At 69.0% G+C, this 54,994-nt stretch carries 58 protein-coding genes, 1 pseudogene and 1 riboswitch (2 of these 60 only partly in view); of the genes and pseudogenes, 33 read left to right on the top strand and 26 right to left on the bottom strand.

Going from position 1 to position 54,994, the window contains the following annotated elements; translation table 11 throughout:
• The 8 genes and pseudogenes from ABL308_00330 to ABL308_00365 form a co-directional block, all read right to left on the bottom strand.
• Nucleotides 1-644: pseudogene (locus ABL308_00330) on the bottom strand (amidohydrolase family protein); it reaches 691 nt to the left of the window's first position.
• A gap of 110 nt (nt 645-754) precedes the next feature.
• Nucleotides 755-1,291, bottom strand: a complete 537-nt coding sequence (locus ABL308_00335; GenBank protein XBQ16340.1) for a DUF3035 domain-containing protein — start codon at nt 1,289-1,291, stop codon at nt 755-757.
• Nucleotides 1,292-1,370: 79 nt separating this feature from the next.
• A complete protein-coding gene (gene lspA, locus ABL308_00340) occupies nt 1,371-1,889 on the bottom strand; it encodes a signal peptidase II (protein ID XBQ16341.1) in 519 nt (172 codons plus the stop codon).
• A gap of 63 nt (nt 1,890-1,952) precedes the next feature.
• Nucleotides 1,953-2,378, bottom strand: a complete 426-nt coding sequence (locus ABL308_00345; GenBank protein ID XBQ16342.1) for a hypothetical protein — start codon at nt 2,376-2,378, stop codon at nt 1,953-1,955.
• 103 nt (nt 2,379-2,481) lie between these two features.
• Nucleotides 2,482-3,498: a hypothetical protein gene (locus ABL308_00350; GenBank protein XBQ16343.1), complete on the bottom strand. Its 1,017-nt coding sequence runs from the start codon at nt 3,496-3,498 to the stop codon at nt 2,482-2,484.
• The gene (locus ABL308_00355; GenBank protein XBQ16344.1) at nt 3,495-4,373 is read right to left on the bottom strand and encodes a 4-(cytidine 5'-diphospho)-2-C-methyl-D-erythritol kinase; all 879 of its coding nucleotides are present in this window, start codon (nt 4,371-4,373) and stop codon (nt 3,495-3,497) included. The genes ABL308_00350 and ABL308_00355 overlap by 4 nt, the downstream gene beginning before the upstream one ends.
• On the bottom strand, nt 4,370-6,043 hold the full coding sequence (locus tag ABL308_00360) for a tetratricopeptide repeat protein (GenBank protein XBQ16345.1): 1,674 nt from the start codon (nt 6,041-6,043) through the stop codon (nt 4,370-4,372). The genes ABL308_00355 and ABL308_00360 overlap by 4 nt, the downstream gene beginning before the upstream one ends.
• Before the next feature lie 34 nt (nt 6,044-6,077).
• Entirely contained in the window at nt 6,078-7,751 is a 1,674-nt protein-coding gene (locus ABL308_00365) for an electron transfer flavoprotein-ubiquinone oxidoreductase (GenBank protein XBQ16346.1), read from the bottom strand.
• A 143-nt stretch (nt 7,752-7,894) separates the two neighbouring features.
• On the opposite strand from ABL308_00365, the gene ABL308_00370 reads away from it, so the two are divergent.
• From ABL308_00370 to ABL308_00395, 6 genes are all read left to right on the top strand, one after another.
• Complete coding sequence (locus ABL308_00370; GenBank protein ID XBQ16347.1) at nt 7,895-8,704, top strand: uracil-DNA glycosylase; 810 nt, start codon at nt 7,895-7,897, stop codon at nt 8,702-8,704.
• A gap of 58 nt (nt 8,705-8,762) precedes the next feature.
• Nucleotides 8,763-9,797 (top strand): hypothetical protein, encoded by a 1,035-nt coding sequence (locus ABL308_00375; protein ID XBQ16348.1) that lies wholly within the window; start codon nt 8,763-8,765, stop codon nt 9,795-9,797.
• Between the two features lie 29 nt (nt 9,798-9,826).
• Nucleotides 9,827-10,600, top strand: coding sequence for an enoyl-CoA hydratase-related protein (locus ABL308_00380; protein ID XBQ16349.1), 774 nt, complete (start codon nt 9,827-9,829; stop codon nt 10,598-10,600).
• Between the two features lie 104 nt (nt 10,601-10,704).
• Complete coding sequence (locus tag ABL308_00385) at nt 10,705-11,106, top strand: DUF2237 domain-containing protein (protein ID XBQ16350.1); 402 nt, start codon at nt 10,705-10,707, stop codon at nt 11,104-11,106.
• Nucleotides 11,107-11,120: 14 nt separating this feature from the next.
• Nucleotides 11,121-11,426 (top strand): GNAT family N-acetyltransferase, encoded by a 306-nt coding sequence (locus ABL308_00390; protein ID XBQ16351.1) that lies wholly within the window; start codon nt 11,121-11,123, stop codon nt 11,424-11,426.
• A 17-nt stretch (nt 11,427-11,443) separates the two neighbouring features.
• Nucleotides 11,444-11,734 (top strand): GNAT family N-acetyltransferase, encoded by a 291-nt coding sequence (locus tag ABL308_00395; GenBank protein XBQ16352.1) that lies wholly within the window; start codon nt 11,444-11,446, stop codon nt 11,732-11,734.
• 4 nt (nt 11,735-11,738) lie between these two features.
• On the opposite strand, the gene ABL308_00400 is transcribed toward ABL308_00395, so the two are convergent.
• Nucleotides 11,739-12,092 (bottom strand): hypothetical protein, encoded by a 354-nt coding sequence (locus tag ABL308_00400; GenBank protein ID XBQ16353.1) that lies wholly within the window; start codon nt 12,090-12,092, stop codon nt 11,739-11,741.
• Between the two features lie 234 nt (nt 12,093-12,326).
• Here ABL308_00400 and ABL308_00405 point away from each other — a divergent pair, with 234 nt between their 5' ends.
• Nucleotides 12,327-13,721 carry a serine hydrolase gene (locus ABL308_00405; GenBank protein ID XBQ16354.1) on the top strand — a complete coding sequence of 465 codons (1,395 nt, stop codon included), beginning with the start codon at nt 12,327-12,329 and terminating at the stop codon, nt 13,719-13,721.
• A 236-nt stretch (nt 13,722-13,957) separates the two neighbouring features.
• Here ABL308_00405 and ABL308_00410 read toward each other — a convergent pair whose 3' ends face one another.
• Nucleotides 13,958-14,227 carry a hypothetical protein gene (locus ABL308_00410; protein ID XBQ16355.1) on the bottom strand — a complete coding sequence of 90 codons (270 nt, stop codon included), beginning with the start codon at nt 14,225-14,227 and terminating at the stop codon, nt 13,958-13,960.
• A 72-nt stretch (nt 14,228-14,299) separates the two neighbouring features.
• Between ABL308_00410 and ABL308_00415 the strand changes: the two genes are divergently transcribed.
• Nucleotides 14,300-15,802 carry a UbiD family decarboxylase gene (locus ABL308_00415; protein ID XBQ16356.1) on the top strand — a complete coding sequence of 501 codons (1,503 nt, stop codon included), beginning with the start codon at nt 14,300-14,302 and terminating at the stop codon, nt 15,800-15,802.
• Between the two features lie 145 nt (nt 15,803-15,947).
• On the opposite strand, the gene ABL308_00420 is transcribed toward ABL308_00415, so the two are convergent.
• The 4 genes from ABL308_00420 to ABL308_00435 form a co-directional block, all read right to left on the bottom strand.
• Nucleotides 15,948-17,639 carry an amidohydrolase gene (locus tag ABL308_00420; GenBank protein ID XBQ16357.1) on the bottom strand — a complete coding sequence of 564 codons (1,692 nt, stop codon included), beginning with the start codon at nt 17,637-17,639 and terminating at the stop codon, nt 15,948-15,950.
• Between the two features lie 51 nt (nt 17,640-17,690).
• A complete protein-coding gene (locus tag ABL308_00425) occupies nt 17,691-18,266 on the bottom strand; it encodes a hypothetical protein (GenBank protein XBQ16358.1) in 576 nt (191 codons plus the stop codon).
• On the bottom strand, nt 18,263-18,652 hold the full coding sequence (locus ABL308_00430; GenBank protein ID XBQ16359.1) for a DUF2064 domain-containing protein: 390 nt from the start codon (nt 18,650-18,652) through the stop codon (nt 18,263-18,265). The genes ABL308_00425 and ABL308_00430 overlap by 4 nt, the downstream gene beginning before the upstream one ends.
• A 434-nt stretch (nt 18,653-19,086) precedes the next feature.
• Entirely contained in the window at nt 19,087-19,791 is a 705-nt protein-coding gene (locus ABL308_00435) for a TIGR04283 family arsenosugar biosynthesis glycosyltransferase (protein ID XBQ16360.1), read from the bottom strand.
• A gap of 158 nt (nt 19,792-19,949) precedes the next feature.
• Between ABL308_00435 and ABL308_00440 the strand changes: the two genes are divergently transcribed.
• From ABL308_00440 to ABL308_00450, 3 genes are all read left to right on the top strand, one after another.
• Entirely contained in the window at nt 19,950-20,981 is a 1,032-nt protein-coding gene (locus ABL308_00440; protein XBQ16361.1) for a PA0069 family radical SAM protein, read from the top strand.
• An 85-nt stretch (nt 20,982-21,066) separates the two neighbouring features.
• A complete protein-coding gene (locus ABL308_00445; GenBank protein XBQ16362.1) occupies nt 21,067-21,702 on the top strand; it encodes a ribonuclease HII in 636 nt (211 codons plus the stop codon).
• Nucleotides 21,703-21,837: 135 nt separating this feature from the next.
• Nucleotides 21,838-22,872, top strand: coding sequence for a site-specific DNA-methyltransferase (locus ABL308_00450; GenBank protein XBQ17751.1), 1,035 nt, complete (start codon nt 21,838-21,840; stop codon nt 22,870-22,872).
• Between the two features lie 187 nt (nt 22,873-23,059).
• Here ABL308_00450 and mutY read toward each other — a convergent pair whose 3' ends face one another.
• Complete coding sequence (gene mutY / locus ABL308_00455; GenBank protein ID XBQ16363.1) at nt 23,060-24,163, bottom strand: A/G-specific adenine glycosylase; 1,104 nt, start codon at nt 24,161-24,163, stop codon at nt 23,060-23,062.
• A gap of 58 nt (nt 24,164-24,221) precedes the next feature.
• On the opposite strand from mutY, the gene ABL308_00460 reads away from it, so the two are divergent.
• From ABL308_00460 to ABL308_00495, 8 genes are all read left to right on the top strand, one after another.
• A complete protein-coding gene (locus ABL308_00460) occupies nt 24,222-24,803 on the top strand; it encodes a DUF721 domain-containing protein (protein XBQ16364.1) in 582 nt (193 codons plus the stop codon).
• A gap of 3 nt (nt 24,804-24,806) precedes the next feature.
• A complete protein-coding gene (locus ABL308_00465) occupies nt 24,807-25,850 on the top strand; it encodes a DsbA family protein (GenBank protein XBQ16365.1) in 1,044 nt (347 codons plus the stop codon).
• Nucleotides 25,851-25,890: 40 nt separating this feature from the next.
• Nucleotides 25,891-29,328, top strand: a complete 3,438-nt coding sequence (locus ABL308_00470) for an AAA family ATPase (protein ID XBQ16366.1) — start codon at nt 25,891-25,893, stop codon at nt 29,326-29,328.
• Between the two features lie 121 nt (nt 29,329-29,449).
• Nucleotides 29,450-29,761 carry an AtpZ/AtpI family protein gene (locus ABL308_00475; GenBank protein ID XBQ16367.1) on the top strand — a complete coding sequence of 104 codons (312 nt, stop codon included), beginning with the start codon at nt 29,450-29,452 and terminating at the stop codon, nt 29,759-29,761.
• 63 nt (nt 29,762-29,824) lie between these two features.
• Nucleotides 29,825-30,604, top strand: coding sequence for a F0F1 ATP synthase subunit A (locus ABL308_00480; GenBank protein ID XBQ16368.1), 780 nt, complete (start codon nt 29,825-29,827; stop codon nt 30,602-30,604).
• A gap of 57 nt (nt 30,605-30,661) precedes the next feature.
• Nucleotides 30,662-30,889 carry a F0F1 ATP synthase subunit C gene (locus ABL308_00485; protein XBQ16369.1) on the top strand — a complete coding sequence of 76 codons (228 nt, stop codon included), beginning with the start codon at nt 30,662-30,664 and terminating at the stop codon, nt 30,887-30,889.
• A 99-nt stretch (nt 30,890-30,988) separates the two neighbouring features.
• A complete protein-coding gene (locus tag ABL308_00490; protein XBQ16370.1) occupies nt 30,989-31,522 on the top strand; it encodes a F0F1 ATP synthase subunit B' in 534 nt (177 codons plus the stop codon).
• A 3-nt stretch (nt 31,523-31,525) separates the two neighbouring features.
• Entirely contained in the window at nt 31,526-32,020 is a 495-nt protein-coding gene (locus ABL308_00495; GenBank protein XBQ16371.1) for a F0F1 ATP synthase subunit B, read from the top strand.
• 78 nt (nt 32,021-32,098) lie between these two features.
• Here ABL308_00495 and ABL308_00500 read toward each other — a convergent pair whose 3' ends face one another.
• Nucleotides 32,099-32,386, bottom strand: a complete 288-nt coding sequence (locus ABL308_00500) for a hypothetical protein (GenBank protein ID XBQ16372.1) — start codon at nt 32,384-32,386, stop codon at nt 32,099-32,101.
• 236 nt (nt 32,387-32,622) lie between these two features.
• Here ABL308_00500 and ABL308_00505 point away from each other — a divergent pair, with 236 nt between their 5' ends.
• The gene (locus tag ABL308_00505; protein ID XBQ16373.1) at nt 32,623-33,720 is read left to right on the top strand and encodes an acyltransferase; all 1,098 of its coding nucleotides are present in this window, start codon (nt 32,623-32,625) and stop codon (nt 33,718-33,720) included.
• Between the two features lie 3 nt (nt 33,721-33,723).
• Here ABL308_00505 and gcvPB read toward each other — a convergent pair whose 3' ends face one another.
• The 7 genes from gcvPB to ABL308_00540 form a co-directional block, all read right to left on the bottom strand.
• Entirely contained in the window at nt 33,724-35,304 is a 1,581-nt protein-coding gene (gcvPB, locus tag ABL308_00510; GenBank protein ID XBQ16374.1) for an aminomethyl-transferring glycine dehydrogenase subunit GcvPB, read from the bottom strand.
• Complete coding sequence (gcvPA, locus tag ABL308_00515; protein ID XBQ16375.1) at nt 35,304-36,653, bottom strand: aminomethyl-transferring glycine dehydrogenase subunit GcvPA; 1,350 nt, start codon at nt 36,651-36,653, stop codon at nt 35,304-35,306. Before gcvPA ends, gcvPB begins: the two co-directional genes overlap by 1 nt.
• Before the next feature lie 7 nt (nt 36,654-36,660).
• The gene (locus ABL308_00520) at nt 36,661-37,314 is read right to left on the bottom strand and encodes an FMN-binding negative transcriptional regulator (protein XBQ16376.1); all 654 of its coding nucleotides are present in this window, start codon (nt 37,312-37,314) and stop codon (nt 36,661-36,663) included.
• A 3-nt stretch (nt 37,315-37,317) separates the two neighbouring features.
• Nucleotides 37,318-37,686, bottom strand: a complete 369-nt coding sequence (gene gcvH, locus ABL308_00525; GenBank protein XBQ16377.1) for a glycine cleavage system protein GcvH — start codon at nt 37,684-37,686, stop codon at nt 37,318-37,320.
• 24 nt (nt 37,687-37,710) lie between these two features.
• On the bottom strand, nt 37,711-38,808 hold the full coding sequence (gcvT, locus tag ABL308_00530; GenBank protein XBQ16378.1) for a glycine cleavage system aminomethyltransferase GcvT: 1,098 nt from the start codon (nt 38,806-38,808) through the stop codon (nt 37,711-37,713).
• A gap of 188 nt (nt 38,809-38,996) precedes the next feature.
• Nucleotides 38,997-39,087: riboswitch (glycine riboswitch) on the bottom strand.
• 93 nt (nt 39,088-39,180) lie between these two features.
• Complete coding sequence (argS, locus tag ABL308_00535; protein XBQ16379.1) at nt 39,181-40,944, bottom strand: arginine--tRNA ligase; 1,764 nt, start codon at nt 40,942-40,944, stop codon at nt 39,181-39,183.
• A 60-nt stretch (nt 40,945-41,004) separates the two neighbouring features.
• Complete coding sequence (locus ABL308_00540; GenBank protein XBQ16380.1) at nt 41,005-41,577, bottom strand: hypothetical protein; 573 nt, start codon at nt 41,575-41,577, stop codon at nt 41,005-41,007.
• 142 nt (nt 41,578-41,719) lie between these two features.
• Between ABL308_00540 and ispH the strand changes: the two genes are divergently transcribed.
• The 9 genes from ispH (at nt 41,720) to ABL308_00585 (ending at nt 49,446) form a co-directional block, all read left to right on the top strand.
• Nucleotides 41,720-42,664, top strand: coding sequence for a 4-hydroxy-3-methylbut-2-enyl diphosphate reductase (gene ispH / locus ABL308_00545; protein XBQ16381.1), 945 nt, complete (start codon nt 41,720-41,722; stop codon nt 42,662-42,664).
• Between the two features lie 45 nt (nt 42,665-42,709).
• Nucleotides 42,710-43,159 (top strand): MarR family winged helix-turn-helix transcriptional regulator, encoded by a 450-nt coding sequence (locus tag ABL308_00550; protein XBQ16382.1) that lies wholly within the window; start codon nt 42,710-42,712, stop codon nt 43,157-43,159.
• 449 nt (nt 43,160-43,608) lie between these two features.
• Entirely contained in the window at nt 43,609-44,268 is a 660-nt protein-coding gene (locus tag ABL308_00555) for a DsbA family oxidoreductase (GenBank protein XBQ16383.1), read from the top strand.
• Nucleotides 44,269-44,291: 23 nt separating this feature from the next.
• Nucleotides 44,292-44,696 (top strand): MAPEG family protein, encoded by a 405-nt coding sequence (locus ABL308_00560; protein ID XBQ16384.1) that lies wholly within the window; start codon nt 44,292-44,294, stop codon nt 44,694-44,696.
• A gap of 47 nt (nt 44,697-44,743) precedes the next feature.
• Nucleotides 44,744-46,120 carry a TldD/PmbA family protein gene (locus tag ABL308_00565; protein XBQ16385.1) on the top strand — a complete coding sequence of 459 codons (1,377 nt, stop codon included), beginning with the start codon at nt 44,744-44,746 and terminating at the stop codon, nt 46,118-46,120.
• Nucleotides 46,107-46,886, top strand: a complete 780-nt coding sequence (locus tag ABL308_00570) for a 3'(2'),5'-bisphosphate nucleotidase CysQ (protein XBQ16386.1) — start codon at nt 46,107-46,109, stop codon at nt 46,884-46,886. Before ABL308_00565 ends, ABL308_00570 begins: the two co-directional genes overlap by 14 nt.
• Complete coding sequence (locus ABL308_00575; GenBank protein XBQ16387.1) at nt 46,883-47,134, top strand: DUF4170 domain-containing protein; 252 nt, start codon at nt 46,883-46,885, stop codon at nt 47,132-47,134. The genes ABL308_00570 and ABL308_00575 overlap by 4 nt, the downstream gene beginning before the upstream one ends.
• 5 nt (nt 47,135-47,139) lie before the next feature.
• On the top strand, nt 47,140-48,945 hold the full coding sequence (locus ABL308_00580; GenBank protein ID XBQ16388.1) for an ABC transporter ATP-binding protein: 1,806 nt from the start codon (nt 47,140-47,142) through the stop codon (nt 48,943-48,945).
• Between the two features lie 63 nt (nt 48,946-49,008).
• Nucleotides 49,009-49,446, top strand: a complete 438-nt coding sequence (locus ABL308_00585; GenBank protein XBQ16389.1) for a hypothetical protein — start codon at nt 49,009-49,011, stop codon at nt 49,444-49,446.
• Between the two features lie 27 nt (nt 49,447-49,473).
• Here the strand turns inward: ABL308_00585 and ABL308_00590 are convergent, their stop codons facing one another.
• The 3 genes from ABL308_00590 to ABL308_00600 form a co-directional block, all read right to left on the bottom strand.
• Nucleotides 49,474-50,250, bottom strand: coding sequence for an FkbM family methyltransferase (locus ABL308_00590; protein ID XBQ16390.1), 777 nt, complete (start codon nt 50,248-50,250; stop codon nt 49,474-49,476).
• A gap of 53 nt (nt 50,251-50,303) precedes the next feature.
• Complete coding sequence (locus ABL308_00595; GenBank protein ID XBQ16391.1) at nt 50,304-50,699, bottom strand: hypothetical protein; 396 nt, start codon at nt 50,697-50,699, stop codon at nt 50,304-50,306.
• A 68-nt stretch (nt 50,700-50,767) separates the two neighbouring features.
• Nucleotides 50,768-51,430, bottom strand: coding sequence for a hypothetical protein (locus ABL308_00600; GenBank protein XBQ16392.1), 663 nt, complete (start codon nt 51,428-51,430; stop codon nt 50,768-50,770).
• 89 nt (nt 51,431-51,519) lie between these two features.
• Here ABL308_00600 and ABL308_00605 point away from each other — a divergent pair, with 89 nt between their 5' ends.
• The 4 genes in view from ABL308_00605 to ABL308_00620 are tightly spaced (at most 9 nt apart) and all read left to right on the top strand, a layout consistent with a single transcriptional unit that may run on beyond the window.
• Nucleotides 51,520-52,254, top strand: coding sequence for a lysophospholipid acyltransferase family protein (locus tag ABL308_00605; protein XBQ16393.1), 735 nt, complete (start codon nt 51,520-51,522; stop codon nt 52,252-52,254).
• Nucleotides 52,251-53,531: a glycosyltransferase N-terminal domain-containing protein gene (locus tag ABL308_00610; protein XBQ16394.1), complete on the top strand. Its 1,281-nt coding sequence runs from the start codon at nt 52,251-52,253 to the stop codon at nt 53,529-53,531. The genes ABL308_00605 and ABL308_00610 overlap by 4 nt, the downstream gene beginning before the upstream one ends.
• The gene (gene lpxK / locus ABL308_00615) at nt 53,528-54,538 is read left to right on the top strand and encodes a tetraacyldisaccharide 4'-kinase (protein ID XBQ16395.1); all 1,011 of its coding nucleotides are present in this window, start codon (nt 53,528-53,530) and stop codon (nt 54,536-54,538) included. Before ABL308_00610 ends, lpxK begins: the two co-directional genes overlap by 4 nt.
• A 9-nt stretch (nt 54,539-54,547) precedes the next feature.
• Nucleotides 54,548-54,994: the 5' portion of a lysophospholipid acyltransferase family protein gene (locus ABL308_00620; protein ID XBQ16396.1), read on the top strand. 462 nt of this gene lie beyond the right edge of the window; the window shows 447 of its 909 coding nt (coding positions 1-447); it begins with the start codon at nt 54,548-54,550; its stop codon lies off the right edge, out of view.

The following is a 54,994-nucleotide window of genomic DNA, read 5'->3' on the forward strand; positions in this document are numbered from 1 at the left end:
CGCACGGCGCGGGCGCAATCGTCAGGCCCGTTGCAGGCGTAGGGGCTGCCGCCCTGGCGCATCACCGCAATCGAATAGCCGTTCACGTCGGCGTGCCCGCCGGTCGGGGTCACCGCCCCGCCTGCGATCCTCAGGCGAGGTCCCACCGCCTTGCCTTCGGCGATGGCGTCGCGCAGGGCGCGCACCGCCTCCATGTCCGCGCCGACGTCCTGCACCGTGGTGAAGCCCGCTTCCAGCGTGCGGCGGGCGTAGACCGCACCGTCCATGGCCAGATCCGCGCTTGAATCGGTGAAAGGCTGCCAGCGGCGCTCCGGCCCGGTCTGGCTGGTGATGTGCACGTGCGCGTCGATGAAGCCGGGCATCACCCAGTCGTCGGACAGATCGACGATCGCCGCGCCTTCTGGGGTGACGAAGCCGTCCTCGATCGCCTCGATCCGGTCGCCTCGCACCAGGATCGACACGTTCGAGCGCGGACGCTCCTCTCCCGGCGCGGCGAAGAGCGTGCCGGCGTGGATGACGGTGAGCGGCTCGGCCGCCTCGTCCTGTGCGGTTGCGGAAACGGCGAAGGCCAGCGCGGCGGCGCTGGCGGCGAGCGTGCGGATCATGGCGGTCCTCCCCCGAACCCTGTTTTTTGTCAGGGCCATTGATCCGCAGCCCGCAGGGCCTGTCAAACCCGTATAAAGTAACGTCCCTGCAACGAAAAACGGCCCGGCGTCGCCGCCGGGCCGTGATCGTTTAGGAAGCGCCTGTCGCCTCAGAGGCCGGGCAGCTTGGGGCGGATGTCACGGCGGCGCCGGATCTCGACATCGCCGTCGCCGGCCAGGCGTTCGATGCGCGCGCGCTCGGCTTCGGGATCGATGGGATTGCCTTCGTCGTCGACCCGCACCTCGCCGTCGCGCCAGAACATGACGCGGTCGGCCAGGGTCTCGCGCTTGCGCACGATCGCGGCGGTCTCGCCGTCGATCAGGGCGCGCACGTCGGGGTTCGCGTCAGCCGCGCCGGCGCGGGCGGCGAAGAGGATCTCCGCATCGCTCGCCCGCGAGCTGTCGAGATCGCCGAACAAAGCGCGGCGCGCCTGGCGGTCCTGGAACACGTCCTCGGCGCGCAGCTCGCCCGGAGCGGGCGGACGCAGATTGTATTCCGGCGGCACGGTCAGCGGAGCGATGGTCACCACGCGGAACTCGTCCGGCGTCGTGCGCTCGGTTCCGAGCGCCTGGCGCACGCCCGAGGTGCAGGCGGTGGCGCCGAACAGGGCGGCGGCCGAAATCAGTACGAGAGTGCGGATACGCATCGGCGAGCCTCACGCTGGTTCAAATGCTTGACGAAGTTCTAACAGAGGGCGCGGCGCGATGGCCAGCCTTTCAGGCGCCCTATCTTTTTCCTTCGCCGTGAAGGACGAGATCGAGGATCAGCACCGCGACCCCGATCGAGATCGCCGCGTCCGCGACGTTGAACACGTAGGGGAACCAAAGTCCCGAAAAATCGAAGAAGTCCACGACCGCCCCGTAGAGGAACCGGTCGATGACATTGCCCACCGCCCCGCCGATGATCAGACCGAAGGCGGCCGCCTGCATCCGGCGCTCGGCCGAGAACAGCCAGTAGGCGAGAAAGCCCGACACGGCGAGGGAGATCGTGATCAGCAGCCCGCGCTGCCACCAGCTGTCGGCCTGGAACATGCCGAAGCTGACGCCGCGATTCCACACCATGGTGAGGTTGAACCAGGGATCGAGCACGTTGACCCGGCTGCCCGGACCGCCCGCGTCGAGATCGAGCCCTTCGAGGATCCAGAACTTGCTGGCCTGATCGGCGATCAGCACGGCGAGCGCGATCGCGAAGCCGAACACGGCGAGCGGCGGGATTTTCCGCCGGCGGGCGAACATCGGTCTCATGCGGGCTCCCTCATCGGGGAGGCGATTACCAGCCAGGCCGGGGCCGGTCCAGTGAAAGCGCGGTCATCCGCCCAGATGAGACAGGAAGGGCGCGCCCAGCGCGGCCGCCATGAGAAGCTCGAACCCCACGCCCATCCAGTTATAGGACGTGCCGGTCTCCTTCTCCCGGTCGGCGAAGATCGAGACGACGCGCCCGATCGCCATGCCGAGCCAGTAACACGAAGCCGCGAAGCTGGCGCCCATGACCGCGCCTGCGCCGGCCTGCGCGCTCATCGCCAGCGTCAGCAGCACCGCGCCGTGAAGCAGCACCAGCGCGCCGCCATAGCTCGCGCGGAACTCCGCCCAGCCGCCCTTCCAGCGCGGATCGGGCGCCAGGCGCACCACGCTCTGGCCCCAGCGCGGATTGATCAGGCTGAGACAGCCCATGAGCGCGCCGATCGCGGCGGCCGCTCCGGCGAAGATCCAGCTGAGCGCGAACGTGTCGTCCATGGTGAAGCTCTCCGCCATTCCCGGCCCGGAGCCGAAACATAGCCCGGCGATCGCGAATGGGAAGTCCGGCGCCCGAAGTTCGCTGAACGCGTTCGAACGTGTTTCAGCGCGCCTCCGGCGCGATCCGTCCCACCGCGCGGTAGAGCACGGCCAGGACCACGACCCAGATCGCGAAGGCGGCGGGCACGGCGCCGTCTGGGCCTTGCGCTGCGACGAGGCCGGAAAGCGCGATGATCGCGGTCAGCCCGCCATAGGCGAGCGCGACGCTGCCATGGCTCCAGCCCGCCGCGATCAGGCGCTGATAGGCGTGCTCGCGATGCGCGCTCAATGAAAAACGCCCGTGCCGCGCCCGGCGCAGCAGCGTCAGCAAGACGTCGGCGAGGAACACCAGGACGAACATCGGCGCGAGCCAGAGCGAGCCGGAAAATCCGTGGCCCGCCATGGCGAGCGCGCCTGCGGCGTAGGCGGCGCCTGTCAGGAGCGCGCCGGCGTCGCCTGCGAAAAGCCGCGCCCGGGGCGTGTTGAACGGCAGAAAGCCTGCGAGCGCGGCGGCGAGCACGGCGGCGATCAGATAGGTCGCCGCCACCCCCGCCACGAGCCCGGCCACGCACAGCGCCAACGAAGCAGGGATCATGACCGCGGCCATCATGGCGTCCGATCCGTCCATGAAATTGACCGCGTTGATCACCACGAACGCAAAGAGCGCGGAGCCCGCAAGCCCCGCCCAGAACGGCAGCTCGGCTCCGAACTCGAGCGTCAGGCCGAGCCGGGTGACGGGTCCGGCGATGACGGCGAGCGCGAGGCAGGCGGCGACGAACACGGCGAACTTCGCCCACTCGTCCAGGGTGAAAAGATCGTCGGCGAACCCGGCCGCGCAGAACACCGCACAGACCGCGAGAAGGCCTGCAAGCTCGGGCCCGGCGAGCGGCGTGGATGCGGCGAGCGTCAGCCCGGCGCCGAGCCCGGCCGCGATCCCCAGACCGCCTGCGCGCGGGGTCGGCCGTGCGTGGTTCGAGCGCGCGTTGGGCATGTCGAGCACGCCGGCCTTCATCACCAGCGCAGCGATCAGCGCGGAGACCAGAAAGCCGGCGAGCGCGGCCGGGCCCAGCACGGCGATCACGCCGCGCCTCCCAGAAGCACCGCCCGCACCGTCCAGTCAGGCTTGGCTTCAGCGAGAAAGTCTGCGCCCGCTTTCGCCGCCGCTTCGGTTTCGAACAGCCCAAAACAAGTCGCGCCGGACCCGGTCATCCGGACGAGCCGCACGTCCTTGAGCCGTTCGAGCGCGTTCAGCGTCTCGCGCACGGCGGGTTCGCGCAGCAAGGCGGTGGTCTGAAGATCGTTCGCGGACGCGGAAAGATAGGAGAGGGCGTCGCCGAACCCGCCGGCGGCGGGGGTCCGCACCGGATCGAGCCCGGCGGGACCGTGTTCGTCATAAGCCTTGAAGATCGCGCCGGTCGGCGTTGCGACGCCGGGATTGGCGAGCACGGCGTAAAGAGCCGGCCAGGCGATCAGCGGCTGGATCGTCTCTCCTATGCCGCTCATCAGAAGCGGTTTGGAATGCACGCAAGCCGGCACGTCCGCGCCCACCACGCCTCCGATCTCGGCGAGGGCTTTGGTGGAGAAACCCAGATCCCAGAGCGTGTTAAGCGCGCGCAGCGCGGCCGCCGCGTCGCTCGACCCGCCGCCCAGGCCCGCCGCGACAGGCAGGTGCTTTTCAAGCGTCAGCGCCGCGCCGAGTTCGGGCCGCTCGGCGGCGGCCCTGAGCGCATAGGCGGCTTTCAGGACGAGATTTTGCGGTTCGGCCCTGAGGCTCTCCCCGCCGGGACCGGTGAGGCTGAGCGTCAGCGCTTCGGCGGGCGCGGCGCTCACCGCGTCGCCCCAGTCGGCGAAGGCGACCACCGAGGCGAGCGGATGGTAGCCGTCCGCCCGCGGCGGTCCGACGCGCAAGGTGAGGTTCACCTTGGCGGGCGCGAACTCGACGACCGCGCCGCTCATTCCAGATCGGCCGGCCCGGCGGAGAGGCCGAACTCCAGCCTGCGTTCGAGAAGCGCCTGCTCGCGCGGATCGGGGTCGAGCTCCAGTGCCCGGTTCCACTGGAAGCGCGCTTCCAGCGTCCGGCCCGACGCCGCGTAGGCGTCGCCCAGATGCCAGTTGATGGTCGGATCCTCGGGGCTGCGTTCGATCGCGCGTTCGAGCCACAGGACGGCGTCCTCGATCCGGCCCTGCTTGAAATGCCCCCAGCCCAGCGAGTCCAGGATCGCGCCGTTCTCGGGCGCCAGCTCGGCGGCGCGGGCGACGAGATCGAACCCCTCTTCGACCCGCTCGCCGATGACGATCCAGTTATAGCCCAGATGGTTGAGCACGCGCGGCTCGTCCGGCGCGGCGTCGAGCGCGGCGACGAGCCAGGGCTCGGCCGCCGCCCAGCCTTCGGTGCGCTGAAGGCAAAGCCCGGCGAAATACGGCACGTGCCAGTCGACTTCCCGGCCGGCGGCCTCGCGTTCGGCATGAACCGCGCGATAGATCTCGGCCGCTTCTTCGCAGCGATCGGAGGCCCGCAGCATGTCGGCCAGCAGAAGACGCGGCCCCTCTCCGCGGGTCGCCGCGGCCAGATCGCGCGCCCGGTCGAGCGCCGCCCCGGTCCGGCCCTGCCGGTATTCCAGCCAGGCGGCCTGCACCGCGGCGTCGGCGGCGAACGCGCCGCGATCGAGGCTTTCATAGGCCTCCACCGCCGCATCGAGCAGGTCGAGCCCTTCGAGCATCGCCCCCAGCGCCATCGTATTGCGCGCAAAATCGGGATCGAGCCGCTGGACGAGCCGCAGATAGAGCGCGGTGTAGTCGACCGGCGCCTGGCTGGTCAGCAGGGCCGACGGCGCGAATATCGCGCGCGCAGCGGCCTCTTCAGCGCGGGGAAAGCGCGGCGCACGGCGGCCGTTGCGGACCCGGTCCAGCGCTGCGGCGACTTCAGGGTCTTCGCGCTCCCCGGTCTGGGCGAGCCGCCCCTGGTAAAGCGCGATCGCGTCGGCGCGGCGGCCGCGGCGTTCGAGGAATTCGCCGTAGAGCACGGTGGTGAAGTCATGAAGGTCGATCGAGCCGCTTGCGGCGCGGTACGCCTGTTCGGCGCGCTCGTAATCGCGCGCGGATTCAAACAGCAAGGCGCGATGCACAGCGAGATGACCGCTGAGCGCGAAGGGCCCGCCGCCAGGCGTTTCCGCCGCTTCGAGCGCCCGCGCCCGCGAGCCGCGGACGGTTTTCCAGTCCTCGATGACGCTGGCGACCATCGCGCCGAACGGATCGGCGGGCTCGCCCTGCAAGGGCTCCACCGTTCCGCCCGCGAGATCGGCGGCCAGGAGATAGAGCCGGGCCAGCCGCGCGCCGTCCTCGCCTTGCGCTGCGGCGCGGGCGGTGTCGTCCGCCCGGTCGAAATCGCCCGCCATCAGAGAGGCCAGAAACGCCCTGCCGGTGATCAGCGCGGAGCCCGGCGCCTGCTCCAGCGCCTCGGCGTAGTATTCCGAGCTGGCGTCGAGATCCCGGCTCGCCCCGGCGTAGCGGCCGGCCAGAAACGAGCCGTAGGCCGATTGCGGCGCGTCGTCGGGCGCGAGGAAGCCGCCGGTGCTCGTACAGCCCGAGACCGTCAGGCCCACAAGGATGATCAGTGCAGCGCGCATCGCGCCCGCGGGAGCCGGAGCCGCCCGCGCCCCCTTACATGTTGGGATAGTTCGGACCGCCGCCGCCTTCGGGCGTGGTCCAGTTGATGTTCTGGTTCGGATCCTTGATGTCGCAGGTCTTGCAGTGCACGCAGTTCTGCGCGTTGATCACGAACTTCTTCTCGCCCCCGCCCTCGGGCTCGTCCCATTCATAGACCGCAGCGGGGCAATAGCGCGCGGACGGCCCGCCATAGACGGCCAGCTCGCTTTCCTTCTGCAGCGCCATGTCGGAGACCTTGAGGTGGATCGGCTGATCTTCCTCATGGTTGGTGTTGGAGATGAACACCGAGGAGAGCCGGTCGAAGGTCAGCACGTTGTCGGGCTTGGGGTAGTGCTTGGGCTTGCACTTGTCGGCGGGCTTGGTCGCCTCGTGATCGGCGCCGCCATGGCTCATCGTGCCGAAGATCGAGAAGCCGAAGAGCTGGTTGGTCCACATGTCCAGACCGCCCAGCGGCACGCCGGCGACGGTGCCGAACTTGGTCCAGAGCGGTTTGACGTTGCGGACCTTTTTGAGCTCCTCGCGCACCCAGCTGTTCTCATAGGCCGTCTCATAGGCCTCCAGCGTGTCGTGCGCGCGGTCCGCGCCGACCGCCTCGAACGCGGCTTCGGCGGCCATCATGCCGGTCTTCATCGCGTTATGGCTGCCCTTGATCCGGGGCACGTTCACAAAGCCGGCCGAACAGCCGATCAGCGCCCCGCCGGGGAAGGCGAGCTTGGGCACGGACTGATACCCGCCCTCGGTGATCGCGCGCGCGCCGTAGCTCAGGCGCTCGGCGCCCTCGAGCACCTCGGCGATGTCGGGATGGGTCTTGAACTTCTGAAACTCGCCGAACGGGAAGAGGTGCGGGTTCTTGTAATTGAGGTGCACCACGAAGCCGATGGAGACCAGATTGTCCCCGAAATGGTACATCCAGCTGCCGCCGCCGGTCTCGTTGTCGAGCGGCCAGCCCATGGTGTGCTGGGTGAGGCCCTTCCTGAACTTCTCCGGCTTGACGCGCCAGAGCTCCTTCATCCCCAGGCCGTATTTCTGCGGCTCGCGGTCCGCCCCGAGATCGAGTTCGCGGATCAGGCGCTTGGAGAGCGAGCCCCGCGCGCCCTCGGCGATGAGGGTGTATTTCGCGCGCAGCTCCATGCCCGGCTGGTACATGTCCTTGTGGCCGCCGTCGCGCGCCACGCCCATGTCGCCGGTGACGACGCCGCGGATCGCGCCGTCCTCGTAGATGTAGTCCGCCGCGGGGAAGCCGGGATAGACCTCCACGCCCATCGCCTCGGCCTTCTCCGCCAGCCAGCGGCACAGATTGGCGAGCGAGCCGACATAGCAGCCGTGATTATGCATGAAGCCCGGCATGGCGAAGCCCGGAACGGTCGCAGCGCCGGCCTCGCCGAGCATGACGAACCGGTCCTCGGTCACTTCGGTGTCGAAGGGCTGGGAGGGATCCTCGCGCCAGTCGGGGATGAGCTCGTCGAGGGCTTTGGGGTCGAAGACCACGCCTGAGAGGATGTGCGCGCCGACTTCGGACCCCTTCTCCAGCACGGCGACGGAGATATCCTTGCCGGTCTCCTCGCTGAGCTGCTTGAGGCGGATCGCGGCGCCCAGCCCGGCCGGGCCGGCGCCCACGATCACGACGTCGTACTCCATGGATTCGCGCTCGATCGCCTCGTCGGCCATGTCGTCTCCTGTCTGATGCCGCCGCACCGGCGCGAAGCACGCTGGCGCAGCCCTTTCTTCCGTCTTAGCCTAGGCTTTTCCCGTGAGCTAGGGCGCCTGCCCGCTCGCGCCCACCTTCCCGACCGGCCGCCGCCGAGAAGAGCATGTCCGCACCGCTATCGCCTGAAGACCTGCGCACGCTGCAAAGCCTCGTGGACTGGTGGGACCAGGCGGGGGTGGAGACGCTGCCGCTGTCGCCATCAGAAGTGCGCCGTCCCGCCGCCGCAAGGCCCGCCCCGCCCGCGGCCGAGGCCCCGCGCACCACGCCCGCCCAGGCGCGCGCGGCCGGGTTCGGCGCAGCGCCGGTTCAGAACGCCCGCGAGATCGCGGACAGGTGCAAGACGCTCGATCAGCTGCGCGAGGCGGTTGCGAACTTCGACGGCTGCCCGCTGCGCGCCACCGCGACCCAGGCCGTGTTCGCGCGCGGAAATCCCGAAGCCAAGGTGATGGTCGTCGGCGAAGCGCCGGGCCGGGACGAGGACCGCGAAGGAAAGCCCTTCGTGGGCGTGGCCGGGCAGCTGCTGGACCGGATGCTCGGCGCGATCGGGCTTGATGAGACCAGCGCCTACATCACCAATGTCGTGTTCTGGCGACCGCCGGGCAATCGCAAGCCCACCGACGCCGAGATCGAGGCCTGCCGCCCCTTCGCCGAGCGGCATATCGCACTGGTCCGCCCCGACATTCTGGTCTTCGCGGGCAATATCAGCGCGCAGACGCTTTTAAGGGTGCGCACCGGCATCACCCAGCTGCGCGGCCGCTGGGCGGACTACGCCCTGCCCGACGGAAGCAGCGTGCCCGCCCTGCCGATCTTCCACCCGGCCTTCCTTCTGCGCCGCCCGCAGGAGAAGGCGAAGGCGTGGGCGGATCTTCTGAGTTTGAAGGCGAGGATTGGAGAGAGTTCAGCCGGACGCTGACCGCTTGCCGCCCGCCTGAACCGGCGTCTAACGTCGCGTATCGATCGTGGAGGAAGCGATGGTTCGGGTGTTCGCCTTCATGCTGGGGGCCGTGCTGGCGATCGCGCTGGTGCGGACGGCCTTCGTGGTGATTCCGGCCTCCGGCGTGCTGGAGGGCGAAAATTACGCCGACAACGCGGCGTGCACGGCTGTGGAGATCGCGCCGGGGACCGAGGACGTCACCTTCGATCCCGTCACCGGGCTCGCGTTTGTCTCAGCCGCCGAGCGCCGGACCGGGGTCGCCGATCCGCTGAACGGCATCTACGCCTTCGATCCGGACGACCCTGACAGCGTGCGCGCGGTCAGCACCGACGCGCCGGCCGATTTCAGGCCCCACGGGATCAGCCTTTATCGCGACGGCGAGGTGGCGCGGCTGTTCGTGATCTCCCACCCGGCCTCGGGCCATCAGGTTCTGATCTACGATATCGGCGCGGATGGGACCCTGAGCCATGTGCGCACCGTCACCGATCCGGCGATCCGCTCGCCCAACGACATCGCTGCGACCGGGCCGGAGAGTTTTTACGTGACCAACGATGCGTATTTCTCAGGCGGGCCGATGGCGATGGCCGAGCCCTTCCTGGGCCTGCCGGGCGGGTCGATCGCCTTTTTCGACGGGCGCGAGGGCCGGATCGTCGCCAAGTCCATCGCCTACGCCAACGGCATCCAGCTGAGCCCGGACGGCGAAGAGGTCTACGCCAGCGCCTTCATCGGCCGGACGGTGCATGTCTTCGACCGCAATCCGGTGACCGGCGATCTGGTGCGCTCGGCGAAACACCGCGTGCCGCTGGGCCTTGATAATATCGAGCTCGGCGAGGACGGATCGCTCTATATCGCGGGCAACACCGAAGTGTTCTCCTTCCTCGCCCACCAGTCCGATCCCGAGGCGCGCGCGCCGAGCAAGGCTGTGCGGGTGGACCCCGAAAGCGGAGCGTGGGACACCGTGTTCCACGACGACGGCTCGGGTATCGATTCCGCTTCGGTGGCCGCGCCCGCCGGCGACCGGCTGATCCTGGGCGCGGTGTTCGATTCCCACGTCCTGGTCTGCCCGCGCTAGATCAGGCCCTTTTTACGAGAGACTGACGCATGACCGACGAGATCCTGGTGTCCGACGACGCCCGCGTCCGCACGATCCGCTTCAACCGCCCCGGCAAGAAGAACGCGATCACGCGGGCGATGTACACGGCGATGGCCGAGGCGCTGGAAAGCGCGAACGAGGCCGAGGTGCGCGTGGTGATCATCGCAGGCTCGGACGGCGTGTTCAGCGCGGGCAACGACCTTGTCGACTTCATGGAGGCGCCGCCTCATATCGGCGGCGGCGACACCCCGCCGGTGGAGCGCTTCATGCGCGCGCTCATGGGCTGCGAAAAGCCGGTGATCGCGGCGGTGGACGGGCTCGCGGTCGGCATCGGCACGACGCTTTTGCTGCATTGCGACCTCGCCTACGCCACGCCGCGCGCGGTCTTCTCCGCCCCCTTCGTCAATCTCGCCTTGGCGCCGGAATTCGGCTCGAGCCAGATCCTGCCGGGCCTTGTGGGCCGGGTGGTGGCGAGCGAGCTTCTGCTGCTCGGCGCGAAATGGGACGCGGACAAAGCCGCCGCCAAGCACCTCGTCACGGACGTTCTGCCCGAGGCCGGCTTCGAGGACGCGGTACGCGCGATCGCCGCCGATCTGGCCGGCAAGGCGCCCGGCGCAGTGAAGACCGCCAAGATGCTCATCGGCCTGCCCGAAGAGGACCTTCAGGGCCGCATCGTGCGCGAAGGCGGGCTCTTCGCCGATCAGCTGCGCTCTGAGGAGTTCAAGGAGGCCGCGACCGCCTTCATGGAGCGCCGCGCGCCGGACTTCTCGCGCTTCGACTGACATCGGCTGAATAAGATCAATAACAGCGCTGGCCCTCGCCGCGGTCCGGCATATGTGCTTGCAGTGCGTCTGATCAGCGGCGCTACGGGGAGACGTTTGCGCTCATGCCGTTCGACCAGACCTATAATCGCGGCGAAGGCGGCCCGCTCAATGTTCTGGGCGGGCCGCTCGCCCTGTGCGGCCAGAACCCGGTCACCGGCTTTTATCGCGACGGGTGCTGCCAGACCGGCCCGCATGATCGCGGCGTTCACACGGTGTGCGCAGTGATGACCGAGGAGTTCCTGGCCTTCACCGCCAGCCGGGGCAACGATCTGTCCACGCCGCAGCCCGATTTCCGCTTCCCCGGCCTCAAGCCCGGCGACCGCTGGTGCCTGTGCGCCAGCCGCTGGCTCGAAGCGTTCGAGGCGGGCTGCGCGCCGCAGGTCGTTCTGAACGCCAGCCATGCCCGCACGTTGCAGATCGTACCGCTGGCGGCGCTGAAGGCGCACGCGGCCGATCTGAACTGAACGGAGCCTGGCGCATGACCGAGACGATCACCGAGACGCGAGACGGCGAACGGGGCCGCTATGTCCTGAGCGAGGACGGCGGGGACAGCGAGCTGACCTATCTTCTGGCCGGTACGCGCATGGTGATCGACCACACCTACACCCCGCCGGCGCTGCGCGGACGAGGTCAGGCCGCCCGGCTCGTCGAGCGGGCGGTCTCCGACGCGCGCGATCGGGGCTGGTCGGTCGTGCCGCAATGTCCTTATGTGAAGATCAAGATCGACCGCACGCCCGCGCTTCAGGACGTTCTGGACGAAAGCTGGCGAGCCGGCACGGGCTGAACACGAGGACGCGGCGAATGGCGGAGTTCGAGATCACCGAAGAGCGCGGCGACACCAAGGGCCGCTATGTCGCGACCGCGCCTGGCAAGCCCGAGGCCGAGCTCACCTATTCGATCGCCAGCGCGACGCTGATCATCATCGACCATACCGGCGTGCCCGACGACTGGCGCGGCATGGGCGTGGGCAAGGCGCTGGTCGAGCGCGCGGTCACCGACGCGCGCGAGCGCGGGGTCAAGATCATCCCGCTCTGCCCCTTCGCGAAGGCGCAGATCGAGAAGACCCCGGACTGGCGGGACGTTCTGAACTAGACCTTCAGACCGTCTTCAGCGGTCCGTGATCGTCGCAATGGCCGTCATGGGGGTGATGCAGGCGGCCGTCCACCAGATAGCAGGTGTGATCGCCGTGCGGCACGGCCTCATGGCCGCAATCGGGCCCGTGCTCGTGATCGTCGGCGTGCGCCAGGGCGCCCTGCCCGATCGGCGCGCAGCCGCCGGGATTGGTCTTGTCCAGCGCGATCACGTGCTCGTCGACATGGTCGCCGTGCGGATGATGCAGGTGGCCGTCATGCAGATAGTCCACATGGTCGCCGTGCTTCACCGCCGTATGGCCGCAATCGGGGCCGTGCTCGTGGGCGTGCCCGTGATGTTGAGGGTTGGCGCAGGTCATGGCCGTCTCCTTCATCGCCGCGTCACGGCTGCAATATGGCGGCCGCCTGTCGATCCGGCGTGGCGCCGTCTGAGGACTGATCCGCTCGGCGCTCAAAAAACCCTAGACTGAATACGGTCAATGTAAACCCCGTTCCGCTCCGCCAGGCGATCGGCCGCAGGGCTGAGGGTGCAACGGCTTGCACCCCCGCAATTTTCCATCGATCCTGCCGCCGCTCAGGGGGAGGACGACATCATGCGAAGGTTTCTGCTCGGCGCGGCCGGGGTGCTGGCGCTCGGCGCTGCGGCGGGGCTGGTCTGGCTGAACGGCTCGGACACCGGCCGGATCTATCTGCCGACCGCCACGGGGCTCACCGCCAAGCAGGCGTGCTCGATGACCTTTGTCTCGGGCCTTGAGCCGGAACGGGCGCTCGCGCTTTATGTCCATCCGCTGCTGGGCGGCGCGGCGGGGCTCGTGAGCGCAAACGTCGACGAGACCCGGCGGGAGGCGACCGCCTCGATCCTGGGGCTGTTCTGGCGGCAGCGCGCGGTCTATCGCGAGGGGCTCGGCTGCACCCTGGTCCACGGCGGGGACGATTTCGACGCCTCGGCCTCGCTCGAACCCCTGCCGCCCGCGCCGATGGCGCTGAACGCCGGGCTGCGCGACGCCGCCTTCGACACCGGCGCCCTGAACGCGGCGCTGGATGCCGCCTTCACCGAGGACGGGCGCAACACTCTGGCGGCGCTTGTTCTTTATGACGGCGAGCTCGTCGCCGAGCGCTACGCCGACGGGGTCGGGCCGGACACCCCGCTGCACGGCTGGTCGATGACCAAATCGCTCGCCGCCACGATGGCGGGCGTTCTGGCCCAGCGCGGCCTGATCGACATTCACGCCGAGGGACAAATCCCCGCCCTGGCCGAGGCCGGCCGGCCGGAGATCACGATCCATCACCTGCTGACCATGACCGGCGGGCTGGCGGGGTATGAGCTCAACGACGGCACCGATCCCAATTCCGACATGCTGTTCACCGAGCCCGACATGGCCGGCTTCGCCGCCACCCGCGCGCAGATCGCCGCGCCGGGCGAGCGCTGGGACTATCAGTCGGGCAACACGATCCTGGCCGGCGCCGGGCTGGAGCCGCGTCTGGGCGACACGCCGCAGGCCCGCGTCGCCGCGGTGCGCGAGATGCTGTTCGAGCCGCTGAACATGGGCGGCGCCATCGTCGAGCCCGACGAGGCCGGCACGCTGAAATGGTCGAGCTACATGTACGCCCCGGCGCGCGACTGGGCGCGCATGGGCCAGCTCTATATCGACGGCGGCCGGGCGCCGGACGGAGAACAGATCATCCCCGAGGCCTGGGCGGATTACGTCTCAACGCCGACGCCGGGCTCGAACGGAAATTACGGCTCGGGCTTCTGGATGTACGAGACCGGCCTTCCCGAAGACACCTTCATCATGAACGGATTTCAGGGCCAGTACGCCTTCGTCATCCCCTCCGAAGACCTGGTGATCGTCCGCCTGGGCGCGACGAATTTCCAGAGCGACGGCGCGATCGACTTCGCCAACGCCGTGCTGGCGTCCAGGCGCGACACAGCGCCGTCGGACCCTGCTGAGGAGGAAGACGCCGAGGCGGCGCCGAGCGCGCCCTGACCCCGGGCCGGCGAGCGGGGAAAGCGCCCGCCCCCGGACACCCTGCCTCCGCGCCTGTGAGGAAAAGACGGGCCGGACGAGGCCGCCCGGCCCGCTAAGTCATTGCTCACAGGGAGACAGGCTTCGAAGAAGCGTGTCCCTGATCTCCATATACGACAACCGAACCCGTTCAGGAAGAAGCGAGACTGCGTTTTCAACAGTCTTTACAGAGTGTTAGCGAAGCGAAGCGGTTAACCTCACTGATCTTCCTCGCGTCTGGCTTCGGTCTGTTTCAGGATCCGGTCGAACGGGTGGGGCACCACGCCTTCGGCCCTCGTCACCCAGTTGTCGAAACGGGGATGTTTCATCCGGAGCGTCCGCACCCATTCGCGCGCCGCGTCGGAGTTTGCGATGATCAGCGCGATCCCGGTCGCGATCATGATCAGGCCGATCGGAATCGGGGTCCAGAACAGCGGCACGCCGAGTACGATCAGCAATCCGCCGAGAATTTGGTAGACGAGCGACATTCCAGTTTCAGATAACCCCTGCGGACCCGCCGCGACGGCGGCTTTCTATCACAAGGACGGCGACCCCGCCCCATGGCCTACAAATCCCTGCGCGAATTCCTCGACCTGCTCGAAAACGAAGGCGACCTGAAGCGGGTTTCCCGCCCGGTCTCGACCCATCTGGAGATGACCGAGATCCAGACCCGCCTGCTGGCCAGGAAAGGCCCGGCGGTGCTGTTCGAGAACCCGGTCCACGAGGACGGCCGGCCCAGCGAGATGCCCGCGCTGGTGAACCTGTTCGGCACGGTGGAGCGGGTGGCGCGCGCGGTGACGCTGGGCGGCGAGCCGCGGCGGACGGCCGCGCAGCTGCGCGAGGTGGGCGAGCTTCTGGCCTTCCTGCGCCAGCCCGAACCCCCGCGCGGCTTCAGGGACGCGCTGGACATGCTGCCGCTGGCGAAGACCGTGATGAGCATGCGCCCGCAGACCGTGCGCAAGGCGCCCTGCCAGGAAATCGTGCTGGAAGGCGACGACATAGACCTCGGCCGTCTGCCTATCCAGGGCTGCTGGCCGGGCGAGCCGGCGCCGCTGATCACCTGGCCGCTGGTGGTCACGAAAGGTCCTTCGGACGCGAAAGAGGACGACTTCAATCTCGGCATCTACCGCATGCAGAAGCTGGGCAAGGACCGGACGCTGATGCGCTGGCTGAAGCATCGCGGCGGCGCCCAGCATTATCAGCGCTGGAAGAAATCAAAGCCCGAACCCCTGCCCGCCGCCGCGGTGCTGGGCGCGGACCCCGGCACGATCCTGGCCGCAGTCACCCCCGTGCCCGACACGCTGAGCGAATACCAGTTCGCAGGCCTCCTGCGCGGCCGGAAAGCCGAGCTCGTGCCCTGCAAGACCGTGCCGCTGAAAGTGCCCGCCGAAGCCGAAATCGTGATCGAGGGCCATGTCCTGCTCGACGAGGACGGCCCGGAGGGCCCGTACGGCGATCACACCGGGTATTACAACTCGGTCGAGCGCTTCCCGGTCTTCAAGGTCAGCGCCATCACCATGCGCCGCGACCCGATCTATCTGACCACCTTCACAGGCCGGCCGCCCGACGAGCCGTCCGTCCTGGGAGAAGCGCTGAACGAGGTCTTCATCCCGCTGGTCCGACAGCAATTTCCCGAGATCGTCGATTTCTGGCTGCCGCCCGAAGGGTGCAGCTACCGCATCGCCGTGATCAGTATGAAGAAAGCCTATCCCGGCCACGCCAAGCGCGTGATGATGGGCGCGTGGTCGTACCTGCGCCAGTTCATGTACACCAAATGGGTGATCGTGGTGGACGACGACATCGACGCGCGCGACTGGAAGGACGTGATGTGGGCGCTGTCCACCCGCATGGACCCCGCCCGCGACGTCACCCTGATCGAGAACACGCCCATCGACTACCTGGACTTCGCCTCCCCGGTCTCGGGCCTCGGCTCGAAGATCGGCCTGGACGCCACCAACAAATGGGAAGGCGAAACCAACCGGGAGTGGGGCGAAAAGCTCTACATGGAGCGGGATATTATCGACCGCGTCGACGCGATGTGGGGGGAGTTGGGGTTGGAGTGAAGGCCGACGCCGGTTTCTCCCCCCGTTTACGGGGGGAGTGGCCCGGACCTGGTCCGGGACGAGGGGGGCTGCGCCAGCCTGAGGTCTGCGCCGCCCCCTCCGGTCGCTTCGCGACCACCTCCCCCGTAAACGGGGGAGGAAAGCGTCACTCCGCCCGCCACACAACCTCGCCGCCGACCACCGTCATCACCGGCCGCGCCTCGCGCAGGCTCGCTTCATCCACGACCATCAGATCCCGATCAAACACCGAGAAGTCGGCGAGCTTGCCCGCTTCGATCGTCCCCAGCTCGGCCTCGCGCCGCGTGGCGTAGGCGGGCCAGGCGGTGAAGAGTTTCAGGGCGGTGTCGCGATCGAGCGCCTGATCGGGATTCCAGCCTTCGCCGGAGAAGCCGTCGAGGTCCTTCCGCACCGCGGCGGCGTAGAACTCGATCCGCGCTTCGCCGCGTTCGACCGGCGCGTCCGACCCGCCGGCGATGAGCGCGCCGCTCTCCACCAGTGAGCGCCAGGCGTAGGCGCCTTCGAGCCGCTGAAGGCCGATCCGGCGGGGCGCGAAGTGCAGATCGCCGATGGCGTGGCTGGGCTGCATGGAGGCGATCACCGCCATCTGCCCGAAGCGCGGAATATCGTCAGGGTGCAGCACCTGGGCGTGCTCGACCCGCCAGCGCGGATCGGGCTCGGCGCGTTCGGCCTCGGGCACGGCGGCGAAGCTTTGCTCCATCCAGTCCAGCAGGGCGCGATTGCCCGCATCCCCGATGGCGTGAACGGCGAGCTGCACGCCGTCTTCAAGGGCGGCCTGCATCATGTCGACGGAGCCCGGCTCGCGGCTCAGAAACAGCCCCGTCTCGCCCGGCGCGTCGTCATAGGGCGATAAAAGCGCCGCCCCGCGCGAGCCCAGCGCGCCGTCCATGTAGAACTTCACCCCCGGCGTGATCACGGGCTCGGTGACCGCTTCGGCGCCCACGAGGGCGGCCGCGGCGTCGTAATCCTCGGGGTCGACATAGTTCGCGATGCGGATCGGCAGCCGGCCTTCGGCGGCCAGGCGCTCCATGATCGCGACGTCCTCGAACGCGACGCTCATATTGTGAACGCCGGTCCAGCCCGAGGCGGCGAGCACTTCGGCGCCGAGCTGATAAAGCGCCGCACGCTCCTCGCCTGTCGGTTCGCCCTGAAGCGCGGCGAAGGGCGCCATGGCGGTGTCGATGAACATGCCGGTGGCGTTTCCCTCCGCGTCACGCCGGATCGCGCCGCCTTCGGGATCGGGCGTCTCCGCCGTGATCCCGACCGCGGTCATCGCGGCGGTGTTGGCGACCAGCGCGTGGCCGTCCGCGCGCACCAGCACCACGGGGCGTTCGGCCTCCACCGCGTCGAGGTCGGCGGCGGTGGGGAAGCGCCCCTCGGGCCAGTGGGTCTCGATCCAGCCGCGGCCCGCGATGATCGTCGAGGTCTCGTCGGCGGCGGCGCCGGCGACGGCGGCCTGAAGCTCTGCGATGGAGCGGACGTTTTCGAGATTGAGATTGCGCTCGCGCGACCCCACCCCGATCACATGGACATGGGAGTCGGTGAAGCCGGGAAACATCACCGCGCCAGCGAGATCGACGGTTTCGGTGGCTGCGCCCAGATAGGCCGCGCCCTCGGCCGCTGAACCGGCGAACACGACACGATCGCCGGTGACCGCGACCAGCTCGACGGTCTCGCCGAGCCCGGTGTGGATCACCCCGCCGGTGAAGACCCGGTCGGCGGCCGGTACAGCCTCCGGCGCCGCCTCGCGCGGCGAACAGGCGGCGATGACCGAAAGCGACGCCGCAGCGGCGAAAGCGTGAACAAGGCGAATGCGCATAAGAAAATCTCCCCGTAACGGCGGGAGCCTAGCGCGCTTCGCCGGGCCCGCCTATTGCGCGGCGCCCCAGGGCGGAGGCGGCGCGGCGACCGGCTCGGTCAGATCGAAGCGCGCCGCGAAATGCCGGTCGGGGCGATCGAGCGCATAGACGAAGGCGCCGTCCTCGACCGTGATCGACCAGACATTCTGCATCGAGGCCGGGATGGCTTCGCGTTCGAACAGCGCCCGGCTCTCTGCGTCGGCCGGGAACTCCGCACGCGGCCCTTGCGCCGCAGTTTCGGTGTCGCCGCCATACTGGGTCAGCACGTCTTCGCTGCCGTCCTCGTGGCGGTGATCGTGTTTCAGGCGCAACCGCCCGTCCTCCAGCCGCGTGATCACCCAGGTGCGCGAGCGGTCCTCGCCGACATGGAATGGCACGCGGATCTCGTTCGCGCCGCACTCGCGCACATGCATGACCAGCCGCTCGGAGGCGAAGTCCGCATCGCGCGGATCCTCGCTCGTCACCGCGCCTTCGAAGGCCTGACCGCAGAACGCGGACAGCCGGTCGAACACGTCCGGCTCAGGCGTTTCGGCGGGCGCGCAGGCGGCCAGGCTCGCGATGGACAGTGCGGCGGCGTAACGGATCATGATCGGCGGTCCTTTCTGAGCGCGGCGAGATCTCCCGCCTCGTCGATATCCCTGAGGGCGCGAAGATACGCGATTTTTTGAAGCCCGCACCTTGCGAGCCGCGCTTCGAGATCGCTCCGGGTCTGCGCGTGCGACCAGCGCACGCCGTCGAACAGCCCGGCCGGCGCAGGCCGCGCCAGGCCCAGCAGCCAGTAGCCGCCGTCCGCCGCAGGCCCGATCACGGCGTCATGACGCTTCAGGGCGGCGAAGGCGGCGGCGATGTCCGCGCGGGTGATCTGAGGCGCGTCCGTGCCGATGACGACGGTTGGGCCGAGATGGCGGCGAACACCGACCGCTCTGGCGGTCGCGCAAAACAGGTCAGTCCCCGGCCGGGGTCTCGCCGACATCCCTCCCTCCCCTCGAGGGGAGGGTCGGGGTGGGGTGTCGACCACACGCCCATGGCTTCCGGGGTTCCGCGCCCCCCACCCCGGCCCTCCCCCGAGGGGGAGGGAGGGGGATGGCGGCGCCGTCGTGGAGCTCACAGAGTTCGTCAGCGGCGGCGCCGCGAACGCCCGCGCCTGTCTCGCGCCCAGATCGCCGCTCCCCTGACCGGCTCTCGGAAGATCAGGCGGCCAGACGCCCGGAAAACGACCATTCACCGCGCGATCGGGCGAGACGGCGAGCACCGTCGCCCAGCGCCTGTCCCGCACCGAGCGCAGGATTTGCGCGGTCATCGCGCGATGCCGGCGCCAAGCCTCGATCTTCCCCACGCCCTTGGCCAGCCGCGTCTTGGCGCCGCCGATCACCGGCGCCTTGGCGAAGACGACGAGCCTGGGCCGTTTCACTTGCGATAGGCGCGGGCCAGCCGCTCCGGGCTCGCCCCGGCGTAATAGCGGCCGAGCAGAACGAGATTGCGCAGCGAGCGGCGCGCATATCCTTCACTTGTGAAACGTTCGGCGCTGGTGCAGGCGCGCGCGCCGATCGGTGCGAGCCGGCGCTTGCCGATCCGGCGCACCAGATCGACGTCCTCGAACAGCGGCCAGGGTTTATAACCCCCAAGGCGCGCATAGAAGGCCGCCGGGATGAGCAGCCCCTGATCGCCATAGGGCAGGCCGAACGCCCGGCAGCGCCAGGCCACGGCGCGTTCCAGCCGCCGCGCGCGATGGCCCGCCGCGTCCAGCGTGAAATCGAAATAGCCCGCCCGGTCGCGGTCGGCGTGGGTGTCGATGAATGTGCGCGCTGCTGCGCTCCAGCCCGGCTGCAGCACCGTGTCGGCGTGAAGAAACATCAGCCAGTCGCCCCGGCGCGCGCGTTCCAGCGCCGCTTCGCCGCCCGCGGCCAGCTGCGCGCCCCGCCCGCGCGCGCCGCTGAGCACCGCGCAGCCCGAACGCCGCGCGATCTCCACGGTGCGGTCCGACGATCCGCCGTCTGCCAGGATCCAGCCCCCGCCCAGCCCTGCGCGCTCGGCCTCGGCCAGGCTCTGCAGCGTGGCGGGCAGGCTGCGCGCCGCATCGAGCGCGGGGATGACGGTGACGATCCGGGTCATGCCCCGATCAAGCGCGCCGGGCGCGGCGGAGTCAATTGAAAAATGTTCTTGCTCTGTTCCATTTTGTGAGTCACCGTCCCCTCATGACCGCTCGTTTTGTCCCGCCCCCGAAGTCCGAACCCCTGCCGGATGGTTTGCGTCCGAACGGAAGGGGTGCGGTGTCGAACGCCACAGGCCGGTTCGAGCGCGAGCGGCGCGAACCCTTCGACGACGGCTGGCCGGCCGAGGAGGCTGCGCCGAAGCTGAAAACCACGCTGATCCGGGACGGCGCGCGGACGATTCTGACGACGAACGACAGCCCGGACATCAGCTTCAACCGCTCGATCAACCCCTATCGCGGTTGCGAGCACGGCTGCATCTACTGCTACGCCCGGCCCAGCCACGCCTATTGGGGCTATTCCGCCGGGCTGGATTTCGAGAGCAAGATCTTCTTCAAACCCCAGGCGCCGGAACTGCTCGAGAAAACGTTTCGCAAGCGAAACTATGTCGTCGAGCCGATCCTGATCGGGGCGAACACCGACCCCTACCAGCCGGTCGAGCGCGAGCTTAGGCTGACCCGGCGCCTGCTCGAGACCTGTCTGAAATACCGCCACCCGGTGAGCCTGATCACCAAGAACGCCGGGGTGATGCGCGATCTCGACGTGCTGGGCGAGCTGGCGTCCCTGGGCCTTGCGAAGGCGGCGATGTCGATCACCACGCTCGACAGAAAGCTCGCCCGGTCGATGGAGCCCAGAACCTCCACGCCCGCCCGCCGACTCGAAGCGGTGCGCGCGCTGACAGAGGCGGGCGTGCCGGTGACGGTGATGACAGCGCCGATCATCACCGGGCTCACCTGCCACGAGATCGAAGCGCTGCTCGAAGCCAGCGCCGAGGCCGGCGCCGTGCACGCCGGCTATGTGCTGCTGCGCCTGCCGCTGGAAGTGCGCGATCTCTTCGTCGAATGGCTGAAGGCCGAACGGCCCGGCGCGGCGGAGAAGGTGATGAGCCTCGTGCGCCAGACCCGGGGCGGCAAGGATTACGACGCGCGCTGGAATGTCCGCGGCGTCGGCGAAGGCCCGATCGCCGAGCTCATCGCCAAACGCTTCAGGAACGCCGCGCGCAAGCACGGCCTCGACCGAGCACGTCCGAAACTCAGATGCGACCTGTTCGAGCGGCCGCTCGAGACCGACGCGCAGATGAGTTTGTTCTAGCCAGTGCGCGCGCCTGTGCATAAGCCGCCGCACGGTCTTGCTCCTGCGGCGCGTTCGGGCGAGCAAGGTTGGCATGCGCCCGCTCATGACACCTCGCCAGACGCCGTTCCGCGCCGAGAGCCGGCTCATCGCCGGTCTCGACGAGGCCGGGCGCGGACCGCTGGCCGGGCCGGTGGTGGCCGCCGCGGTGATCCTGCCGGCGGACTATTGCGACATCGAAGGCCTTGCGGGCATGACCGATTCCAAGGCGCTGACGGCGGCCAAGCGCGAGGCGCTGGCCGCCGAGATCCGCGCCTGCGCGCTGGTGGGCGTTGCGATCGCCGAGCCCGCCGAGATCGACCGGCTGAACATTCTTCACGCCACCATGGCGGCGATGGCGCGCGCGCTTTGCGCCCTGCCCTGCGATCCGTGCGAAGCGCTGGTGGACGGCAACCGGCTGCCGGACGGCCTGCCCTGCCCGGCCCGCGCAATCGTGGGCGGCGACGGGACCGAGCCGGCGATCAGCGCGGCGAGCATCATCGCCAAGACGATGCGCGACCGGCTGATGGTCGCAGCGGACGCACGCTTTCCCGGCTACGGCTTCGCCAGCCACAAGGGCTACGCCAGCCCCACCCATCGCGCCGCGCTTCAGGAATTAGGCCCCACGCCCATCCATCGGTTAAGCTTCGCGCCGGTGCGAGAGGCGAGAGCGTCACAGCCGCTCATGATGAATCCGGCTTAACCATCGGGTAAGGCGAAACGATTCACCCCTCTTCGTCATCGGGTTTCGAAACGAAAAGGCGTGGTTCAGGTGGCAGGCGCGGCGAACGATCTTCTTCCCCTCGACCAGATCGTCGAGGGCGATTGCGTGGCCTCCATGAAGGCCCTGCCCGACGAGAGCGTGGATCTCGTCTTCGCAGACCCCCCCTATAATCTGCAGCTGGGCGGCGATCTTCACCGGCCGGACAATTCCAAGGTCGACGCGGTCGACAACGACTGGGACCAGATCGGCGATTTCGACGCCTACGATCTTTTTTCCTGCGCCTGGCTGGAAGAGGCGCGCCGGGTCCTCAAGCCTGACGGCGCGCTGTGGACGATCGGCAGCTATCACAACATCTTCCGCGTCGGCGCCTTCCTTCAGGACATGGGCTTCTGGATCATGAACGACGTGATCTGGCGCAAGTCCAACCCGATGCCGAACTTCAAGGGCACGCGCTTCACCAACGCGCACGAGACCCTGATCTGGGCGGCCAAGACCAGGACCGCGCGGCCCACCTTCAACTACGCCGCCATGAAGGCGCTGAACGACGGCGTTCAGATGCGCTCTGACTGGACGCTGCCCATCTGCGCGGGCGCGGAACGGCTGAAGACCGCCGAGGGCAAGAAGGCCCACCCCACCCAGAAGCCCGAGGCGCTGCTGCACCGGGTGCTGCTGGCGACGACCAATCCCGGCGACGTGGTGCTCGATCCCTTCTTCGGCACCGGCACGACCGGCGCGGTCGCCAAGAAGCTCGGCCGGCGCTTCATCGGGCTCGAAGCCGATCCCGACTACGTCCGCGTTGCGCAAAAGCGCATCGCCGCGATCAACCCCGCCAGCGCGGCCGATCTCGACGTCACGCGCTCCAAGCGGGCCCTGCCGCGCATTCCGTTCGGCGCGCTGGTCGAGGCGGGACTCCTGAAACCCGGCGACACGCTTTACTGCGCGCAGGGCCGGCGCACCGCGCGCGTGCGCGCTGACGGCACGGTCAGCGCAGGCCCCGAAACCGGCTCGATCCACCAGGTCGGCGCAGCCGTTCAGAACGCGCCCAGCTGCAATGGCTGGACCTTCTGGCATGTCCGCCAGTCCGGCGGCCTGGCCCCGATCGACGTGCTGCGCGCCCGCATCCGCGCGGAAATGGGCGAGCAGGCGTAAGCCGAAACCTAGTCACCGAACGGTCACTCCCTCCCCTTGATGGGGAGGGTCCGGCCGAAGGCCGGGGGTGGGGTGAAGATCGTAGAGCGCGATACTCTGAGAACCCGGCGCTCCCCCACCCGACCCGGCGCTACGCGCCGGCCCACCCTCCCCGCAGAGGGGGAGGGAGTAAGGGGCTGAATCCAGCTCACACCAGCCGGCGTTCGAGCCCGAGCCGGGCGGCTTTCATCATCACGCTTGGAAGCCCCGCCGATTTGAGATCGGCGAGCGGGACGAGCGCGCCGTCGCCTGGCGTCCAGCCGGACGGCGCCTCGGCGCACAGCACATCGAGATGCAGGGTGAAATGGGTGAAGACGTGGCGGACCTGTCCGGCCTCGCGCCAGCGTGCGGCGAACGGCGCGGCGCGTTCGATCGCGGCCTCTGCGGGGCCGCCCTCCGTCCAGTCCGTCCCCGGCAGCTCCATCATCGCGCCGAGCAGGCCTGTTTCCGGGCGGCGGCGCAGCCAGAGCGCGCCGTCAGAGACGACGTGAAAACACGTCCCCAGCCGCACCGGCTTGGGCTTTTTCTTCTCCTTGAGAGGGTAGCGGGTTTGCTCCCCCGCCTCGCGCGCGGCGCAGGCGAACGCCCAGGGACAGCGCCCGCAGGCGGGCGATTTCGGTGTACAGATCGTGGCGCCCAGATCCATGATCGCCTGGGCGTAATCGCCCGGCCGGTCGAGATCGGCCAAAGTCGCCGCGAGCGCCTTGATCGCCGGCTTTGACTTCGGCAGCGGGGTCTCCAGCGCGAAGATCCGGCTGATCACCCGCTCGACATTGCCGTCCACGACGCTGGCGGGCTTGTCGAAGGCCGCCGCGCGGATGGCGTTGGCGGTGTAATCGCCCACCCCCGGCAGAGCGCGCAGCGCGTCGATCTCTTCAGGGAAGGCGCCGTCATGGATCTTCGAGACCACGCCCGCGCAGGCGTGCAGATTGCGTGCGCGGGCGTAATAGCCCAGCCCCGCCCAGGCCGCGAGCACGTCCTCGCGCGGCGCGGCGGCCAGCGCGTGCACGTTCGGCCAGCGGGCCAGGAAGCGCTCCCAGTAGGGCGTCGCATGCGGCACCGTCGTCTGCTGCAGCATGATTTCCGAAAGCCAGACGGCGTAGGGGTCGGCCGTGCGCCCCGCCGCGCGGTCTTCGGGCCGCACCCGCCAGGGCAGCGTCCGGCCCTCGGCGTCGTACCATTTCAGCAGCGCGGTTCGCAGCGCGCCGGCTTGCGCGTCCGCGCGGGCGGCTGCGTCCTCAGGCGTCGACATGGGTTTCGCACCGCTCATGACTTGCGCAAGGCCCGCCCCCGCGCGATCCTCAAACACCATGAGCCGTTTCGACCATCCTTCAAGTGCGCCGCCGCAGCGCCGCAGGATCGTTCGCTCCGCCCCCGGCGAAGCGGAGGACGCCTGGCGCTGGGCGGACGGCCATCGCGGACGGCCCGCCGCCGCCCCGCCGCCGAGCGCGGGCCGCGCGGCGGTGAAGGCGATGCGCACGCTCACCAAGCAGCTCAGCCCCGCCATGGCCGAGCTCGACGCGAACTGGGAAGCGATCGTCGGCCCGCAGCTCGCGGCATACACTCGGCCTGAGAAGTTCCAGTCCGGCGCGGGCGGGCTGACGCTGGCGGTGCGCGCGCGCGGCCCGGCGGCGGCTCTGGTGGAAGCCCAGGCGCCGCGCATCCTCGAGCGCGTGGCCCGCTATTCGGGCAAGGCGGCCAGGCGGCTGAAGATCGTTCAGGGCCCGCTCAATGAAAGTTTCGCGCCCGGACGGGTGCGCAGCCGGCGCATCACGAAGGTCGCCCGGCTTGACGACGGACGCAAAAACCTCGACGCCCTGATGGAAGACTGGGCCAGGGCCGTGGCGCAACGCGAAGGCGCCGCCGCGGGAGACGACCACGGGAAGGACTGAGACATGATGAACCGCACGCTCGCCATTTTCGCCGCCGGGATCGGGGCGTTCGCGCTGACCGCCTGCGGCGGCGCGGACAGCGCTTCGGGGCGCACACAGTTCGAGCGCGAAAACGATATCGCCAAGGGCTCGGCCGAAGCGCCGGTGACGATGATCGAGTACGCCTCGGTCGCCTGCGGCGGCTGCGCGGCCTGGCATGAGAGCGCCTACCCCGTCGTGCAGGAGTATATCGAGAGCGGCGATGTGCGCTTCGTCTTCCGCGAGATGATCACCGGCCAGCCCCAGCTCGCCATCGCCGGCTTCATGCTGGCCGAATGCGCGCCGGACGATCGGTATTTCGATGTCATCGACGTCCTGTTCGAACAGCAGCGCGCGCTGTTCACCGCCATGCAGCGCGGCCAGGCGCGCGATCAGTTTGAATCGATCGCCCGCTCGGCCGGCCTGTCGGACGACGAGTTCCGCCAGTGCATGCAGAACGAGGAAGTGCTCCAGCAGGTGCGCGCCGCGTCCGAGCAGGCCTCCGCGGACGGGATCGGCTCCACGCCGACCTTCATCCTGAACGGTCAGCAGCTCGAGACCGTCTCCGCCCCGTCGGGCGGCGGTCAGGTCTGGGCGGTGAACGGCGATCCGCTCGCCGACGCGTCCGGCCCCATTCCCGCCGATTTCGCGGGCGAGACTTTCGAACGAATCATTCTTTACTTCAAAGCTCGCGCCGAGGGCCGGGATCCGGCCGAAGGCGCGCCCGCTGCGACCGAAGAGGCCGCCGAACCTGCGGCGGCGACTGAGGCCGCGACCGGGGCCGCGACCGAGGCGACCGAAGCTGAAGCGCCCGCAGAAGGCGCGGAAACCGGCGAGACGGCTCCGGCCCAGGGCGCTGAAGGCGAGACGTCCGAGCCGGCCGGTGAAACCGCCGAAGGCTCTGAAGCCGCAAACGGCGGCGAAGCGGGAGACGCCGAGGGCGAGACGGGCGACGCGCCCGCCGAGACCGAGGCGACCGAAGACGAAGACGGTGCGGAAAACGCGCCGCAGGATGGCGGCGCCGGCTAGACCGGGAAAAACCGGCGGCGGGCGCCAGTGGAGGCGGTGAGTGAAGTTCACCCAGCTGCGCCTGGCCGGTTTCAAGTCGTTCGTCGACCCGACCGAGCTGAAGATCGATCCCGGTCTGACCGGCGTGATCGGTCCGAACGGCTGCGGCAAATCCAACCTGCTCGAAGCGCTGCGCTGGGTGATGGGGGCGACCTCGGCCAAGTCGCTGCGCGGCGGCGGCATGGAAGACGTGATCTTCGCGGGCACCGACAGCCGCGCCGCGCGTGAGCGCGCTGAAGTCACGCTGACCATCGACAACACCGACCGCCGCGCGCCCGCCCAGTTCAACGACGCCGAAATCCTCGAGGTCGTCCGCCGGATCACCCGGGGCAAGGGATCGGATTACACGATCAACGGCGAGGACGTGCGGGCCAAGGACGTCCAGCTTCTGTTCGCCGACGCAGGCACCGGCGCGAATTCGCCCGCCCTCGTCCGTCAGGGCCAGATCTCCGAGCTGATCAACGCCAAGCCGGAAAACCGCCGACGGGTCCTGGAAGAAGCCGCGGGCGTGGCCGGCCTGCGCGCCCGCCGGCGCGAGGCGCAGCTCAGGCTCGATGCGGCCGAGACCAATCTCGGGCGGCTGCAGGAGATCGTCGAGGATCTCGACGGCCGCTACGCCGCCCTGCAGCGCCAGGCCAAGCAGGCCGGCCGGTATCGCGAACTCAGCCAGTCGATCCGGGGCTTCGAGGCTCTGGTCTGGCTCAGGCGCTGGAGCGATGCGAAGACCGCCGCCGAGGCCGCCGAAGCCGCGCTGAAAGAGGCGGACGCGGCGGCTGAAAAGGCGATGGTCGAAGCGGCGGTGAAAACCCGCGAGGCCGAAGCGGCCAGCGCGACCGTCCAGCCCTTGCGCGAGGCCGAAGCCGACGCCGCCGCTGCGCTGAGGCTGGCTGAACGCACGCGCGACCAGCTCGACCGCGACCTCACCGAAGCGCGCGCCGCGATTGTCCGCCTGGGCGAGAAGCTCGCTGACCTTGATCGCAACGTCGCCCGCGAGGCCGAGCTGCATGGCGAGGCGAAGACCGCGCTCGACCGGCTGAAATCGGGCCTTTCGCGCCTGAAAGACGAGTCCCGCGAAGACGGCGCCGCACAAGCCAGGGCCGAAGCCGCCCTCGCCGACGCCGACAAGGCCCGCGCCAAGGCCGAGAGCGAACTCGACGCCGCCGCCAGCGCCGGCGCGCAGGTCCGCGCCCGGCGCGACGCCGCGCGCCGCGACGCCGAGGCCGCCCGCCAGCGCGCCGAAAAACTCGAACGCGAAGCGGAAAGCGCACGCGAGGCGATCACCCGCTTCGAAGCGGAGACCGCGCCCGATCTGGGCGGGCTCGAAGCGAAATCGCAAACCGCCGGCGAGGCGCTCGACGAAGCGCGCGCCTCGCTCGAAGCCGCCGAAGCCCGGCTCGAAATAGCGCGTGCCGAGGCCGCTGAAGCGCGCGAGACCGCCCGCGCCGCCGAGAGCGAGGTGAGCGCGCTCGATCGGGAAGCCCAGAGCCTCGAGCGCCTGCTCGCCGGCGGCGAAATCGAGAACGCGGCGATCGAACAGGTGCGCGCCGCGCCGGGCTATGAAGCCGCGCTGGCCGCCGCGCTGGGCGAGGACCTGGAAGCCAGCCTCGCCGCCGACGGCGTGCGGCGCTGGACCGGCGGCGGAGCGGAAACGGCCCCCCTGCCCGGCGGCGCGGAAGCCCTGAGCGCCCATGTCGACGCCCCCGCCGCCCTCGCCGTCCGGCTCGCCGCGATCGGGGTGGTGGACGAAGACCGGCTCGACGCGCTGGCGAAGGATCTCGCGCCCGGCCAGCGTCTGGTGACGAAATCCGGCGCGCTGCGGCGCTGGGACGGGTTCGCTGCGGAAGCCGGCGCGCCCGGCGCAGCCGCCGTCCGGCTGGAGACCCGCAATCGCCTGGCCGAGATCGAAGCCCGCCGCGAGGACGCCCACCGCGAAGCCGCCCGGGTCGCGGACGCCGTGCCCGGCAAGGCCGACGCCGCCTCCGACGCTGAAACCGCCGCCCGCGCGGCGCGCGACACGGTGCGCACGCGCGAGACCGAATTGCGCGCTGCAGACGCCGCGCTCGCCAACGCCCGCGCCGAAGCTGCGCGCGCCGAAGCGCGCAAGGCCGGGCTCGCCGATGCGCTCGACCGCGCCGAAGCCCGGCTCGCCTCGGCCCGCGAGGATGTCGCGACCGCCGAAGCCGCCCAGGCCGAAGCCGACGCCGCAGAGGACGGGGCGGAGCGAATCGAGGCCGCCCGCGCCAAAGCCGAGCGCGCCCGCTCCGCCGCCGCGGACGCGCGCGCCGCGCTTGAAACCGTCAAGCGCGAGGCCCAGGGCCGCCGCCACCGCATCGCCGCCCTCGAACGCGAGCACGCCGACTGGTCCAGGCGCGAGCACAGCGCGCGCGAGCGGCTGACCGCGCTTGAAACCGCCAAGGCCGAGACCGAAGCCGAGCTCGAAGCCGCCAAGGCCCGCCCCGGCGCGCTCGAAGCCAAGCGCCCCGAGCTGATCGAAGCCCTGCAGGAGGCTGAAAAGCGCGCCAACGAAGCCCGCGCCCGGGTCGCCGAAGCCGAGACCGGCCAGCGCGATCTCGACGCCGCCCTGCGCGCCGCGGAGAAATCCGCCGCCGACGCTCGCGAGACCCGCGCCGGCGCGCACGCCCGCCTGGTCGCCGCCGGCGAACGGCTGGAGGAGACGACCCGCCGGCTCACCGACGCCACCGGCGAATCACCCGACGCGCTGGCCGCGCGGTCGAAAAACTCCGAGTTCGCCCAGCTCTCCACAGACGAACTCGAGCGCCGGCTGGACGAAGCGCGCCTCGCCCGCGAACGGCTCGGCGCGGTCAATCTCAGGGCCGACGCGGAAAGCCGCGAACTCGACGCGGAACGCGAACGGCTCAAGCGCGAGCGAGACGATTTGATCGAGGCGGTCGCCCGCCTCAGGAAAGCGGTCGACACGCTCTCGCGCGAAGGCCGGGCGCGACTTCTGGAAGCCTTCGAGGTGGTCAACGGCCACTTCCAGACCCTGTTCGAAACATTGTTCGGCGGCGGCCGGGCCGAGCTCGCGCTGACCGAGAACGACGATCCGCTGGAAGCCGGGCTGGAAATCTACGCCTGCCCGCCGGGCAAGAAGATGGAGACGATGAGCCTGATGAGCGGCGGCGAGCAGGCGCTGACCGCCACCGCGCTCATCTTCGCGGTGTTCCTCGTCAGCCCCGCCCCGGTCTGCGTGCTGGACGAGGTCGACGCCCCGCTCGACGATGCGAATGTGGACCGCTACTGCACCATGCTCGAGCAGATGCGCGCCATGACGGAGACCCGATTCCTGGTGATCACGCACAACCCGGTGACCATGAGCCGTATGGACCGTCTGTTCGGTGTGACCATGGGCGAACGCGGCGTCTCCCAGCTCGTCTCGGTGAACCTGCGCGCCGCCGAAGCGATGCTGGCGGCGGAGTAGCCGGAAAAGCTCAGCAATTTCAATACGAAACGGGCTGGCCGAGCTTGCTTGACTTGGTATAGGCCCGCTTATAGGGTGCGCGCGCCTGAAGGGGGAGGTCTTCTTCGGGCCGCTGATCAGAATGTCCCGCCTAGACGATCCGAACCAAGACCAGACCGACCGCGAGGATTTCGAACGCCGGCTTGAAGCCCGGCTCGAAAAACGGCGGGCGGAAACCGCGTCGAAAGCTCCCTCGAACTGGAGCCAGGGCGTGCGCTACGGATCGGAATTCGCAGGCGGGGTTCTGGCCGGCGCCGGGATCGGCTATCTGGCCGATCTGGCGTTCGGCTGGAGCCCGTGGGGTCTTCTTTCCGGCGTCCTTCTGGGTTTCGCGGCGGGCACGCTGAACGTGGTGCGCGCCGCTCAGAGCATGAACCGCGACGGAGACGCCTGAGGGGCGCGGCGCGGAAAAGACGAAGCCGGGCGCGGCGCGCCCACAGTGAAAAAGGGGCCGGGCGTGGCTGACGCGACTAACCCGATCGAGCAGTTCAAGATCAAGGTCATCGCGCCGTTCGAAGTCGGCGGGGTCGACCTGTCGTTCACGAACTCCGCCTATTTCATGATCGTCTCGACCGTGCTGGTCGCGGGCCTTCTGTGGATGTCGATGTCGCGCCGCGCGCTCGTTCCGGGCCGCGCGCAATCGGTCGCGGAGCTGCTCTACGAGTTCGTCGCGGGCATGATCCGCTCGACCGCCGGCGATGCGGGCCTGAAATTCTTCCCCTTCGTCTTCACGCTGTTCGCCTTCATCCTGATGGGCAACATGCTGGGGATGATGCCGTACTTCCCGGCGCCGGACTTCAAGGGATTCACCTTCACCTCCCACATCATCGTCACCTTCGCCATGGCGCTTCTGGTGATGGCAATCGTGGTCGGCTACGGCGTGTTCAAGCACGGGCTGAAATTCTTCTCCCTGTTCTTCCCCGCCGGCGTGCCCTGGCCGCTCTACATCCTTCTCACCCCGATCGAGATCATCTCCTTCCTGTCGCGTCCGGTGACTCTCGGGGTTCGTCTGTTCGCAAACATGCTGGCCGGCCACATCCTTCTGAAGGTGTTCGCCGGCTTCATCGTGATGCTGGGTTCGGTGGGGGCGCTGGGCGTCCTCGGCGCCGTGGCCCCGCTGGTCATGGTCGTCGCGCTGACCGCGCTGGAGTTCCTGGTGGCTTTCCTCCAGGCCTACGTGTTCGCCGTGCTGACCTGCATCTATCTCTCCGACGCGCTCCATCCGGGGCACCACTAGTCGGGCAGATCCACCCTCTTCATCCATCCGCACCGTTCATCTACGAGGAGTATCGACATGGAAGCGGAAGCCGCGAAATACATCGGCGCTGGTCTGGCCACCTTCGGCATGCTGGGCGCCGCGCTGGGCGTGGGCAACATCTTCTCCAGCTTCCTGGCTGGCGCGCTGCGCAACCCGTCCGCCGCTCAGGGCCAGTTCGGCAACCTGATCTTCGGCTTCGCCGTGACCGAAGCGCTGGGCATCTTCTCGCTGCTCATCGCGCTTCTTCTGCTGTTCGTCGTCTAACACCTCGGACGACGGTCGCGGTTCAGTTCGCCGGGCGGCCCCAGGGCCGTCCGGCGCGAACCGTCTTCAGGAAGCCTTGCAGCTCAAGGGAGGCCGCCCGTGACGGCGCCGCAAACCCCTGAAGGTGCGGACTACGCAGCCGAAGCCGCGTTCCCGCCCTTCGATCCGACCTATTTCGGCTCGCAGCTCTTCTGGCTGGCGATCAGCTTCGCGCTGCTCTACTTCCTGCTGTCGCGCTTCGTGCTGCCGCGCATCGGCGGCGCCATCGAAGAGCGGCGGGACCGGATCGCAGACGATCTCGACGCCGCCGCCGACATGAAGGCGCAGGCCGACGAGACCGTGAAGGCCTATGAAAAGGAACTCGCCGACGCCCGCGCCCGCGCCTCTGCAGTCGCCGCCGAAGCGAAGTCCGCCGCTGACGCCGAGATCGCCGAGGCCACCCGCGAGGCCGACGCCGAACTCGGCGCCAAGCTCGAGGAAAGCGAAGCCCGCATCCGCGAGGCGCGCGAAACGGCGCTCGCCGAAGTGCGCTCCATCGCCGCCGGGGCCGCGGCTGCGGCCGCCGAACGTCTGGCCGGCCTCGACGTCGCAGACGCCGACGCCGAAGCCGCCGTCGACCAGGTCCGGGGGTAAGCCATGGGCTATCTGCTTCAAGACACCACGTTCTGGGCCTTCGTCGGCCTGATCCTGTTCTTCGTCGTGATCGTCGTGTTCGGCGCGCCGAAGATGATCAACGCCGCACTGGACTCCCGCGCCGACAAGATTCGCGGCGAGCTCGACGAGGCCCGCCGCCTGCGCGAGGAGGCCCAGGAGCTGCTGGCGAGCTACAAGCGCAAGCAGGCCAAGGCCGCCGAAGACGCCGAAGGCATCATCAAGCAGGCCAAGGCCGAGGCCGATTACCTGCGCGAGAACGCCAAGAAAGAGATCGCCCAGCGCATCGAGCGCCGGACGGCTCTGGCCGAGCAGCGCATCGCCCAGGCCGAGGCCCAGGCCGCCAAGGAAGTCAAATCCCTGGCCGCCGACCTCGCCGTGGACGCCGCCAAGCTCCTGCTCACTGAAAAGATGACCAAGACCCAGCGCAACGCGGTGCTGAAATCGGACATCGCGAGCCTGAAGGACCGGCTGAACTAGCCGCTCCGGTCACGCCTGACGAAAAGCCCGGCGCTGCGCGCGCCGGGCTTTTTTCATGTCGGTCGCCGGAGGACGCTCTCAGCTCTCGTCCTTATGGAAGCGGTCGAAGACGTGCTTGACCCGGTTCCAGACGCCGGGATGGCGCTTGAGCCAGTCGGTGATGAGCTTGTGCGCGGTCTTCGAGGTGCCCGCCAGCAGGATCAGCGCGACGATCGCCAGCGGCAGGCCGAGCGGGATCGGCAGGAAGAACAGCGGCACGGCCAGCGCGAGCAGGAACAGCCCCAGCGCCACGCCGATGGCGCGCACCACGGCCTGCACCACGCCGTTGACGCCTTTCCGGCCCCAGCCGTTGAACGGCTCGTTCATCGCCAAAGCTGTGCTCCGCTCGCAAGACCGCCGGACGAACATCCAGCGCGTCCCTAATGTCTAGATCGGAAGGCCCGACTTCAAGGTAAACCGGTGTGCGAGGCTGCTTTGAAGCTGCGAAAGCCCCGGAAACCCGCGCTCTGTGACATTCCGCTGACACCGGGTCTGACGCATGGACGGGCGAGGCGGGCCTCGTCTAGGCTTGCCGCGCGGGGAAGTGAACGGCGGGCTGCGACTTGAAACTGGAATGGATACAGGCGCTTCGCGCGCTCGCCGCGCTGTTGGTGCTGGGCCTCCATCTCGGCCAGCAGGAGACGCGCTTCCTCGAGGCGGCGATCAGCCCGGTCTTCGCGGCGGCCGGCATGTCCGGCGTGGACCTGTTTTTCGTCATCTCCGGCTTCGTCATGGTCTGGGTGACCCGGCACGCCCCGCACGGCTCGGCGGGGTTTTCCGCCCGCTTTCTCTACGCCCGGATCACGCGGATCTACCCGCCCTACTGGCTGGCCACCGCAGCGATGCTGGCGGGTTATTTGCTGCTCGACGGCGCGTTCAGCCGGCAGGCGGGCGATCTGAACGTCCCCGCCTCGCTGGCGCTCTGGCCGGTGGGCGGGCCGCCCGTTCTGGTGGTCGGCTGGACGCTGATCCACGAGATGTATTTCTACCTCGTCTTCGCTGCGCTGCTGCTCGCGCCCAGGCGCTGGCTGCCCGCCCTGCTGGCGGTCTGGATCGCCACGGCGGCGCTCGCAGGCGCGCTGCTGGCGCCGGGCTCGGCGCCGGTGCTCCACCTCATCACACATCCGCTCACTGCAGAGTTCGTTCTGGGCTGCGGCGCGGGGCTTCTGGCCGCCAGCGGACGGCGCGCCTTCGCCTTGCCCTCGATCGGGCTGGGCGTGGTGTGGTGGCTCGCCGCGACCATCCTCATCGACTGGAGCCCCGGAGCGATTCCGCCGGCCGGCTGGGACCGCGTCGCGGCATTCGGGATCCCGGCCGCGTTCATCGTCTACGGGGTGGCGGGGCTCGATCTGGACACCGCAAGCCGGCCTTCGCGCGTGCTCATCCGGCTCGGGGACTGGTCCTACGCGCTTTATCTAATCCACCTGCCGCTGGTGGCCGCCCTGGCGCGGGTCTGGGCGGCGGTGCTGCCTGAAGGCGGCGTCGTCGGATCGGTCGGCTATCTCGTCACGGGCGCGGCGATCAGCATCGCCGCGGCGGGCCTGATGCACCGCCTGTTCGAACAACCTGTGCTGAGGCTCACACGCAAAGCGGGCGACCGGTTGTTCCCGGCCGCCCGCCCTGTCGCACAGACGCCGCGCGAGGCGACGAAGATCTGGTGAGGCCTATTCGGCCGCCTGCGGAGTGTCCTCCGCCGGCGTCCAGCGCAGCACGGGGCTGCGCGCGGCCTTTGTCTCGTCCAGGCGCTTGGCGGGCGCATGAACCGGCGCGTTGGTGAAGCGCTCGGTCTCGCCCGCCTTCGCCGCTTCGGCGAGGGCTTCCAGCGTGTCGCAGAACCGGTCGAGCCCGGCCTTGGACTCGGTCTCGGTCGGCTCGATCAGCATCGCGCCGTGCACCACGAGCGGGAAGTACATGGTCATCGGGTGGTAGCCCTCGTCGATCATCGCCTTGGCGAAATCGAGCGTGGAGACGCCGGTGTCTTTCAGGAACCGGTCGTCGAACAGGGCTTCGTGCATGCACGTGCCCTCGAAGGCCGGCGTCATGACCTGCTTCAGGCGCGCCAGGATGTAGTTCGCGTTCAGCACCGCGTCCTCGGCGGCCTGTTTCAGACCGTCCGAGCCGTGGCTCATCATGTAGCTGAGCGCGCGGGTGAACATGCCCATGTTTCCGTGGAAGGCGACCATGCGGCCGAACGGATCGCCGCCGTCGGCGCGGGCCTCGTCCTCGTGCTCGACCATCGTCCAGCCTTCTCCGTCGGTCTTGACGTACGGCACCGGTGCATAGGGCGCGAGCGCTTCGGAGAAGACCGTCGGGCCCGAGCCCGGACCGCCGCCGCCATGGGGGGTGGAGAAGGTCTTGTGCAGGTTGATGTGCATGGCGTCGATGCCCAGATCGCCCGGGCGCACCCGGCCGACGATGGCGTTGAAGTTCGCGCCGTCGCAGTAGAAATACCCGCCCGCCTCGTGAATGAGGTCGGCGATCTCGCGGATGTCGCGCTCGAACAGGCCGCACGTGTTCGGGTTGGTCAGCATGATGCCCGCGACGTCGTCGCCGAGCTTGGCCTTGAAGGCCTCCATGTCGACCCGGCCGCCTTCGTCGGCGGGGATCTCGTCCACGGTGAAGCCGCACTGAACGGCCGTCGCCGGGTTCGTGCCGTGCGCGCTTTCAGGCACCAGCACGCGGCGGCGGTTCTTCTCCCCGCGCGCGTCCAGCGCGGCGCGGATCGCCATCATGCCGCACAGCTCGCCATGCGCGCCGGCCTTGGGGCTCATCGCCACGGCGGGCGTGTTCGTCAGCGTCATCAGCCAGTGGGCCAGCTCGCCGATCAGCTCATAGGCGCCCTGCACGGTCGAATGGGGCTGCAGCGGGTGGATGTCGATGAAGCCGGGAAGCCGCGCGAGCTTCTCGTTCAGGCGCGGATTGTGCTTCATCGTGCACGAACCCAGCGGATAGAGCCCAAGATCGATCGCGTAGTTCTTGCGGCTCAGGCGCACATAATGGCGCATGGCTTCGGGCTCGGACAGGCCAGGCAGGCCCAGCTCGCCGCTGCGCTCGAGACCGTCCAGACGGGTCTTGGTTCCCTTGGGTTCGGGCAGATCGACGCCGGTGTTGTCGAACCGGCCGCGCTCGAAGATCAGCGGCTCGGCCTGATCGAGCCCGCGCGAGCCCGAAAACGTGTCGGTGTACGCGCCCGCATCGAAGGTGTGCAGCGGCTTGGACGGGCGGCCCTGGGAGTTCATCGCCATTACAGGATCTCCTTCAGCGCGGTTTCGAACGCGTCGAAGTCAGCAGGAGTGTTGGTTTCGGTGGCCGCGACGATCAGGAGATCGTCGACGCCTTTACCTTCGCCATAAAGCCGCGAGGCCGGAACGCCGGCGAGCACGCCCTTGGCGGCGAGCTGATCGACGACCTTCGCCGCGCCGGTGGGCAGGCGCAGGGTGAACTCGTTGAAGAAGCTGCCGGTGACCAGCTCCACGCCGCCGATCGCGGACAGACGGTCGGCGAGCTCGCAGGCCGCTTCGTGATTGAGGCGCGCGAGCTTGCTCAGCCCCGCCTGGCCCAGCAGCGTCATGTGGATCGTCCAGGCCAGCGCCATCAGCCCGGAGTTCGTGCAGATGTTCGAGGTCGCCTTGTCGCGGCGGATATGCTGCTCGCGGGTGGACAGCGTCAGCACGAAGCCGCGCCGGCCGTCCGCGTCCACTGTCTCGCCGGCGAGCCGGCCGGGCATGTTGCGGATGAAGTTGCGATCGTCGCGGCAGGCGAACAGGCCCACGTAAGGCCCGCCGAATTGAAGGCCGACGCCGAGCGACTGGCCTTCGCCGACCACGATGTCCGCACCCATCTCGCCGGGCGATTTTACAAGGCCCAAGGACACCACTTCGGTGAACACCGCGATGACCAGCGCGCCCTTCTCGTGGGCGGCCTTCGAGATCGCTTCGAGATCATGCAGCTGGCCGAACACGTCAGGGGTCTGCACCACCACGCAGGCGGTGTCGTCGTCGATCGAGCCTATGAGATCGTCCAGCGCGCCGGGTTTGGCGCCCTGGCTGACGGTCTCGATGTCCATGTATTTGGCCAGCGTATGGGTCGCAGCGGCGTAGTGCGGGTGCAGATTGCCGCTCAGCACCGCCTTGGAGCGCTTGGTGATCCGGCAGGCCATCAGCACCGCTTCGGCGCACGAGGTCGAGCCGTCATACATCGAGGCGTTCGCCACCGGCAGGCCGGTCAGCGCGGCGACCTGGGTCTGAAATTCGAACAGGGTCTGCAGCGTGCCCTGGCTGATCTCGGGCTGATACGGCGTGTAGCTCGTCAGGAATTCCGAGCGCTGGATCAGGTGATCCACCGTGGCGGGGACGTGGTGCTTGTACGCGCCCGCCCCGACGAAGAACGGCGCTTCGCCCGCAGAGAGGTTCTTCTTCGCCATGCGCGTGAAGGCGCGCTCGACTTCGAGCTCGGTCGCGCGGCGCGGCAGGTTCACAGGGCCGTCGAGCCGGGCGGCTTCGGGCACGTCGGCGAACAGATCCTCGATCGAGGAGACGCCGACCGTGTCGAGCATCGCCTTGCGGTCGTCAGGCGTCAAAGGAAGGTAACGCATCGGCGCTTCAGCCTCTTTCCAGCTCTCTCATCAGCGCGGCCACGCCGCGCGCCCCGGGATCCTCGCGCGCGCTCAGCGCGTCGATCACCCCATGAAAATCCGCTCCGGCCTTGTTCTGGCCGAGCTTGGCGGTCGCCTCGAAGCGGGTGATTCGGAGCCTCAGCCCCGCGATCGCGCGCATCATCGGCGACACGTAGTCTTCCGGCGCGTCGGAGACCCGCCAGGCCTCCTCAGCGCCCGCCAGGCCGGTCTCGTAGTCGCCGGCCTGCCGGTCCAAAATCGACCGGACCAGGCCTGGATCGTCGAGCACCTCGAGTTCGCCCTCGGCCTCGGCGGTCAGGTAGTTCCAGGTCGGCACCACCCGGCCGGTCTCACCCTTGGACGGGTAGTGTGAAGGCGAGACATAGGCGTCCGGCCCGCAAAACACAGCCACCGCCGGGACCGGCTTTCGCTCCTCCAGCGCGGCGTGAAACCGGTTCGCCCGCGCCAGATGGCCTTCCAGCGCCACCAGCGCGCCATCCTCGTCCAGCACCGGGATGAGCGGGGTCTGCACGGTGACGAGCCGGGTCCCGCTCCAGGCCGTCAGCGCCGCGAAGGGCCGCGCGCGCACCAGAGCGAGCGCGGTCTTCGTATCGGCGGCGAAGGCCCGGTTGGGATGCATGGCCTACTCGGTGTGCGCCTTGTAGGCGTCGTCATCCATGAGCTTTTCGAGTTCGCCCGCGTCGGCGACCTTGAGCTTGACGAACCAGCCCTGATCGGCCGGGCTTTCATTGACCTTGCCCGGCTCGCCTTCCAGCGCGTCGTTGACGGCCGTGACCGTGCCGGAGATCGGCGCGTAGACTTCCGAGGCCGCCTTGACGCTCTCGACCACGGCGAGCTCGTCGCCCTGCTTGAATTCCTTGCCGACCTCGGGGAGCTCGACGAACACCACGTCGCCGAGCTGCTCGGCGGCGTAGGCGGTGATCCCCATCACGGCGTCTTCGCCGTCGACGCGGACCCATTCATGGTCCTTGGTGTAGCGGGTCTGGCTCATGCGGTACTCCCCTTGAAGGTCGATCTAGCCGCGGAAAAAGCGGTGTTCGGAAAACGGCGTCTTGACCACTTCGGCCTGGCGCGCCTTGCCGCGCACCATCAGCTCGAGCGGCGTGCCTGGCTTGGCGAGGTCGGCGCGGACATAGCCCATGGCGATCGGCCCGCCCACGGTCGGCCCGAAGCCGCCGGAGGTGACCACGCCGACGGTCTCGCCGTCATGCTGGATCTCCGTGCCTTCGCGCGCCGGAGCGCGGTCGTTGAGCACGATGCCCACGCGCTTTCGTTCCGGCCCGTCCTCGATGAGCTTGAGGATGCGGCGCGCGCCGGGAAAATCGGCCCGCTCGCGCCTGGATTTCGCGACCGCCCAGGTCAGCGCGGCTTCAGGCGGGGTGATCGTCTCGTCCATGTCGTGGCCGTAAAGGCAGAGCCCGGCTTCCAGGCGCAGCGAGTCCCGCGCGCCCAGACCGATCGGCTTGACCCGCTCGTCAGCCAGCAGCGCGCGCGCCAGCGCCTCGGCCTCGCTTTCGAGCACCGAGATCTCGAACCCGTCCTCGCCGGTATAGCCCGAGCGAGAGACCAGAACCTCGAACCCGGCCAGCTCGAACCGGCCGGCCTGCATGAATTTCAGCCCGCACGCGCCGGGGCAGAGGTCTTCCATCACCTTGACCGCTTCGGGCCCCTGAAGGGCGAGCAGCGCGCGGTCGTCGAGCTCGATCAGCTCGGCGCGCGTGCCGAAACGGTCGCGCATATGGGCGAAGTCCGCCCCTTTGGTGGCGGCGTTGACGACGACGAACAGGAAGTCGTCCTCGGGGCGGGAAACCATCAGGTCGTCCATGATCCCGCCCTCGTCGTTGAGCAGCAGCGTGTATTTCTGCTGGCCGGTCTCGAGCGCGCCCAGATCGGCGGTGATCAGCGCTTCGAGCGCGCCCGCCTCGCCGGTCACCCGCGCCTGACCCATGTGGGAGACGTCGAACAGGCCGGCATGCTTGCGGGTGTGATGGTGCTCGGCCATCACGCCTTCGTACTGCACCGGCATTTCATAGCCGGCGAAGGGCACCATCTTGGCGCCGAGCTCGACATGCAGGTCGTAAAGCGGGGTCCGGTGCAGCGGCTGGTCGGCCATGAGCGCTCCTCGAGGTCTTCGCGCAGGTTCGCGATCACAAGCGGCGGCCTCGCGCCCCCGCCTGAACTCGCCCCCGCTGTCTCCAGGACCTGAGAGATTCCCGCGCGCCGGCCCGGTCAAGGGAGGCCGCATTGCTCCTTCGGTGGGGCGCAGAACACACCTGTCCACGCCCGCTTTCCAGCGTCGGCCTTGGGTTCGCGGTCCTGATGCCTGAGCGTTTCCGGGGCGGTTGCGCCTTCGGCGCCGGCGTCTTCGGCCGGTCTCTCCCGCGAGGGGCCGTCATGTCGTCCGCGCACAGCCCGTCTCACGACGCTCCGGACGCGCGGGCAAACTAGCCCAAGCCCGATTCGAGTCAATCGAGACGGGGCGTGGCTACATCCGTTCGGGCACGTCCAGACCAATGAGGCCGAGCACCAGTTCGAGCTGGGTCAGCGTCGTCTCCGCGAGCCGCAGGCGCGAAGCCCGAACGGCCGCGTCTTCCTCCGGCAGGATCGGGCAGGCCGCGTAGAAGCCGGAGAAAGCCTGCGCGAGACCATAGGCGTGCTCGCACAGCACGTGCGGCGCCCGGCCCTGCTCGGCGCGTTCGAGCGCGGCTTCGAACCCGTCCAGCCGACGCACCAGCGCGGCTTCGGCCTTTTCGGTGATGGTGACGGGGCCGGCCTCGAGGCCCTTCTCGGCGGCCTTCTTCATCAGCGATTTCACCCGGACCGCCTGATAAAGCAGGTAAGGGCCGGTCTTGCCCTCGAAGCTCACGAAGCGGTCGAGATCGAAGATGTAATTGGTCGTCCGGACGTTGGAGAGGTCGGAGAACTTGATCGCGGCGTTGGCCACCGCGCGGGCCACGGAATCGAATTCCGCTTCGGAGAGCTCGCCGCCGAGCCCGGCTTCGTTAAGCCGCGCCTTGGCCCGCTCGAACGCCTCTCCGATGAGATCGGCGAGCTTGAACGTGCCGCCCGCCCGGGTGCGCAGGCGCTTGCCGTCCGGTCCGTTCACCGTGCCGAACTTCACGTGCTCGAAGCTCCCAGGCTCGCCATAGCCGGCTTTCACCGCGGCGCGGAAGACCTGCTCGAAATGATCGGACTGGGCGAGGTCGACCACGTAGAGCACGAGATCGGGATCGTAGGTCTTGCGGCGGTCGAGAATGGTCGCGAGATCGGTCGTCGCATAAAGCGCCGAGCCCTGCCGGGACACCAGAATGAGCGGGGGAAGCTCCTTCTTGTCGCTCTCCTCGGCGACCCGGACCACCCAGGCGCCCTCGCTTTCCTCGGCCACGCCGCGCGCCTTGAAGTCCTCCACCATGGACGGGATCAGGTCGTTGACGTCGCTTTCCCCCTTCCACAGGTCGAAGCTGACCCCCAGCGCCTCGTAATCGGCCTTCAGCGCGGCGATCGAGACGGTGATGAAATGGCCGAGCAGCGCCCGGTAGCCCGGCCGGCCGGCCTGTAGCTCGGCGGTGGCTTTCTGGGAGCGCGCGTTGCGCTCGGGGTCTTCCTTCGCCTTCGCCGAGGCCTGCGGGTAGAGCCGGGAGAGATCTTCGATCGTGACCGGGCTCTCCTCAGGGTACGGCCCGGTGAAGTCGGCGTCGAAATAGGGAAGTCCGGGCTGCTCGTCTTCGAGCTCGGTGACGAGATGGCCCATCTGAAGCCCCCAGTCGCCCAGATGGACGTCCGAGATCGTCTCATGGCCGCGGAAAGCCAGGAGCCGCTGCAGGCAGTCCCCGATCACCGCGGAGCGGAGATGGCCGACATGCATGGGCTTGGCCACGTTCGGCCCGCCGAAGTCGAGCATGATCTTCAGCGGCTTTTCAGCCTTTCCCGCCCCAGCGCGTGCATCAGCGGCGATCGCGTCGGCGCGGCCGGCGTAGAACTCGGACGGCGGGGTCAGGTTGAGAAAGCCCGGCCCTGCGATCTCGACGGCGAGATCGGGCTCGGCGTCGGCCAGCCGTGCGGCCACCGCTTCGGCGACGGCGCGCGGGGGCTTCTTCGCGATTTTGGCCGCCGCCATCGCGCCGTTGCACTGATAGGGCGCGAGATCGGGCCGGTCGCTTTCGATCACCACGCCCAGATCGGCGGGCAGGCCTTCGGCGGCGAAGGCCTGAGACAGGGTTTCAGACAGGCGTGAGATCAGCGAAGCCATGGCGGCGCTCCGAAAGGCCGGGCGCGCGGCCCGACGCCGGCGCGCCCCTTATGGGCGGGATCAGTCCTGACCGGCGTCGACGCGGAACCTGAGGCCCGAGCGGTTGAACTCGATCTGCTCTTCAGTCAGCTCGAAGCCGACCAGCACCTCGAAGTTCACGCCCGAGGTGTCCGGATTGGCCCGCGGAATGCGGACCGGATCGAAGACTTCGATGCGCTCGATGCGGTCCTGTCCGGGCCGGAATTCTGCGGTGACCGGGAAGACCTGCTTGTCGATTACGATATCGTCGAGCCCGGTCACGGCGACGAACAGCTGGTAGGTGTGGGTGTCGCCCACCGCAGCAGGGCCGCGGCCGAAGGCCATGCGCACGCCGAGCTCCATCTCGATCGGGTCGGCGCGGCGGTCGGTGTAGCGGCAGCGGCTCTCGACATCGAGAATCTCGGCGGTGAAGCCGACATTTTCGTAGACGATCTCCTCGCCGCGGATCTCGACCAGCCTGTGCGCGTCGTACAGCGCCAGCGCGTTCGGGCACGGGCCGGGATTGGGTTCAGGTTCGGCGAAACGCTCGCGCATCGACTGACAGCCCACCAGGCTGAGGGCGAGAACAGGAACGGCGAGGGCTGAAATGCGCATGAACGATCCCCAAATGGTGCGTCACCAGACGCCGCGTCCGGCGAGGCCGGGCTTTCGCCCGCCGGGCGCGGTCTGCTAAAGGCTGTCTATTACGCGAGCCGGTCCGCTGCAACGCCCGCTCGCGCCGCGCAACGGAGATTTCATGTCGGAGTCCAGCGCCCTGACCCTGCTGCTCGCCAGTCCGCGCGGCTTCTGCGCCGGTGTGGACCGGGCGATCCAGATCGTCGAACGCGCGCTCGAACGCTATGGCGCGCCGGTCTATGTCCGCCATGAAATCGTGCACAACAAGCACGTCGTGAACCGGCTGAAGACGATGGGCGCGGTCTTCGTCAAGGAGCTCGACGAGTGTCCCGACGACCGGCCGGTCGTGTTCTCCGCGCACGGCGTGCCCAAATCGGTGCCCGCCAGCGCCGCCGCCCGCGACATGCTCTATGTCGACGCGACCTGCCCGCTGGTCTCGAAAGTCCATGTCGAAGCCCAGCGCCATCACAAGGCGGGCAAGGAGATCGTGCTGATCGGCCATGCCGGCCATCCCGAAGTCGTCGGAACGCTCGGCCAGCTTCCCGAAGGCGCGATCCACCTCATCGAGACCGTCGCCGACGCCGAAGCCTTCGAGCCGCGCGATCCGGCCGAAATCGCCTTCGTCACCCAAACCACCCTGTCTGTGGACGACACCGCGGAGATCGTCGCCGCCCTGCAGCGCCGCTTCCCCGAGATCGCCGCGCCGCACAAGGAAGACATCTGCTACGCCACCACGAACCGCCAGGCGGCGGTGAAGGCGATCGGCGCCTCGGCCGATCTCGTGCTCGTGGTCGGCGCGCCGAACTCGTCGAACTCGGTCAGGCTGGTGGAGGTCGCGCTGCGCGCCGGCGCGAAAGACGCCAAACTCGTGCAAAAGGCCGAGGACGTCGATTGGAGCTGGTTCGAAGGCGCGTCGCGGATCGGGATCAGCGCCGGGGCCAGCGCGCCTGAAGAGCTGGTCGAGGACCTGATCGCGGCGATCGCGCAGCGTCACCCGGTGAAGATCGAGGAGATCCGGGTGGCCGACGAGGACGTCGTCTTCAAGCTGCCCAAGGAAGTCGCTTAGGCCCGCAATCTTTCGCGCGCGAACGAATCGGCGCAACCTGCTGGTATGGCACGCGTTCGCGCCGTCGACCGGCGGCTTTTCCTGCTCATCGAGATCGCAGCCCGGCGCCTTCACCGGGAGGCGGACGCGCGTCTGGCCGCCGAGGCAGGCGTGAGCGCGAGCCAGGCCGCCGTGCTGTTCCTGCTGCTGAGGCGCGGGGAGCGGCGCATGGGCGCGATCGGTGAGACCCTGGCGCTGGGCGCGCCTGCGGTCACGGGCCTCGTCGGCCGGATGGAGAAGGCCGGGCTGGTGGCGAAACGCCGGGATGCGGGCGACCGGCGCGGCGCGCTGGTCGATCTCACCGAGGCGGGCCGGCTCGCCGCCGAGCGCGCCGATCACGTCCTTCGCGCGTTCAACGCCGAACTCGGCGACAGGCTGGGCGAAGAGGAGGCGGACATCGTCTATGACGCGCTGACGCGTCTGGCCGCCGAGGAGCCCGCCGAACCGGCGCGCTGAGAGCCTCAACGCTTTCTTCACCACCTTTAACGAACGCGCGTGCAATCGGCGAAATTCGCCTGCATGGTCATCGGCATGAACGCGGTCCACGCATCCGGGTTACAGGCTTTCCAGGCCGCTGCGGCGCGCCTCGAGGGCGCTGCGTCCCAGGTCGCCCGCGTTCGCGCCTCGACCATCCCTGCCGCGTCTCCCCCAGACGCACCATCTCCTCGCGCGGCCGCCGGACAACCCGTCGCCCCCCCACCACCCGCCGGACCCGGCGGCCGCGCCCCCTCTTTCGACGACTCAATCGTGAAAGCCCGGGTCGACATGATCCGCGCCAATCAGCAGGCCGCCCTCGCCGCGACCTCGATCCGCGCGGCCGACGACATGGTCGGCGAACTGCTCGACGTCAGCGCCTGAGCGCGGGAGGCTTTGCGGCCGGGGTGAAGCGCTCTAGCGTGCGCGTCATGGCTGCTGTCTCTGTCGATCTCGTCTCCGATCCCGTCTGTCCGTGGTGCTGGCTCGGCCTGCGCTACTGGAACCAGGCGCGCGCGCTCGTTCCCGACATCGAGACCGAGACGATCCTCAGGCCCTTCCAGCTCGACGCCGCCGTGCCGCGCGCGGGCGTGCCCTACGCCGAGTACATGAAACAGAAATTCGGCGGCGGTCCGTCCGACCGGTTCAAGGCGATGCGCGCCCATCTCGAACAGGCCGGGCCCGAAGCGGGGATCGTCTTCAATTTCGACGAAATCCCGATGCGCCCCAACACGATGGACGCGCATCGCGTCATCCGCTGGGCGCAAGGCCAGGGCGTGGGCGAGGCGGTGCTGGACGCGATCCATAAAGCCTTCTTCGAGGAACGCCGCGATATCGGCGACCGCGCCGTGCTCGCCGAGATCGCTGGCGAAAACGGGCTGGAGGCCGAACTCGTCGCCGAGCTTCTGGCGACCGACCGGGACGCCGGCGCAGTGCTGACCGAGGAGCGCTTCTACCGCTCGCTCGGAGTGCAGGGCGTGCCCTGCTTCATCTTCAACGGCCGCTTCGCGGTGTCCGGCGCCGAAGCGCCCGCCGTGCTCGCCGACGCGATCCGCAAGGCCGCCGGCATGCCGCCGTCAGAGGACGCATAAGAAATCACTCCGGGGAGGGTCTGATGACCGATTTCGCACCGCCCGACATCGCCGCCGCAGGGCTTTATGTCGGGCTCAATCTGCTCTTGCTCTTCGTGCTGGGCGTGAATGTCAGCCGCTATCGCCGCGCCACGCAGACGAGCCTGGGCGAGGGTGAAGGAAAGCTGCAGCAGGCGTGCCGCGCATTCGGAAACTCGGCCGAATGGCTGCCGGGCGCGCTGATCGGTCTGGTGCTCGCCGCTCATCTGGGCGCGCCTGCGATCGCGATCCATGTGCTGGGCACGATGCTGACCCTGGGCCGGGTGCTGTTCGCGGTCGGCCTTCTCAGCAATCCGGGGCCGAGCTTCGGGCGCATCGCCGGCATGGCGCTCACCTATCTGGTCTATCTGGGCCTGGGGCTGGGGCTGGTCGCGCACGCCCTTCTTTAGGCGCCTTCGCATTGCCCGAACCACGGGGGAGGCGTTAAGAGCGGGACATGACCGAAACCCGCCCCTCCCCCGTCCTGGGCGCGCCGGACACGGCCGCCCTTCTCGATCTCGCCCGCACGCTCGTCGACGCCGCCATGAAGGCCGGCGCCGATCAGGCCGAGGCCGCCGTCAGCGAATCCCGCTCGGTCGAAGCCGGCGTCCGCGAGCACAGCCTTGAAACCGTCGAGCGCAGCGAGAGCAAGGACGCAGGCCTGCGGGTCCTGATCGGCAAGCGCCAGGCCGGCGTCGCCTTCTCCGATCTTTCCCAGGCGGGTTGCGCCCTCGCCGTGGAGCGCGCGATCGCCATGGCCAAGGCCGCGCCTGAAGACCCCTATTGCGGCCTGGTCGAGCCTGAACGCCTCGCGCGCAAGCTGCCCGCGATCCTGCTTTACGAACCGCCCGCGATCGACGAGCAGGGTCTTGAGGCCGCCGCGCTCGAGCTCGAAGCCGCAGCCCTCGCCGTGCCCGGCGTCGAGACGGTGTCGAGCGCCGGCGCCAGCGCCGGGGTCAGCGCATCGTCTTTCGTCACCTCGACCGGGTTCGAGCGCGCCCGGCTGGGCTCGCGCTGCGGGCTCGGCGTTGCGGCCATCGCCAAGCTGAACGGCGCGATGGAGCGCGATTACGACTCCCACAGCGCAAGGCGTCTCGGCGATCTCAAGGCGGCCTCGATCCTCGGAACCAGCGCCGGCGAGCGCGCCGTGGCGCGCCTGGGATCGGAAAAGCTGCCATCGGGCAAGATGGCGGTTGTGTTCGACAAGCGCGTCGCGACCACCTTCATCTCCTCGATGCTGGGCGCGATCTCCGGCCCCGCGATCGCGCGCGGGACGAGCTTCCTGCGCGACCGTCTGGGCGAGAAGGTCTTCGCCGAGGGCGTCGACATCGTCGAGGATCCGCTGCGCGACTGGAGCTTCGGCGCCCGCGCCGCCGACGGTGAAGGGATCGCCTGCCGCCCGCGTGCGCTGATCGAGGACGGGATGCTGACCACCTTCCTGATGAACGCGGCGAGCGCGCGCCAGCTGGGCATGGAGCTGACCGGCCACGCCGCGCGGCGGCTCGGCGGCCCGCCGGGCGTCTCTGCGGCGAACGTGCATCTGCAGCCGGGCGAGGCGAGCTTTGACGACCTTCTGGCCGAAGCCGGCGAGGGGCTTCTGGTCACCGAGATGTTCGGCCCCTCGCTGAACGCCAACACCGGCGACTGGTCGGTCGGCGTGGCGGGCTTCCGCATCGCTGGCGGTAAGCGCGCCGGACCGGTGAGCGAAGTGACCGTGGCGGGCAATCTCAAGGACATGTTCGCCCGGCTCGTGCCCGGCTCCGATCTCGAATTCGAGCACGCGACGAACTCCCCCAGCGTCCTCGTGGAGGGGCTGTCGGTTGGCGGGCGCTGAGACCGATCGCGACCTGATCGCCGCTGCGGCCCGCGACGCGGGCAAGCTCGCGCTCGCCTTCAGGGCGCGCGGGCTGAAGACCTGGGAGAAATCCAAGGGCGATCCGGTCAGCGACGCCGACCTCGCGGCGGACAATCTCCTGAAGGACCGGCTCCTGCCCGCCCGGCCGGGATACGGCTGGCTGTCGGAAGAAACCGCCGACGACCGCTCCCGGCTCGAACGGCCGCGCAGCTTCGTCGTCGATCCGATCGACGGCACGCGCGCCTTCATGAAGGGCCGGCCCGAATTCGTGGTGTCGGTGGCGGTGATCGAGGACGGCGAACCGGTCGCCGCGGCGCTCTACGACCCCTCCACCGAGCGGCTTTGGGACGCGGCGCGCGGTCAAGGCGCGCGGCTCAACGGGCTGCCGATCCGCCATAGCGGGCAGAAGACGATTTCCGGCGCGCGCGTCCTGGGCGATCCTGGCCGCCTGACCGCCTTGCGCGATCTCGGCGCGACGGCCTCGACGGTGAACTCCGCCGCGCTGCGGCTGGCGCTTTGTGCGCAGGGAATGTTCGACGCAGTCGTAGCCGAGCGCGGCAAATGGGACTGGGACCTCGCCGCGGGCGCGCTCATCGTCACCGAAGCGGGCGGGACGATCAGCGGCCGGGACGGCGCGCCCCTGAAATTCAACGGCGATCCGCCGCGCCAGCCGCCGCCCGTGGCCGCTGGCCCGGCGCTTCACGCCTTGCTATTAGAGCGTCTCGACAAGGGAGAGCATCGATGAGCCAGTCCGGCGACCGTCAGCTTCTGCATCTCGTCATCGGCGGCGAGCTGAAGGATCTCGGCCCGAACGCGCACGAGTTCAAGGATCTCGACAAGGTCGAGTTCGTCGGCGCGTTCCCGAACTATGAAAGCGCCAAGGCGGCCTGGCGCGGCGCGGCGCAACGCACCGTGGACAACGCCCACATGCGCTTTTTCATCATCCACGCCCACCGCCTCCTGGACCCGGCCGAAGGCGGCCCGCAGGGCTGACCGGTTTGACCGAGGCGACCGCCAGCGCGGCGGACGCGGAGACCGTCCCTCCCGCGCCCGCCCCGGCCGAGCCGCCAGGCCCGGCCAAGTCGCGCGCGCTCGCCCGGCGGCTCTGGAACGGCTGGCTGAAGAAACGCCCCGGCCTGATCGGCTGGGCGCTGTTTCTGTCGGCGATCACCGCTGCGGCGGCGTCGGGCTACGGCGTCGTGGTGCAATACGCCTCGGGACTTCTCGAAGCGCGCGACCCCTCCGTGCTGTGGATCGCGCCTGCGGCGATCCTGGGGATCGTCGGGGCGCGCGCGATCAGCCTTTATTTCCAGACCGTGGCGACCAACCGGCTCGCCCTGTCGGTGATGCGCGATCTTCAGACCGCCATGTTCGACCGGCTGATCACGGCGGATTTTGCGCGCATCGAGCGCGAGCCGGTCGGCTCGATCATTTCCCGCTTCACCAACGACATCACCATGCTGCGCGAGGGCCTGATCCGCGCGGCGAACAATTTGATGCGCGACACGCTGCAGGTCGCCGGCTGCCTTGCGGTGATGCTGTGGCTGGACTGGGTGCTGACCCTTGTGATCGTCATCGTGCTGCCGCTCGCCGCCCAGCCGGTGCTGCGCATCGGCAAGGCGATCCGCAAACGCGCGGACGCCGTGCAGACCCAGATGGGCGACGTGTCGAGCTTTCTCGAGGAAAGCTTCTCCGGCGCGCGCATGGTGAAAAGCTTCTCCCTCGAACCCTGGGCGAAGGGCCGAGCCAAGACCCGCTTCGCCGACCGGTTCAGGCTGGTCCTGTCCATGGTCGCCCAGCGCGCGCGGATCGAACCGGTGATGGAGGCTGCAGGCGGTCTGGCGCTGGCGGTGGTGTTCGGCGTCGCCGGCTGGCGCGCGGTGCAGGGCGCGACGGACCTGTCCGATCTTCTGGGCTTCATCGTCACGCTTCTGGTGCTCAGCCCCGCCGCGCGCGCGCTGGCCTCGCTCACCGGCGTGCTGCAGGAAGGCTTCGCCGTGCTCGACCGGGTGTTCCGCCTGATCGACGAGCAACCCGAGCTGGTCGAGCCTGACGACGCGAAACCGCTGAGCGTGGTCCAGGGCGGCGTTCAGGTCAGGGACGTGAGCTTCGCCTACGAGCCCGGCCAGTCCGCGCTCGACGGGGTGACGATCGAGGTCGCGCCGGGCGAGACGGTCGCGCTGGTCGGACCGTCCGGATCGGGCAAGACGACGCTGCTCAATCTCGTGGGCCGGCTTTACGATCCGGGCTCGGGGACGATCGAGATCGACGGTCAGGATCTGGCGGCCTCCACCCTCGCCTCGGTGCGCGGCGCGACCGCGCTCGTCAGCCAGGACGTCACGCTTTTCGACGACACCATCAGGGCGAACATCGCGCTGGGCCGGCTCGACGCCAGCGACGACGAGATCACGGCTGCAGCCGAGGCCGCTGACGCGCATGACTTCATCACCGCCCTGCCCGATGGCTATGACAGCCCCGCGGGTCCCAAGGGCTCGAACCTGTCGGGCGGGCAGCGCCAGCGCATTGCGATCGCCCGCGCGATCCTGAAGGACGCGCCGATCCTGCTGCTGGACGAAGCCACCAGCGCGCTCGACGCCAAATCCGAGGCCCGGGTGCAGGATGCGCTCGAACGGCTCAGCGAGGGACGCACCACGCTCGTGGTCGCCCACAGGCTGTCCACCGTGCGCAAGGCGGACCGGATCTATGTGATGAAGGACGGCGGGGTAGTGGAATCGGGAACCCACGACGCGCTTATGGCCCAAGGCGGGCTCTACGCCGAACTCAGCCGGTTGCAGCTGCGCTAGCCCAGAAATTGACAGGCCGAATTTCGCATATAACCTCCCGAGAATGTCCAGCGGAGGTCGATCATGCGCGTAACAGCCTGTCTCGCAGCGTCGTTGCTTCTCGCAGGATGCTCCTTTTTCGACACCGAGTTCGTCGACACGCCGCGTCTCGACGAGATCAAGTCGATCGGAACCGTCGATCCAGAAGCGGCATGGAGGCCGAGCCGGTTAGACGACTTCCCTGAAGCGAACCTGCTCGTGCATGTCGAGCTGTGCGGCATGGACGGCGGCGACATCCATCATGCAGCGTTAGCGCGGGCCGATGCGATCGCAGACGTCGACGAGCGTCAGACATGGCTCGACGCTTACGTGACTGCGGTCGATGTGTTCGAACGCCAGGTCCGCTACAACCTCGCCTCCGGCTCCATATCGAGCAAGAGCAGCGGGTGCAGTCGCGCTGACGAAGCCTACGCCGCCTGGCGCGATACAGGCGCTTTGCCGCGGCGGCTCCTCGGAGGCTAGCGTCGCCGCCCCCCCAGGCTGCACCCGCTAGCCCAGAAGCTTCGCGCGATCCAGCGACCGCTCGCGCTCCGGCGCGACGTAGAAAGTGTTGAGCGCGCCCCGGCGCCCAGCGCTCAGCCGCCCGTTTTCAAACGCCGCGCGCGTCCAGCCGAGCTCCTCGCACAGCCAGGCGTCGCCGTCGGTGTTGTTTTCCATGAGCACCAGCGGCGCTGACGTCTCCAGCGTCTTGCGCGCGCCGGTGAGCACCGCGCGTTCGAAGCCCTGCACGTCGAGTTTCAGAAAGCCCACCGGCAGAGCCAGCTGGTCGAGCGGGAAGGTCCGCGCATCGAAACCAATGACTTCGAGCTTTGCGGGATCGAAGGCGGCCACGGTCTTCGCATTGAGCCAGCTGCGGCATTCCTCGGCGTCGAACGAGGCCAGCCCGTCATAGACGAAGCCGCGATAGACCGGCACGAACAGCCGCCGCGTCTCTTCCTTGGGCCCCAAGCCGCAGCGATAGACGGCGAGCGCGGGATCGTCCTCAAACAGCCGGGCGAGGGACAGGGCGAGGCGCGGATTTGGCTCGAAGGCGTGGATCAGCGCGTCGGGATGATACAGCCGGATGGCGTCGATGCTCTGGCCGCGATTGGCGCCGACATCGACGAACACCTCCCCGGGTTCGGGCGACCAGCGTTCAAGCAGCCGGAAATCGGGTTCGAACGGCGCGCGCAGCGCCCTTCGCCAGAAGCGCTGGAAGCTGGCCTTGGCGTCGACGAGCGAGGGAAAGCGGCTCTGAAAGGCGCGGACATGAGCGGCGACGTGCATCGGGATCCTCCCTTGCGTAGGGAAGGCTCGGTGCAAGCGCCATGCCGGTAAGGTCAGACCAGAGGCAGCGCCTCGGATTCCATCGACCAGTCCAGCCAGACCTGCGCTTCGGCGACGGAGGTGAAGATCGCGCAGTCATGACCGGCGTCTGCGATCGCCTTGCGGTAGATGCGCGCGATCGTGGACTCGAGATCGGTGGCGAGGATCGCGACGCGTGAGGGACGAAGAACCGAAACAGCGCGGATCGCCCGATCCATCAGGACGCCGGGCTCGGTCGCGCAGACGGTCGGGCGAAGATCGTACAGGATGCGATCGGCCTCGCAATCCTTGTAGAAGTCGAGGAACTTGGCCAGCCCCTCCTCGCCGGCGCGGACGTCCCTGCGCCCGGTGGCCACGATCACCAGAACGCCGCTGTCTTCGAGCACTTTCAGTCCGAGTTCACCCGGCATCGTTCCGCCCTCACGCTTCGGAACGATGTTCGCCGATCTGGTGTAAACAGACCCTTTCGGGAATGCACCTACTCGCGGCGCAGAATTCCCTCGGTGAGTGCAGAGCCCCACCAGCTGGCCATGAAGCCGTCATGGCAGGCCTGGCGGTCGTATTCGGTGCGCACCCACTCGAGAAAATCGATCGGGTCTTGCGCGTTGCGCCTGCGGTAGAGCTCGAAGAAATGGTCGAGCATGCCGGTCTTGCCGTGCTTGACGTGCAGGTATTTCAGGGAGAGCTGCTCGATCGCCTCCTCGAAGGGCGCCTTTTCGTGCAGCAGCTTGTAGAGCACCGCCACGATCCCGGCCCGGTCCGCACCCGACTTGCAGTGCATGTAGGCGGGATATTCGATCTGGTCGAAGACCTCGATCAGGCGTTCGATCCGCTCCACGAAGGGCGCCTCGCGCGAGCCCCAGGGCAGATCGACGATGTCGAGCCCCAGCGCTTTGCAGGCGTGGTGTTCAAGGTCGTAATAATGCCGGCCCGGCTGGGTTCCGCGCAGATTGAGGATCGTCTTGAACCCCATGTCGCGCAGCTGTTTCAGGCGCGCAGGGCTGGGCTGGTTGCCGCGCCACATCTCGCCGCCTACGTGGTGCATGTTGTGAAAGCGCAGGCGCAGCACGCCGTGATCGCCCCACATCAGCCCCCGCATGGCGCGCTTATAGGTCGCCGGATCGTCGAGATTCGTGCTCATGGACCGGTGAAGTAAGCGGGCGGAGCCCGATGTGCAACGCACGCGCCGCGCTTGACGAAGGCCGCCGGGGCGGCGAAGCACAAAGCCGCATGCTCAAAGCGCTTCTCAATTCCGCCCCGGTGCAGACCGTGATCGCCGCGCTCGTCGCCGCTCATATGAGCTTGTGCAAGGCGACCACGCGCTGGACGCGCGAGGGGCTCGAGCACGCCGAACCGGTCTGGCGTTCGGGCCGCGGCGTGGTGGGCTGCGTCTGGCACGGACGGATCCTGATGACCATCGCGGTCTGGCCGGAGCACGCCCAGCCGGCATCCATCCTCATCTCCCGCTCCCGCGAGGGCGACATCGTCAGCCGGGTGGCGCAGTTTCAGAAGGTCGGCGTGGTGCGCGGCTCCTCGCGCAACGCGAAAAAGGCCAAGGAAAAGGGCGGGCTCTCCGCTTTTCGTGAAATGGCGCGCCGGCTCGAAGCGGGCGGCTGCATGGCGATGACGCCGGACGGGCCGCGCGGCCCGCGCATGCGCGCCGGCGCAGGATCGGTGAGGCTCGCCAGGGCGGCAGGCGTCCCGATCCTGCCTGTCGGGTGGTCGATGAGCCGGGCGAAGGTGTTCGGTTCCTGGGACCGGTTCATGCTGCCCCTGCCGTTCGGAAAAGGCGCCATCGTCTACGGCGCGCCGATCGAGATCGCCGCAGACGCCGGCCCCGAGGCCGTCGAGGCGGCGCGCGCGCTCCTCGAAGAACGGCTGAACGACGCCACCTCGCGCGCAGACAGGCTGTGCCGCGGCGAAGCGATCGAGCCCGCCCCGCTCGCGCCGGAGCGCACGGCGTGAGCGCGCCGGGGCTGACGCTTTACCGGGCCGTGACCGCTCTGCTCGGCCCGCTCGCCCGCTTCGCGATCCGGCGCCGGGCGCGGCTGGGCAAGGAAGACCCCGACCGGCTCGGCGAACGCTTCGGCGCGCCTGGCGCAGCGCGTCCCGAAGGCCGGCTCGTCTGGCTTCACGCCGCAAGCGTGGGTGAAAGCCAGGTCGCGCTCGGCCTCGCCGCGGCGATGGGCGAGCGCCGGCCCGATCTGTCCTTCCTCATCACATCCGGCACGCGGACGTCCGCCGCCCTGATCGCCCGCCGCGCGCCCGCGCGGACGATCCATCAGTTCCCGCCTGTCGACACGCCGGGCTGGACGTCGGACTTCATCGCCGACTGGAAGCCCAATCTCGGCGTCTTCGTGGAGAGCGAGCTCTGGCCGAACCTCATCGAGGCGGCGGCGCGCGCCGGCGTGCCGCTGGCGCTGGTGAACGCGCGGATGAACGAAGGCTCGCTTGAAAGCTGGTCGCGCTTTCCCCGCACGGCCCGGACGCTGCTGTCGCGGTTTTCCCATATCGGCCCGGCCGACCAGCGCACCGCCGAGGGTCTCGCCGCGCTTACGGGCCGCCCGATCGCGCCGACCGGCAATCTCAAGCTTGAAGCCGGGCTCGCCGATCCCGACCCCGAAGCGCTCGCAGAAGCCCGCGCCGCCGTCGCCGGCCGGCCGGTGTTCGTCGCCGCAAGCACGCATTCGGGCGAGGAGGCGATCCTGGCCGAGGCGCACAGGCTGATCGTGAAAGACCGCCCCGACGCGCTGATGATCCTGGCGCCCCGCCATCCCGAGCGCGCAGGCGAAGCCGCGGCCGCGCTGAACAATGCCGGCCTCGCCCACGCCGTGCGCTCCGACGGCGCCTTGCCGGCGCCGGAAACGCCCGTCTGGCTCGCCGACACGCTGGGTGAAATGGCGCTGTGGTTCGCTCTGAGCCCGGTGTCGGTGATCTGCGGCACGCTGATCGACGGCATTGGCGGGCATAACCCGATCGAGGCGACGCGCGCCGGTTCTGCGGTGATAACAGGACCTTACGCGGCGAGCTTCGCCGACGTCATGGCCGCTTACGACCGGCACGGCGCGCGGCGGGTCGCCGCTGACGCCGCAGGGATCGCCCGCGCCGTATTGGACGCCTGGGCTGGCGAAGGCCCGACTGCCGAGGCCGGAGAGCGCGCCCTGTCAGACCTGAGCGGCGGCGCGATGGCGGCCACGATTGAAGCGCTCGAAGCGCTGCTCGACCGGAGGGCGCCGCGATGAGACCGCCCGCTTTCTGGGACGCGGACGCGCCGCGCTCCTCCTCCCGCCTCGCCCGCGCGCTTCTGAGCCCTGTCGGCGCGCTCTACGCCTTCGCCACGGCGAGGCGGATCGCGACGACGACGCCTGCGCCAGCGCCCGTTCCGGTGATCTGCGTGGGCAATCTCACCGTGGGCGGGACGGGCAAGACCCCGGTGACGATCGCGGTGATCGAGGCGGCGCGCGGGCTGGGTCTCAGCCCGGCCGGGCTGAGCCGGGGCTGGGGCGGCGCGCTGAAAGGTCCGGTGCGGGTCGATCCCAAGCTGCACACCGCCCGCGAGGCCGGGGACGAGCCGCTGCTGATCGCGCGGGCCGCGCCGGCCTATGTCGATCCCGATCGTGTCGAGGGCGCCCGTCTGGCGGCGTCTGAAGGCGCGGACATCGTGGTCATGGATGACGGCCACCAGAACCCCAAGCTTTCAAAGACCCGCTCCATCGTCGTGGTCGACGCGATGACCGGCTGGGGGCCGGGCGGAATCTTTCCCGCGGGTCCGTTGCGCGAGCCGGTCGAGGCCGGTCTGGCCCGCGCCGACGCGGTCGTGGTGATGACCCCTGAGCAAGGCTACGAACCCGATTACGCCGGTCTGGGACTGGACCGGCTCGAAAAACCCGTGCTGCGCGCCTGGCTGGAGCCCGAAGCGCCGCCGCCTTCAGGGCCGCTGCTCGCCTTCGCCGGAATCGGCCGGCCGCAGAAATTCTACGACGCGCTGACCCGCGCGGGCGGCGAGCTCGTCGAGACCGCAAGCTTTCCCGACCATCACCGCTTCACCCGCGCCGAGCTCGACCAGCTCGCAGACCTGGCCGCGGCGCACGGGGCGAGCCTTGTCACCACCGAGAAGGACTGGGTGCGTCTGCCCGGCGAGGTGCAGGGCTCGGTCGCCGCCTGGCCGGTGCGCGCCCGCTTCGCAGAGCCCGCCCGGCTGGACGCGCTGATACAGGACGCAGTGGACGCCTTCGCCGGTCGCCGCTAGTCAGGACCGATGACGTCCTTCGCCCAGCGCATCGCCTTTTCCGCCGAGACCGCCGGCTGGAACGCCTATCAGGGGCTGTTCCGGTCGATGAGCCTCGAGCGCGCGTCCGATTTCGGCGCGGCGCTGATGCGCCGGATCGGCCCGCTGGCCTCGGTCCAGCACGTCGCGCGCACCAACATGAAGATCGCCTTCCCCGAAGCGAGCGAACGCGAACTCGACCGCCTGCTCGACGCGATGTGGGACAATTTCGGCCGGCTTCTGGGCGAGTTCCCCAACACCCACCGCTTCGATTTTTCCGAGGGCTCCGACCAGCTCGAGGTCGAGGGGATCGACATCCTTCGCGAATTCGACCGGGCTGGTCAGCCTGCGGTGCTGGTGGGCGGTCATTTCGCAAACTGGGAGCTGATGCCGGCGGTCATCGTGCGGCATATGAAGGACTGCCGGATCACCTACCGG

It is taken from the genome of Oceanicaulis sp. (genome assembly GCA_040112665.1).
GTDB lineage: Bacteria > Pseudomonadota > Alphaproteobacteria > Caulobacterales > Maricaulaceae > Oceanicaulis.

Coding starts and splice junctions, on each gene's coding strand:
- ABL308_00445 (XBQ16362.1), top strand. CDS start 21,067: ATGACACCTCGCCAGACGCCGTTCCGCGCCGAGAGCCGGCTCATCGCC.
- ABL308_00595 (XBQ16391.1), bottom strand. CDS start 50,699: ATGCCGGGTGAACTCGGACTGAAAGTGCTCGAAGACAGCGGCGTTCTG.
- ABL308_00465 (XBQ16365.1), top strand. CDS start 24,807: ATGATGAACCGCACGCTCGCCATTTTCGCCGCCGGGATCGGGGCGTTC.
- ABL308_00410 (XBQ16355.1), bottom strand. CDS start 14,227: ATGTCGCTCGTCTACCAAATTCTCGGCGGATTGCTGATCGTACTCGGC.
- ABL308_00390 (XBQ16351.1), top strand. CDS start 11,121: ATGACCGAGACGATCACCGAGACGCGAGACGGCGAACGGGGCCGCTAT.
- gcvH (XBQ16377.1), bottom strand. CDS start 37,686: ATGAGCCAGACCCGCTACACCAAGGACCATGAATGGGTCCGCGTCGAC.
- ABL308_00400 (XBQ16353.1), bottom strand. CDS start 12,092: ATGACCTGCGCCAACCCTCAACATCACGGGCACGCCCACGAGCACGGC.
- ABL308_00585 (XBQ16389.1), top strand. CDS start 49,009: ATGCGCGTAACAGCCTGTCTCGCAGCGTCGTTGCTTCTCGCAGGATGC.
- lpxK (XBQ16395.1), top strand. CDS start 53,528: ATGAGACCGCCCGCTTTCTGGGACGCGGACGCGCCGCGCTCCTCCTCC.
- ABL308_00345 (XBQ16342.1), bottom strand. CDS start 2,378: ATGGACGACACGTTCGCGCTCAGCTGGATCTTCGCCGGAGCGGCCGCC.
- ABL308_00560 (XBQ16384.1), top strand. CDS start 44,292: ATGACCGATTTCGCACCGCCCGACATCGCCGCCGCAGGGCTTTATGTC.
- ABL308_00590 (XBQ16390.1), bottom strand. CDS start 50,250: ATGCACGTCGCCGCTCATGTCCGCGCCTTTCAGAGCCGCTTTCCCTCG.
- ABL308_00565 (XBQ16385.1), top strand. CDS start 44,744: ATGACCGAAACCCGCCCCTCCCCCGTCCTGGGCGCGCCGGACACGGCC.
- ABL308_00355 (XBQ16344.1), bottom strand. CDS start 4,373: ATGAGCGGCGCGGTCGTCGAGTTCGCGCCCGCCAAGGTGAACCTCACC.
- ABL308_00380 (XBQ16349.1), top strand. CDS start 9,827: ATGACCGACGAGATCCTGGTGTCCGACGACGCCCGCGTCCGCACGATC.
- ABL308_00460 (XBQ16364.1), top strand. CDS start 24,222: ATGAGCCGTTTCGACCATCCTTCAAGTGCGCCGCCGCAGCGCCGCAGG.
- ABL308_00385 (XBQ16350.1), top strand. CDS start 10,705: ATGCCGTTCGACCAGACCTATAATCGCGGCGAAGGCGGCCCGCTCAAT.
- ABL308_00600 (XBQ16392.1), bottom strand. CDS start 51,430: ATGAGCACGAATCTCGACGATCCGGCGACCTATAAGCGCGCCATGCGG.
- mutY (XBQ16363.1), bottom strand. CDS start 24,163: ATGTCGACGCCTGAGGACGCAGCCGCCCGCGCGGACGCGCAAGCCGGC.
- ABL308_00575 (XBQ16387.1), top strand. CDS start 46,883: ATGAGCCAGTCCGGCGACCGTCAGCTTCTGCATCTCGTCATCGGCGGC.
- ABL308_00485 (XBQ16369.1), top strand. CDS start 30,662: ATGGAAGCGGAAGCCGCGAAATACATCGGCGCTGGTCTGGCCACCTTC.
- argS (XBQ16379.1), bottom strand. CDS start 40,944: ATGGCTTCGCTGATCTCACGCCTGTCTGAAACCCTGTCTCAGGCCTTC.
- ABL308_00405 (XBQ16354.1), top strand. CDS start 12,327: ATGCGAAGGTTTCTGCTCGGCGCGGCCGGGGTGCTGGCGCTCGGCGCT.
- ABL308_00435 (XBQ16360.1), bottom strand. CDS start 19,791: ATGACCCGGATCGTCACCGTCATCCCCGCGCTCGATGCGGCGCGCAGC.
- ABL308_00375 (XBQ16348.1), top strand. CDS start 8,763: ATGGTTCGGGTGTTCGCCTTCATGCTGGGGGCCGTGCTGGCGATCGCG.
- ABL308_00420 (XBQ16357.1), bottom strand. CDS start 17,639: ATGCGCATTCGCCTTGTTCACGCTTTCGCCGCTGCGGCGTCGCTTTCG.
- gcvPB (XBQ16374.1), bottom strand. CDS start 35,304: ATGGCGATGAACTCCCAGGGCCGCCCGTCCAAGCCGCTGCACACCTTC.
- ABL308_00370 (XBQ16347.1), top strand. CDS start 7,895: ATGTCCGCACCGCTATCGCCTGAAGACCTGCGCACGCTGCAAAGCCTC.
- ABL308_00360 (XBQ16345.1), bottom strand. CDS start 6,043: ATGCGCGCTGCACTGATCATCCTTGTGGGCCTGACGGTCTCGGGCTGT.
- ABL308_00450 (XBQ17751.1), top strand. CDS start 21,838: ATGAAGGCCCTGCCCGACGAGAGCGTGGATCTCGTCTTCGCAGACCCC.
- ABL308_00335 (XBQ16340.1), bottom strand. CDS start 1,291: ATGCGTATCCGCACTCTCGTACTGATTTCGGCCGCCGCCCTGTTCGGC.
- ABL308_00495 (XBQ16371.1), top strand. CDS start 31,526: ATGGGCTATCTGCTTCAAGACACCACGTTCTGGGCCTTCGTCGGCCTG.
- ABL308_00550 (XBQ16382.1), top strand. CDS start 42,710: ATGGCACGCGTTCGCGCCGTCGACCGGCGGCTTTTCCTGCTCATCGAG.
- ABL308_00475 (XBQ16367.1), top strand. CDS start 29,450: ATGTCCCGCCTAGACGATCCGAACCAAGACCAGACCGACCGCGAGGAT.
- ispH (XBQ16381.1), top strand. CDS start 41,720: ATGTCGGAGTCCAGCGCCCTGACCCTGCTGCTCGCCAGTCCGCGCGGC.
- ABL308_00500 (XBQ16372.1), bottom strand. CDS start 32,386: ATGAACGAGCCGTTCAACGGCTGGGGCCGGAAAGGCGTCAACGGCGTG.
- ABL308_00430 (XBQ16359.1), bottom strand. CDS start 18,652: ATGTCGGCGAGACCCCGGCCGGGGACTGACCTGTTTTGCGCGACCGCC.
- gcvPA (XBQ16375.1), bottom strand. CDS start 36,653: ATGCGTTACCTTCCTTTGACGCCTGACGACCGCAAGGCGATGCTCGAC.
- ABL308_00555 (XBQ16383.1), top strand. CDS start 43,609: ATGGCTGCTGTCTCTGTCGATCTCGTCTCCGATCCCGTCTGTCCGTGG.
- ABL308_00415 (XBQ16356.1), top strand. CDS start 14,300: ATGGCCTACAAATCCCTGCGCGAATTCCTCGACCTGCTCGAAAACGAA.
- lspA (XBQ16341.1), bottom strand. CDS start 1,889: ATGAGACCGATGTTCGCCCGCCGGCGGAAAATCCCGCCGCTCGCCGTG.
- ABL308_00540 (XBQ16380.1), bottom strand. CDS start 41,577: ATGCGCATTTCAGCCCTCGCCGTTCCTGTTCTCGCCCTCAGCCTGGTG.
- gcvT (XBQ16378.1), bottom strand. CDS start 38,808: ATGGCCGACCAGCCGCTGCACCGGACCCCGCTTTACGACCTGCATGTC.
- ABL308_00520 (XBQ16376.1), bottom strand. CDS start 37,314: ATGCATCCCAACCGGGCCTTCGCCGCCGATACGAAGACCGCGCTCGCT.
- ABL308_00605 (XBQ16393.1), top strand. CDS start 51,520: ATGCTCAAAGCGCTTCTCAATTCCGCCCCGGTGCAGACCGTGATCGCC.
- ABL308_00365 (XBQ16346.1), bottom strand. CDS start 7,751: ATGGCCGACGAGGCGATCGAGCGCGAATCCATGGAGTACGACGTCGTG.
- ABL308_00425 (XBQ16358.1), bottom strand. CDS start 18,266: ATGATCCGTTACGCCGCCGCACTGTCCATCGCGAGCCTGGCCGCCTGC.
- ABL308_00395 (XBQ16352.1), top strand. CDS start 11,444: ATGGCGGAGTTCGAGATCACCGAAGAGCGCGGCGACACCAAGGGCCGC.